Source organism: Nostoc sp. 'Peltigera membranacea cyanobiont' 210A, assembly GCF_002246015.1.
In the GTDB taxonomy this organism is placed as follows: Bacteria; Cyanobacteriota; Cyanobacteriia; order Cyanobacteriales; family Nostocaceae; genus Nostoc.
Genome location: NZ_NOLJ01000003.1, coordinates 156,297 through 213,967 on the forward strand (window position 1 = coordinate 156,297; position 57,671 = coordinate 213,967).

Annotated in this window: 48 protein-coding genes and 1 pseudogene (1 of these 49 only partly in view); 26 read left to right on the plus strand and 23 right to left on the minus strand. The window is 43.0% G+C overall.

What is annotated here, in order from left to right:
• A partial coding sequence (locus CDG76_RS09845; protein ID WP_442946371.1) for a WD40 repeat domain-containing protein occupies positions 1–393 on the plus strand: 393 nt, incomplete at its 5' end.
• A gap of 21 nt (positions 394–414) precedes the next feature.
• On the opposite strand, the gene CDG76_RS09850 is transcribed toward CDG76_RS09845, so the two are convergent.
• Entirely contained in the window at positions 415–714 is a 300-nt protein-coding gene (locus tag CDG76_RS09850) for a 30S ribosomal protein PSRP-3 (RefSeq protein ID WP_094333099.1), read from the minus strand.
• Between the two features lie 136 nt (positions 715–850).
• On the opposite strand from CDG76_RS09850, the gene CDG76_RS09855 reads away from it, so the two are divergent.
• From CDG76_RS09855 to CDG76_RS09875, 5 genes are all read left to right on the plus strand, one after another.
• Positions 851–1,315, plus strand: coding sequence for a DUF29 domain-containing protein (locus CDG76_RS09855; RefSeq protein ID WP_094348866.1), 465 nt, complete (start codon positions 851–853; stop codon positions 1,313–1,315).
• A 61-nt stretch (positions 1,316–1,376) separates the two neighbouring features.
• The gene (locus tag CDG76_RS09860) at positions 1,377–1,847 is read left to right on the plus strand and encodes a DUF29 domain-containing protein (RefSeq protein ID WP_094348867.1); all 471 of its coding nucleotides are present in this window, start codon (positions 1,377–1,379) and stop codon (positions 1,845–1,847) included.
• 44 nt (positions 1,848–1,891) lie between these two features.
• Complete coding sequence (locus CDG76_RS09865; RefSeq protein WP_094348868.1) at positions 1,892–2,707, plus strand: TIGR01548 family HAD-type hydrolase; 816 nt, start codon at positions 1,892–1,894, stop codon at positions 2,705–2,707.
• Between the two features lie 74 nt (positions 2,708–2,781).
• The gene (locus CDG76_RS09870; RefSeq protein ID WP_094348869.1) at positions 2,782–4,170 is read left to right on the plus strand and encodes a cytochrome P450; all 1,389 of its coding nucleotides are present in this window, start codon (positions 2,782–2,784) and stop codon (positions 4,168–4,170) included.
• Positions 4,163–4,981, plus strand: a complete 819-nt coding sequence (locus CDG76_RS09875; protein ID WP_223265195.1) for a phytanoyl-CoA dioxygenase family protein — start codon at positions 4,163–4,165, stop codon at positions 4,979–4,981. The genes CDG76_RS09870 and CDG76_RS09875 overlap by 8 nt, the downstream gene beginning before the upstream one ends.
• Positions 4,982–5,027: 46 nt before the next feature.
• Here CDG76_RS09875 and CDG76_RS09880 read toward each other — a convergent pair whose 3' ends face one another.
• From CDG76_RS09880 to ruvB, 3 genes are all read right to left on the minus strand, one after another.
• Positions 5,028–6,299 (minus strand): glycosyltransferase, encoded by a 1,272-nt coding sequence (locus CDG76_RS09880; RefSeq protein ID WP_094348871.1) that lies wholly within the window; start codon positions 6,297–6,299, stop codon positions 5,028–5,030.
• 92 nt (positions 6,300–6,391) lie between these two features.
• Positions 6,392–7,195, minus strand: a complete 804-nt coding sequence (locus tag CDG76_RS09885) for a tetratricopeptide repeat protein (RefSeq protein ID WP_094348872.1) — start codon at positions 7,193–7,195, stop codon at positions 6,392–6,394.
• 124 nt (positions 7,196–7,319) lie between these two features.
• Positions 7,320–8,420, minus strand: a complete 1,101-nt coding sequence (gene ruvB / locus CDG76_RS09890) for a Holliday junction branch migration DNA helicase RuvB (RefSeq protein WP_094348873.1) — start codon at positions 8,418–8,420, stop codon at positions 7,320–7,322.
• Between the two features lie 244 nt (positions 8,421–8,664).
• Here ruvB and hisF point away from each other — a divergent pair, with 244 nt between their 5' ends.
• From hisF to CDG76_RS36030, 3 genes and pseudogenes are all read left to right on the plus strand, one after another.
• Positions 8,665–9,438: an imidazole glycerol phosphate synthase subunit HisF gene (gene hisF, locus CDG76_RS09895; protein ID WP_094348874.1), complete on the plus strand. Its 774-nt coding sequence runs from the start codon at positions 8,665–8,667 to the stop codon at positions 9,436–9,438.
• A 99-nt stretch (positions 9,439–9,537) separates the two neighbouring features.
• Entirely contained in the window at positions 9,538–9,729 is a 192-nt protein-coding gene (locus CDG76_RS09900; RefSeq protein WP_094348875.1) for a hypothetical protein, read from the plus strand.
• A gap of 474 nt (positions 9,730–10,203) precedes the next feature.
• A pseudogene (locus CDG76_RS36030) lies at positions 10,204–10,311 on the plus strand (IS5/IS1182 family transposase); the annotation flags it as partial.
• A 63-nt stretch (positions 10,312–10,374) separates the two neighbouring features.
• Here CDG76_RS36030 and CDG76_RS09905 read toward each other — a convergent pair.
• On the minus strand, positions 10,375–11,856 hold the full coding sequence (locus CDG76_RS09905; protein WP_094348876.1) for a GTP-binding protein: 1,482 nt from the start codon (positions 11,854–11,856) through the stop codon (positions 10,375–10,377).
• Between the two features lie 185 nt (positions 11,857–12,041).
• Here CDG76_RS09905 and tpiA point away from each other — a divergent pair, with 185 nt between their 5' ends.
• Positions 12,042–12,773 (plus strand): triose-phosphate isomerase, encoded by a 732-nt coding sequence (gene tpiA / locus CDG76_RS09910; RefSeq protein ID WP_094349385.1) that lies wholly within the window; start codon positions 12,042–12,044, stop codon positions 12,771–12,773.
• Positions 12,774–12,825: 52 nt separating this feature from the next.
• Positions 12,826–13,686: a dihydropteroate synthase gene (gene folP / locus CDG76_RS09915; protein ID WP_094348877.1), complete on the plus strand. Its 861-nt coding sequence runs from the start codon at positions 12,826–12,828 to the stop codon at positions 13,684–13,686.
• Between the two features lie 3 nt (positions 13,687–13,689).
• Here folP and CDG76_RS09920 read toward each other — a convergent pair whose 3' ends face one another.
• A complete protein-coding gene (locus tag CDG76_RS09920) occupies positions 13,690–14,526 on the minus strand; it encodes an SPFH domain-containing protein (protein ID WP_094348878.1) in 837 nt (278 codons plus the stop codon).
• 406 nt (positions 14,527–14,932) lie between these two features.
• On the opposite strand from CDG76_RS09920, the gene CDG76_RS09925 reads away from it, so the two are divergent.
• Together CDG76_RS09925 and rpsU are read left to right on the plus strand one after the other, a co-directional pair.
• The gene (locus CDG76_RS09925) at positions 14,933–15,277 is read left to right on the plus strand and encodes a hypothetical protein (protein ID WP_094348879.1); all 345 of its coding nucleotides are present in this window, start codon (positions 14,933–14,935) and stop codon (positions 15,275–15,277) included.
• A gap of 292 nt (positions 15,278–15,569) precedes the next feature.
• Entirely contained in the window at positions 15,570–15,749 is a 180-nt protein-coding gene (rpsU, locus tag CDG76_RS09930) for a 30S ribosomal protein S21 (protein ID WP_094349386.1), read from the plus strand.
• A 291-nt stretch (positions 15,750–16,040) separates the two neighbouring features.
• On the opposite strand, the gene pth is transcribed toward rpsU, so the two are convergent.
• The 3 genes from pth to psbH all read right to left on the minus strand — a co-directional run bounded on the left by pth (position 16,041) and on the right by psbH (position 17,427).
• Positions 16,041–16,682 carry an aminoacyl-tRNA hydrolase gene (gene pth / locus CDG76_RS09935; protein ID WP_094348880.1) on the minus strand — a complete coding sequence of 214 codons (642 nt, stop codon included), beginning with the start codon at positions 16,680–16,682 and terminating at the stop codon, positions 16,041–16,043.
• 127 nt (positions 16,683–16,809) lie between these two features.
• The gene (locus tag CDG76_RS09940) at positions 16,810–17,082 is read right to left on the minus strand and encodes a TatA/E family twin arginine-targeting protein translocase (RefSeq protein ID WP_094348881.1); all 273 of its coding nucleotides are present in this window, start codon (positions 17,080–17,082) and stop codon (positions 16,810–16,812) included.
• Between the two features lie 141 nt (positions 17,083–17,223).
• Positions 17,224–17,427 carry a photosystem II reaction center phosphoprotein PsbH gene (psbH, locus tag CDG76_RS09945; RefSeq protein WP_094348882.1) on the minus strand — a complete coding sequence of 68 codons (204 nt, stop codon included), beginning with the start codon at positions 17,425–17,427 and terminating at the stop codon, positions 17,224–17,226.
• An 85-nt stretch (positions 17,428–17,512) separates the two neighbouring features.
• On the opposite strand from psbH, the gene psbN reads away from it, so the two are divergent.
• Together psbN and CDG76_RS36035 are read left to right on the plus strand one after the other, a co-directional pair.
• Positions 17,513–17,644 (plus strand): photosystem II reaction center protein PsbN, encoded by a 132-nt coding sequence (psbN, locus tag CDG76_RS09950; protein WP_012410654.1) that lies wholly within the window; start codon positions 17,513–17,515, stop codon positions 17,642–17,644.
• Positions 17,645–17,787: 143 nt separating this feature from the next.
• Entirely contained in the window at positions 17,788–18,006 is a 219-nt protein-coding gene (locus CDG76_RS36035) for a hypothetical protein (protein WP_143854065.1), read from the plus strand.
• Between the two features lie 123 nt (positions 18,007–18,129).
• Here CDG76_RS36035 and CDG76_RS09955 read toward each other — a convergent pair whose 3' ends face one another.
• The 4 genes from CDG76_RS09955 to CDG76_RS09970 all read right to left on the minus strand — a co-directional run bounded on the left by CDG76_RS09955 (position 18,130) and on the right by CDG76_RS09970 (position 24,165).
• Positions 18,130–19,134: a transaldolase gene (locus CDG76_RS09955; protein ID WP_094348883.1), complete on the minus strand. Its 1,005-nt coding sequence runs from the start codon at positions 19,132–19,134 to the stop codon at positions 18,130–18,132.
• A gap of 262 nt (positions 19,135–19,396) precedes the next feature.
• Complete coding sequence (pyk, locus tag CDG76_RS09960) at positions 19,397–20,827, minus strand: pyruvate kinase (protein ID WP_094348884.1); 1,431 nt, start codon at positions 20,825–20,827, stop codon at positions 19,397–19,399.
• Positions 20,828–21,083: 256 nt separating this feature from the next.
• Positions 21,084–22,127, minus strand: coding sequence for a type I glyceraldehyde-3-phosphate dehydrogenase (gap, locus tag CDG76_RS09965; RefSeq protein WP_094348885.1), 1,044 nt, complete (start codon positions 22,125–22,127; stop codon positions 21,084–21,086).
• Between the two features lie 199 nt (positions 22,128–22,326).
• Positions 22,327–24,165, minus strand: coding sequence for a vWA domain-containing protein (locus tag CDG76_RS09970; RefSeq protein ID WP_094348886.1), 1,839 nt, complete (start codon positions 24,163–24,165; stop codon positions 22,327–22,329).
• Positions 24,166–24,424: 259 nt separating this feature from the next.
• Between CDG76_RS09970 and CDG76_RS09975 the strand changes: the two genes are divergently transcribed.
• On the plus strand, positions 24,425–24,784 hold the full coding sequence (locus CDG76_RS09975; RefSeq protein WP_094348887.1) for a Rieske (2Fe-2S) protein: 360 nt from the start codon (positions 24,425–24,427) through the stop codon (positions 24,782–24,784).
• A 141-nt stretch (positions 24,785–24,925) separates the two neighbouring features.
• Here CDG76_RS09975 and CDG76_RS09980 read toward each other — a convergent pair whose 3' ends face one another.
• A complete protein-coding gene (locus tag CDG76_RS09980) occupies positions 24,926–25,471 on the minus strand; it encodes an Hsp20/alpha crystallin family protein (protein WP_094348888.1) in 546 nt (181 codons plus the stop codon).
• Positions 25,472–26,456: 985 nt separating this feature from the next.
• Here CDG76_RS09980 and CDG76_RS09990 point away from each other — a divergent pair.
• A complete protein-coding gene (locus tag CDG76_RS09990; RefSeq protein WP_094348890.1) occupies positions 26,457–32,210 on the plus strand; it encodes a PAS domain S-box protein in 5,754 nt (1,917 codons plus the stop codon).
• Positions 32,211–32,346: 136 nt separating this feature from the next.
• On the opposite strand, the gene CDG76_RS09995 is transcribed toward CDG76_RS09990, so the two are convergent.
• Both CDG76_RS09995 and CDG76_RS10005 read right to left on the minus strand, forming a co-directional pair.
• Positions 32,347–33,993 (minus strand): ABC1 kinase family protein, encoded by a 1,647-nt coding sequence (locus tag CDG76_RS09995; RefSeq protein ID WP_094348891.1) that lies wholly within the window; start codon positions 33,991–33,993, stop codon positions 32,347–32,349.
• A 330-nt stretch (positions 33,994–34,323) separates the two neighbouring features.
• The gene (locus tag CDG76_RS10005; protein ID WP_094348892.1) at positions 34,324–35,388 is read right to left on the minus strand and encodes a mannose-1-phosphate guanylyltransferase; all 1,065 of its coding nucleotides are present in this window, start codon (positions 35,386–35,388) and stop codon (positions 34,324–34,326) included.
• Positions 35,389–35,503: 115 nt separating this feature from the next.
• On the opposite strand from CDG76_RS10005, the gene CDG76_RS10010 reads away from it, so the two are divergent.
• The 3 genes from CDG76_RS10010 to CDG76_RS10020 all read left to right on the plus strand — a co-directional run bounded on the left by CDG76_RS10010 (position 35,504) and on the right by CDG76_RS10020 (position 38,612).
• A complete protein-coding gene (locus tag CDG76_RS10010) occupies positions 35,504–37,021 on the plus strand; it encodes an LCP family protein (RefSeq protein WP_094348893.1) in 1,518 nt (505 codons plus the stop codon).
• A gap of 117 nt (positions 37,022–37,138) precedes the next feature.
• A complete protein-coding gene (locus CDG76_RS10015) occupies positions 37,139–37,645 on the plus strand; it encodes a pentapeptide repeat-containing protein (protein ID WP_094348894.1) in 507 nt (168 codons plus the stop codon).
• Between the two features lie 46 nt (positions 37,646–37,691).
• Positions 37,692–38,612, plus strand: coding sequence for a hypothetical protein (locus tag CDG76_RS10020; protein ID WP_094348895.1), 921 nt, complete (start codon positions 37,692–37,694; stop codon positions 38,610–38,612).
• A 216-nt stretch (positions 38,613–38,828) separates the two neighbouring features.
• On the opposite strand, the gene CDG76_RS10025 is transcribed toward CDG76_RS10020, so the two are convergent.
• A complete protein-coding gene (locus CDG76_RS10025) occupies positions 38,829–41,867 on the minus strand; it encodes a GAF domain-containing sensor histidine kinase (RefSeq protein WP_094348896.1) in 3,039 nt (1,012 codons plus the stop codon).
• 761 nt (positions 41,868–42,628) lie between these two features.
• Between CDG76_RS10025 and murJ the strand changes: the two genes are divergently transcribed.
• The 3 genes from murJ to CDG76_RS10040 all read left to right on the plus strand — a co-directional run bounded on the left by murJ (position 42,629) and on the right by CDG76_RS10040 (position 45,917).
• Complete coding sequence (murJ, locus tag CDG76_RS10030) at positions 42,629–44,233, plus strand: murein biosynthesis integral membrane protein MurJ (protein ID WP_094348897.1); 1,605 nt, start codon at positions 42,629–42,631, stop codon at positions 44,231–44,233.
• 673 nt (positions 44,234–44,906) lie between these two features.
• Positions 44,907–45,419: an outer membrane beta-barrel protein gene (locus CDG76_RS10035; protein WP_094348898.1), complete on the plus strand. Its 513-nt coding sequence runs from the start codon at positions 44,907–44,909 to the stop codon at positions 45,417–45,419.
• Between the two features lie 204 nt (positions 45,420–45,623).
• Positions 45,624–45,917, plus strand: coding sequence for a hypothetical protein (locus tag CDG76_RS10040; protein ID WP_094348899.1), 294 nt, complete (start codon positions 45,624–45,626; stop codon positions 45,915–45,917).
• Here CDG76_RS10040 and CDG76_RS10045 read toward each other — a convergent pair.
• The 4 genes from CDG76_RS10045 to CDG76_RS37210 all read right to left on the minus strand — a co-directional run bounded on the left by CDG76_RS10045 (position 45,914) and on the right by CDG76_RS37210 (position 51,012).
• Entirely contained in the window at positions 45,914–48,796 is a 2,883-nt protein-coding gene (locus tag CDG76_RS10045; RefSeq protein WP_094348900.1) for a DUF3769 domain-containing protein, read from the minus strand. The genes CDG76_RS10040 and CDG76_RS10045 overlap by 4 nt on opposite strands.
• A gap of 197 nt (positions 48,797–48,993) precedes the next feature.
• Positions 48,994–49,110: a photosystem II reaction center protein I gene (locus CDG76_RS10050; protein WP_041566417.1), complete on the minus strand. Its 117-nt coding sequence runs from the start codon at positions 49,108–49,110 to the stop codon at positions 48,994–48,996.
• Positions 49,111–49,484: 374 nt separating this feature from the next.
• Entirely contained in the window at positions 49,485–50,186 is a 702-nt protein-coding gene (locus CDG76_RS10055) for an acyltransferase (RefSeq protein ID WP_094348901.1), read from the minus strand.
• A 661-nt stretch (positions 50,187–50,847) separates the two neighbouring features.
• Positions 50,848–51,012 carry a hypothetical protein gene (locus tag CDG76_RS37210; RefSeq protein ID WP_179063512.1) on the minus strand — a complete coding sequence of 55 codons (165 nt, stop codon included), beginning with the start codon at positions 51,010–51,012 and terminating at the stop codon, positions 50,848–50,850.
• Between the two features lie 550 nt (positions 51,013–51,562).
• On the opposite strand from CDG76_RS37210, the gene CDG76_RS10060 reads away from it, so the two are divergent.
• Together CDG76_RS10060 and glgP are read left to right on the plus strand one after the other, a co-directional pair.
• Positions 51,563–51,886, plus strand: a complete 324-nt coding sequence (locus tag CDG76_RS10060) for a hypothetical protein (RefSeq protein ID WP_094348902.1) — start codon at positions 51,563–51,565, stop codon at positions 51,884–51,886.
• 661 nt (positions 51,887–52,547) lie between these two features.
• Entirely contained in the window at positions 52,548–55,112 is a 2,565-nt protein-coding gene (glgP, locus tag CDG76_RS10065; protein WP_094348903.1) for an alpha-glucan family phosphorylase, read from the plus strand.
• Between the two features lie 69 nt (positions 55,113–55,181).
• Here glgP and CDG76_RS10070 read toward each other — a convergent pair whose 3' ends face one another.
• Together CDG76_RS10070 and CDG76_RS10075 are read right to left on the minus strand one after the other, a co-directional pair.
• Entirely contained in the window at positions 55,182–55,649 is a 468-nt protein-coding gene (locus CDG76_RS10070) for a DUF29 domain-containing protein (RefSeq protein ID WP_094348904.1), read from the minus strand.
• A gap of 37 nt (positions 55,650–55,686) precedes the next feature.
• Positions 55,687–56,418 (minus strand): DUF429 domain-containing protein, encoded by a 732-nt coding sequence (locus tag CDG76_RS10075; protein ID WP_094349387.1) that lies wholly within the window; start codon positions 56,416–56,418, stop codon positions 55,687–55,689.
• A 151-nt stretch (positions 56,419–56,569) separates the two neighbouring features.
• Between CDG76_RS10075 and CDG76_RS10080 the strand changes: the two genes are divergently transcribed.
• Positions 56,570–57,671, plus strand: partial view of a glycosyltransferase family 4 protein gene (locus CDG76_RS10080; protein WP_094348905.1) — the 5' portion only. Its footprint extends 158 nt past the window's final position; the window shows 1,102 of its 1,260 coding nt (coding positions 1–1,102); the start codon lies at positions 56,570–56,572; its stop codon lies beyond the right edge, outside the window.

A 57,671-nucleotide genomic window follows, 5' to 3' on the forward strand; every position in this document is an offset into this window, starting at 1 on the left:
AACCGCCCATGCTATAGCTTGTTAAGCACCCTTTCGGGTCATGCATGGGCGGTTCTGACAGTCGCTTTTAGTCCAGATGGTCAAATTTTGGCGACGGGTAGTGATGATAACACGATTAAATTGTGGGAGGTAAACACTGGTCAGCTAATTAGCACACTTGTAGGCCATTCTTGGTCTGTGGTGGCTGTGGCTTTTACTGCCGATGGTGAAACGCTCCTAAGTGCAAGTTGCGACAAAACAGTTAAACTTTGGAGGGTAAGCACAGCAGAAGAGATTGTTACTCTCTCTGGTCATGTAGACACAGTATCTGCTGTTGCTGTGAGCAAAGTTACACAATTAATTGCAAGCGGCAGCCGGGACAAGACTATCAAACTGTGGCAGCTTGTAGAATAGGACAATAGCTAATTTGTAATATCAAGCGCTACCTGTAAAGGCAACTTCAGGAAATTTCAACTGAGCTTCTGCCATTGGACGGTTTCTGCCTTCCTCTTGCCAGTAGTTAATCACTTCTGTTGCTTTGTTAAGCAACTCGACACGATCCAGGTCAGTAATCCAATGTTTGGACTCTAATTCCTTCTTTAACTCTTCCCAGGCATCATTTCTGGGCCAAAAAAAGTACTTAGTCAAGGGACTGGTGCCTTTGCCTACAACTTGATCCACTGCGAGAGCAACGTTCTCGTCTAACCACAGAATTTTCAAAATAAACTTGGTCAATCACACCTCCGGGAATTTCCGGGCATTATTTAACAAGGATAGCGATCGCTTATTTTAACGCAATACCCTATCAAATGACCAAACAGTAATTGGATTGGGCTAGCATAAGGTGTAGTCGGCGCTAAAAGAGATGCTTATGACTGCTCAACTGCCCCAATCTCAAATAACATCTGGTTCAGATTTGTATGAGCAAGACTTTTACTTGTGGATTCAAACCACAGCAGAACTGCTCAAGCAAGGTCGGCTCACAGAACTGGATTTAGAGAATTTGATTGATGAAATTGAAACAATGGGCAGGAGTGAAAAGAAAGCACTAAGAAGCAATTTGGAAGTGGTGCTGATGCATCTATTGAAGTATAAATATCAAGCCGAGAAGCGCTCTGGTAGTTGGCGAGCAACAATTCGGGAGCATCGCAAACGCCTCAGACAAGCTTTAGAAGAAAGTCCTAGCCTCAAACCATATTTTGATGAGGTTTTTGGGCTGTGTTATGACGATGCTAGACTCTTGGCTGCTGATGAAACTGAATTGCATTTGGCTACCTTCCCCGAACAATCTCCCTTCACGCCAGAGCAAGCCCTCGATCCTGATTTTTTACCTTAGCCATAATCACACCTTGATTGAGAAGATTTTGCTGTTAATTTTGAATTCGGAGCGAAGCGACGTGACTGCCCAACTGCCCCAATCTCAAACAACATCTGGTTCAGATTTGTACGAGCAAGACTTTTACCTGTGGATTCAAACCACGGCAGAACTGCTCAAGCAAAAGAATTTCACACAACTGGACTTAGACAACCTGATTGAAGAAATTGAAACGATGGGCAGAAGTGAAAAGCGGGCATTGGAGAGCAATCTGGAAGTCTTGCTGATGCATCTGCTCAAATATCAAATTCAAACTGAAAGGCGCTCAAAAAGTTGGCAGTACACAATTTTGGAACACCGCAGACGAGTCCAAAAAGCACTTCAGGAAAGTCCAAGTTTGAAACCTTACTTTGATCAGGTTTTTGACGAAAGCTATCAAACCGCTAGACGACTGGCTGTAATTGAAACTGGATTAGCGATCGCTATCTTCCCAGAAAAATCTCCCTTCACGCCAGAGCAAGCCCTCGACCCCGATTTTTTACCTGAGTCATGATCTCACGTTTTATGATGATGTAAAACTCTTTTGCTTCCTACCCCATGACTCAACCCACTTCTGTAAAAGCGATCGCTATTTTCGATATTGATGGCGTTGTGCGCGATGTTAGCGGTTCTTATCGCCGGGCGATCGCAGATACCGTAGAATATTTTACTACCCAAGCATATCGTCCAACCCCACTAGATATTGACCAGTTGAAGTCTGAAGGCGTGTGGAATAACGATTGGGAAGCATCGCAGGAATTAATTTTCCGCTACTTTGAAACCCAAGGACAGACGCGCGAACAACTGCAATTAGATTACAGTGCGATCGTTGCTTTTTTTCAATCGCGTTACCGCGGCCCAGACTCAAATAATTTTACTGGGTATATCTGTAATGAACCCTTATTATTACAACCTAGCTATTTAGAACAACTTACCCAAGCCGGCATTGCTTGGGGATTTTTTAGTGGTGCAACTCGTGCTTCCGCTAACTATGTCTTAGAAAAACGCCTGGGCTTGGAATCTCCAGTGTTGATTGCAATGGAAGATGCGCCAGGGAAACCTGACCCTACGGGACTTTTCGCTACAGTTCGTGAGTTAGATAATGGAATTGAGCAAAAATTAGCGATCGTGTATGTGGGAGATACGGTAGCAGATATGTATACCGTCGAGAAAGCGCGGAGTTTAGATTCTGCTCACACTTGGATTGGAGTGGGGGTTTTACCACCCCATGTGCAGGAAACAACAGCGCGTAGTGATGCTTACAGTGAGACACTAATAGCAGCAGGAGCAGCAGTAGTTTTGCGTAATGTGGAAGAATTGACTCCGAGGCAGATTCAAGAATTGGTGAGCTCATCTGCTCAAACTGTGTTCTAAGATTAATCAAGCTGCGGGTGCATGAATGACTGGCTGATAACAATCTTGCTCCAATCATTGGGAAATTAATAAAAATGTCTGCACTTAAACTGCCTAACGGCCCTCAAACTCACCCTTGGGTACAGATGTATCAATGGCTTACTAATCCCTTAGAATACATCGAAGACTGTGCTAAACGTTATGGTGATGTCTTCACCCTTCAGCTAGGAAAAAATGTTGCTCCTCAAGTTTTTATTAGCAATCCCCAGGCGATTGGGCAAATTTTTACTACAGATCCAAAACAGTTAGACTCTGGTGAGTCAGCAGGGATTCAAGCGCCTTTATTAGGACGCCAATCACTACTGGCGCTGGAAGGAAAGCCTCATCAGCGACAACGAAAGCTATTGACACCACCCTTACATGGGGAACGAATGCTAGCTTATGGTGAATTAATCTGCGGTATCACTGAGCAAGTAACTAATCAGTGGCGGGTTGGAGAAAACTTTGCAGTTCTGTCATCAATGCAAGCAATCTCTTTCCAAGTAATTTTGAAGGCTGTATTTGGTCTAGAAGATGGGCCACGTTACGAGAAACTCCATGAATTCCTGATTGCAATCCTGAATCCCAAAATCCCTATATTAAGAACAATTCTGCTTCTTTTCCCAGCAATGCGACAGGATTTAGGCGCGTGGAGCCCTTGGGGGAAATACTTGCGTTTACGGCAGCAAATCGATCAACTTATCTACGCCCAGATTCAAGAACGCAAAGCACAACCCGATCCATCTCGGACTGATATTCTATCTTTGATGATGGCTGCTCGTGATGAAGCCGGAGAGCCAATGACAGACTTGGAATTACGTGATGAACTGATGACTCTATTAGTCGCTGGTCATGAAACTACAGCAACTTCCTTATCATGGGCGCTTTACTGGATTCATCATCAGCCACAGGTGCGGGAAAAACTGCTACAAGAATTAGATAAATTAGGTGAACAACCAGATCCAAACGTTATTTTCCGATTGCCTTATTTGAATGCTGTCTGTTCTGAAACCCTACGACTTTACCCAGTAGCGGTATCGGGACTAAATCGATTGGTCAAATCACCGCTACAAATTGGGGAATACAACTTTGAGCCTGGTACTTTGCTGATTCCCTCTATTTATTTGACCCATCATCGAGAAGATTTATATCCACAGTCGAAGCAATTTAAGCCAGAGCGTTTTCTGGAACGGCAATTTTCTCCTTATGAGTATTTACCCTTTGGTGGCGGGAACCGTCGCTGTATTGGAATGGCATTTGCCTTGTTTGAGATGAAACTGGTGTTGGCAACAGTGCTGTCTCACTGGGAGATGGAACTGGCTGATAGCAAACCAGTGCAGCCAGTACGTAAGGGTTTGCTATTTAGCCCAGCAGGAGGTGTGCAAATGGTGGTGAAGGGGAGACACCAGCAAAATCAGGTAGTTCGAGAGACTAGTTTTGTTTAGAAAGTTTGAGAATGCGATCGCCAGGGAGGCATTTACCATGAAAGATGTTGCAAGTCTAGTAGATGAAATTATTACAGGAAAAGGTTATGTCCTGATTCCTGAAGTGTTAAATCCAACACAGGCACAAGAAGCGCGATCGCTTGTTTTACAACTAGCCGAAAAGGAGAAACTGCAAGGAAAAGTTTTGCTTGACGACCAAAGAGAACGAGTCTATGGCTTAGTCTACAAAGGGGAAATCTTCGAGTTGATGGTGCAGCATCCAATAGTGATCGCAGTCATTGAAGCCATTTTGGGTAGTGATGTGACTCTCGGTGGTTTCTCGGCTCATATCCTCAACTCTGGTGCAACAAATATGGGAGTACACGTAGACTATCCTTATTGGACTATGAAGCCGCCATTTCCAGCTTATCCTGTGATGGAGATTCAAGTAATTTGGATGGTTGAAGATTTCACGCAGGAGAATGGTGCCCCTGTTTTCGCTCCAGATAGTCAGAAGCTTTGCAGCCCACCTGACTTAGTGCAATTTTCAAAAACGGGTGAAAAAGTAACTGGCAAGGCTGGTTCTGTGGTGATTTCCCACGGTCTTTGTTGGCATGATACCTCTGTTAATTCTACTGACCAACCAAGAGTGTCAATCCTTGGTAACTATGCTCCTAAGTATGTTCGTCCCCTTGAAAACCCATTGCATGATATGCAGCAGGAAGTTTTAGATCGTGCCAGTCCAAAGCTTAAACAGCTACTTGGGTACGAATTTAAGTCAGCCCTTTATAAGGATGTCAAAAGAATCCGTGCCGGAAATTGGAACGACTAGTCAAAAAAAATGCTGAAAATATCTTAAAAGTTGTTTTAGACATTTCCTAAGAAACAACAGGCTTTCCTGTAGATACGGCCTGTTCCACAATATCAATGGCTCGACTCACGCCACCGGTTCGCTGAATCGCCTCTTGTAACCTAACTGCATTTTTTTTATAAGAATCTTCCGTCAACACCTTTTGTACAGCATTTCGCAATCTGGGAACAGTCAAGCGAGCCAGCGGCACCAATTCACCAGCACCAGCCCAAACTATACGTGCTGCTACTCCTGGCTGGTCATTAGCAATTGGTATTGCTACCATTGGTACCCCATTGTTTAGGGACTCTAAAGTAGTATTCATACCTGCGTGAGTAATGGTGAGAGACGCTTTTTTAAGCAATTCCAATTGGGGTGCATAACCAACAACCAGAGGATTTCCCGGCAAACTTCCCAGAGACTCTGGAGTTGCAGAACCACCTAACGAAATCACTAGTTGGGCATCCAAATCATTACAAGCTTCGGCAATAGATTTAAAAATTCCCAATAGGCGATTTTGTAAAGTCCCCATTGAGGCGTAAATAAATGGTTGTCCGGTCAATTTTTCATCAGGAAAATCAGGAAGCTCCCGACCAGTTGGACTATGATAAGGGCCTGTAAAATGGAAGCACTGAGGTAAATTTTCCCTTGGGAATTCCAATTGGGACGGCTGTTGACTAATCTGAGCTAGTTGGGAATAGCGATCGTTAGAGCTAAACTGTGGGGGCAATTTCCACTCTTGGCGATACTGATTGATCACCTCTGTAATGGGTTTTACGGTGCGAATCAGCAATGTATAGCCGGCTCGGTTACGTAATCGCGCCCACCAAGCTGGATTGTAGCCCCAGGTTTTAAAATAAGGTGGGACGCTCGGTTCTCGATTCAGTACCACAGCACTACAAACTGTAATAAAAGGAATGCCCAGAAATTCTGCAACAGAACCTCCCTCTGGTGAAACTTGATCTACTAAAAGTGCTTCCACACCTGCTTTTTTCACTGCTGTTGGTGCATCTCTGAGCATAACAGCCGCCTGATCTTTGAGGAAGTTGACGGTATATTGCAGTGCGGCGAGTCCACTCAGTTTACCTAACTGAGTTATCGATTCAGCGATCGCTCCATTCGGAAATTCAGACTCACCAACGCCCCGAAATTCTAAATCTGCCGCTAGTGTCTTGGATTTAGCATCAAGTATACCGAATAAGGTGACGCGATGACCCCGCTTTTGGAGTTCTTTACCCAAGGGAATCATAGTGTTGAGATGACCAGTTGTTGCTGGACAGATCAGCCCAAAATGAGTCATAAATGCTGTTTCTGTATATTTACAATGATGTATACCAGAAAACAGGTAGATAGGCAAAGAAAAGGAATTTTTGTTGAGTTAGAAAGAAGTACCTACTGGATTTTCAAGAACTTATCTAAAGCTGTAACTAGGCTGGGAGGCCAACGGCGGATATTTTTTACCCAGTCAATATCCTTATAGCGGCTATCAAGTCCATAAGCTGCTACCCAGTTGCTTTCGGCTTCACCTTGTTCTCCATTCACCCAATATGCAGCTGTGAGGGCGGCACGCACATCAGCAAATTTGGAGTATTTACGGGCAATATTTCGCATCTCACGGATTGCTTGCTCTTTTTGACCTGTTTCATAAAGAGCGAGAGCGTAGTTAGCACGGGCGAAGGCAAAATTTGGGGCTATCTCATTAGATTTTTTGTAGTCTGCGATCGCATCTGACCATTTTCCCAAACCTGCTGTGGCATTGCCGCGATTGTTATATGCCATCGCATCTTTAGGATCGAGTTCTAGAACACGATTATAATCTGCGATCGCATCGTCCCATTTTCCCATCCCTTCCAACGCCGCGCCCCGATTCAAATATGGATCGGTGACATTTGGCGCTAGTTCTATGGCTTTGTTATAATCTGCGATCGCCTCTTGTAACTTATTCTGGCTCACCCGCGAATTTCCCCGGTTACTCCACGCCCCGGCATTCGTGGGAAATTGCTCAATAATCTTTGTCCAGTAAGTTTCAGCCGTCGCAAAATCACCTTGATTCGTCGCTATAAACGCTTGATTTGCCCACTCATCACCTTGTTTTAACTGTTCTTGAGTAATGGGCGGCTGAGATTGTGCCATCACTGGTGTGCCCCAGCCAAACACAACTAACAGACTGAGAAAAATACCAATCAACTTAATCATCTAAGTTTACCTAATTTGTTCTATTGTCATTTGTCATTTGTCATTGAGTATGGGGCAGAGGAATGGAGTTCAAAGGCTCATTTACGAGTATCAATGCCCAATGCCCAATGCCTAATGCCCATAATTACAATAATGACAACTGTTCATTAGGCGGTGTGAATCCCAAATGCTTATATGCAGCCTTTGTCGCCATCCTCCCACGATGAGTTCTAGTTAAATACCCAATCTGCATGAGGTAAGGTTCGTATACCTCTTCAATTGTTTGGGTATCTTCACCCGTTGCTGCTGCCATTGTTTCTAACCCCACTGGCCCGCCGTTAAATTGTTCAATTATCACACTCAGCATCTGGCGGTCTGTCCAATCTAAACCGCAAGGATCTACTTGGAATAGTTGCAATGCCTCAGATGCAATGTTTTCATTAATCTCCCCAGATATTTTTACTTCCGCATAATCACGTACCCGCTTCAGTAGCCTATTAGCAATACGTGGTGTTCCGCGTGAACGACGGGCAATTTCTGTGGCACCATCTTCGGTAACGGGGGTTTTGAGTAATTGAGCGGTTCGCAGTACAATTTGAGTCAGTTCGTCAACTTCGTAAAATCGGAGTTTTTGAATTAAACCAAAGCGATCGCGCAGTGGCGAAGTTAAAGCACCCACACGAGTTGTAGCCCCTACTAGAGTAAACTTTGACAGTGGCAAACTTCTGATCCGAGCGCTGGAACCCTTACCAATTGTAATATCTAAGCGATAATCTTCCATTGCTGGATAGAGAATTTCCTCCGTCATCCGCGAGAGGCGATGAATTTCATCCACAAATAAGATATCCCCTGGCTTGAGGTTCACTAGTAGCCCAACAATATCTCGTGGACGTTCTAAGGCTGGCGCACTGGTAATTTTGTAATTTACCCCCATTTCCGATGCTAAAATCATTGCCATTGTGGTTTTGCCCAATCCCGGCGGCCCATACAGCAGCAAGTGATCCAGTACCTCACCACGAGACTTAGCTGCTTTAATGGCAATATCTAGCACATCCTTTAAATCTTTTTGCCCAATGTAATCAGCAAATCGGTGTGGTCGAATACCTTCTTCTTGCTGTTCTTGCTCATCAATAGCAGCTTCAGGCTTCAAAATATTTTCTGTGGATGGTGCTTTCGCCGACTCTCGACGCTGCTTTGGTTCTCCGTTGGGTTCTGGAGGCTGTTTTTTCGAGGAGATTATCGCCATAATTCAGCTATCTACTTTTAAGGGACAAGGGAGTGGGGGAGTAGGGGAGGCAGGGGAGGCAGGGGAGGCAGGGGAGGCAGGGGAGGCAGGGTGACAAATTAGACCCTTGTCCCCAATTCTCCTTGTCCCCTTGTCCTCTTCTCCATGCCCCATACTCAATACCCATGAAAATTTTCGGTTGAGAATACCCGCGCCAATTTAAAATTTAAATTCCGGTCAATTACCCAGAAATACAAAAGTTATTATGTTATCTAAAAGAATCTTACCGTGCTTAGATGTGAAGGCGGGACGAGTTGTAAAAGGAGTTAACTTTGTTAATCTCCAAGATGCAGGCGATCCGGTAGAGCTGGCAAAGGTTTACAACGAAGCCGGTGCTGATGAGTTAGTATTTCTGGATATTACAGCTACTCATGAAGACCGAGCTACAATTTTAGATGTGGTCTACCGCACTGCCGAACAGGTCTTTATTCCATTGACTGTGGGTGGTGGCATTCAATCCTTAGAAAATGTTAAAGCTTTGTTACGAGCCGGCGCAGATAAGGTTAGTATTAATTCTGCGGCGGTGCGCGATCCAGACTTGATTAATCGGGCCAGCGATCGCTTTGGTAATCAGTGCATAGTTGTTGCTATTGATGCCAGACGCAGAAATAACCCGGAAAATCCAGGTTGGGATGTGTATGTGCGGGGTGGCAGGGAAAACACAGGCTTAGATGCTCTACTTTGGGCACAAGAAGTTGAAAAACGGGGGGCCGGAGAACTGCTAGTTACAAGTATGGATGCTGATGGAACCCAAGCTGGATATGACATCGAGATTACACGGGCAATTGCCGATGCTGTAGAAATTCCAGTTATTGCTTCTGGTGGTGCAGGTAATTGTGAACATATCTACACTGCCTTAACTGAAGGCAAAGCTGAAGCCGCATTACTCGCATCACTGTTACATTACGGACAGTTAAGCGTAGCAGAAATTAAAAGTTACTTGCGCGATCGCAACGTGCCAGTCAGAACATTATCTTGATCCACCATTTACCATTTAATGACATCCATCTAAGGTTAGACACACTTCCTGAAAAGGGTGTTAATATTATTTTACAAGTATTAACAAATATTAAGAAATATGTTGCTTCCTATTTTACTTTTTGATGTAGCCTTGGTAGCGTGGTCGCTGCACTTAATGGAAAAAGCCTACGAGAGTAAAGAATTTTCTCTAATGTTGGCTGGTACATTGGTTGCTCTGGCTGCTGCTGCAATGTTAGTAGTTTACTTTTTGATGGGGCATTGTATGACCTATTTGTTGCAAGTATCCTAGAGAGTCCTGAGTGCAAGAGGAGATATTTAAAATTTAGTTTCCAGAAAGCTTGACAAAGTTAATAATAACTAAGTAATTATATATAGCTGATTTTAAGAAGATGTTTTAAAAGTACCAGAAAGTATCATTTTTGCCTTCTGGACTACGGTAAGTACAACGAAAAACTAGGGTTTTCGCCATATACTTAAATGCTTGGCTGTGCTAATCATGAGAGCAAAAAACCCTTTTAAAACATCCTCTAAGCTCGACATTATCCATTTTTAAGCAACGTCCAAGCTAGCGCTGAAAGCTTTGTGTGACAGTAGTTTTACTTTTTCGATTTCACCGAGAATTAGTGGTATTGAAAAAGTTTTTGCCAAAAAGCTAGGGTTTTGCCATGTCAAGAGAAGCAAGTTCTTAGTTTTGGATAAAGTCGAGATCAGCGGTCATAGCGCAGTTGGTAGCGCACCTGTACATTCACAAATTAGATGTCGCAATCGATTTCGGCGTTTGAGTAAGGATTATGAGTTGTACACAAAGCTAAGTGAAGCAATGATTTATGGCTCATTGATTCGTCTGATGGTAAAGCGAATGGCACCTTAAGCTTTTCTTGACGAATCAGCTAGCTCTAAGCATAAATATGGCTAACCAAAGCTTATTGATGCATCACTTTTTGAGTTTTACTTTGTGGAGTAATTCATCTTTAATCCGGTTAAGAATTGAACTCTCATCCAAGTTTGCCAAAATCCGATTAATTACTGCTTTCGGACCATCGGGCCCCCAAGTTGCACCATTGGCTAAATAAACTTTGGTAACTTGTCCAATACCATAAGAAGAAACACCAGCTACTCCTCCTTGGGTAATTGCTACCGATATATAAGGGCCTAGCGCAATGCCACCCGTAGCTGTTGCAGAGATCCCAAGTAAAGTTTTTAATCCACTCAAGCCTAAATTTGCTAACAATTCACTAGCACCGATACCGCCCATACTCAAGGCGATTTTTTGTAGCAGTTGTACAGCCCCAGCTTCGGTCATGGAGAAGCCATAGAGTTTAGATAAACCCAAAATCAGAGCAATATCAATTACTACACTACTCAGAATATCTACCACAGTTACAGGATTGAGTGCGATCGCTAATGCTTTAGTCATCACAGCTTTCCAAATCAACTGATTGGCATTCTGTTCCCGAATCATCAGTTTTCGTTCTATCAACTGCTCATTTACGATATCGGCATAAAGCATGGTATTGAGGGCAACCAAGGCTTTACCCTCACGATGCAAAATTTCCAATATTTTCAACTTCAGTTCCTCGACTTGGGCATTCCCTGTACGTAACTGTATGCCCCTCGTACCATCAGGGCGACGAATCGCTGTCTTCACCAATGGCGATGCCGCAGCCATGACAATTTCTAGAGGTGTGAGTAATTCCCGTACCCTTTCATCCCGGATTTTGTGATAAATTGCCATCCGGTCTGCTTCGGGATACTGATCTACTTTGTTAAACACCAGAATGATCGGTTTACCTGCTTCCCGCAACTGAGAAAGGGCAGCGTATTCTAGCTTTGTCATATCGCCAGATATCACAAATAGAATCAAATCTGCAAGTTTTGCAATCTGTTCAGCTAAGGCGGCGCGGGTTGCACCATCTACTTCATCTAACCCAGGAGTATCAATTAATTCCACCTGCGATTGACCTACACCAGGGAGAGTGACACGCAAAGCCCGTTCAGTTTCCCCAATCATCTCCTCGCTAATACTCCAATTAACTGTTTGGGCAGTACGGGTGACACCGTGTAGCGGCCCAGTTTCAAATACCGTTTGCCCAACCAAAGAATTGAGTAGAGAAGACTTACCACGTCCCACCATGCCAAAAGTCGCAATTTGCACTACCATGCGGTCTAATTTTCCCAGCATGGTTTCCAACTCAGCAATTTCCGTCTCTAACCCGGTTTTTTCCTGGGGAGTAAGGTCGAGATTGGCTACCAAGTTTCGCAACGCTGTTTGTGCTTGTTTATAGTTCAGTTCCGTCTGAATGTCTTCAAAACTGAAAATAGCACTATCCAGTTCTTCCTCCCAGCTGAGAGAATTTGCGTCAGTGTTCGCGGAATCGCTTTGATGAGGTTCAGGCACGGGCAATGTCGAAGTCATATCAATTTGAGATTTGAAATTTGGGATTTTTAAATTAGCCCTGTCTCTTATCCTAGTTATTTTTGAGAGGGGAGTGGGGAATAAGGAATGCCCAATGCCCAACTCGTAGACTAATGGCTAACAAAAAGTCATAAACTGAAAAATGCATCTAAATATAACGCGTTAGGATCTTGACTAAATTACCTGTGCGGAAAATCGTTATTGCCGGCAACTGGAAAATGTTCAAAACCCAGGCAGAAACCCAGGAGTTTTTACAAGGATTTCTGCCCCACTTAGAGGAAACCCCCGAAGGGCGAGAAGTGATATTGTGTCCTCCTTTCACTGATTTAAGTGTTTTGTCCAAGACCTTGCACGGTAGCCTCATCCAACTGGGGGCACAAAATATCCATTGGGAAGAATATGGAGCCTATACGGGTGAGATTTCTGGCCCGATGCTGACGGAAAGCGGTGTGCGCTTTGTGATTGTCGGTCATAGCGAACGACGGCAATACTTTGGGGAAACGGACGCCACCGTTAATCTGCGCCTCCGAACTGCTCAAAGGTTTGGTTTGACTCCAATTCTTTGTGTTGGCGAAAGTAAACAACAACGAGATGCGGGAGAAACTGAATCTCTGATTGCTCTGCAAATCGACAAAGGCTTGGTAGATATCAATCAGGATAATTTGGTGATTGCCTATGAACCGATTTGGGCCATTGGCACTGGTGACACTTGTGAAGTAGAGGAAGCTAATCGAATAATTGGCTTAATTCGTAGCAAGTTGACTAATCCAAATGTATCAATTCAATACGGCGGTTCAGTGAAGCCAAATAATATTGATGAGATCATGGCTCAACCAGAAATTGATGGTGTCCTCGTAGGAGGTGCAAGTCTGGAACCTGAGAGTTTCGCTCGGATTGTGAATTTTAAGTCAGTGTGATGTGCTTTTTTCTCGTTCCCATGCAGAGCATGGGAATGCCTAATGTAGATTTATGCCAAGGAACTTGATAATTCGAGGACGCTGTTTCGATTGGGGACAGCGGACTTATTTGATGGGCATTTTAAATGTAACGCCCGATAGCTTTAGTGATGGGGGTGAGTTTAACACTTCCTCTGCCGCTTTAGTACAGGCGCAAGCACTGGTGGCTGCTGGTGCTGACATAATTGATGTGGGCGGTCAATCAACTCGACCAGGGGCAAAGCAAATAACTCTGGTGGAGGAACTTGACCGGGTACTATCGGTATTACAGGTGCTAAGACCAGAGATTTCAGTCCCGATTTCTGTAGATACAACCCGTGCTGCTGTCGCCAAGGCATCTGTAGAAGCTGGAGCCGATATTATTAATGATATTTCTGGCGGCACTTTTGACTCAGAAATGTTGGCAACAGTGGCAGAGTTAGGTGTGCCGATGATTTTAATGCACATCCGAGGAACACCACAAACAATGCTACAACAGACTGATTATCAAGATTTGCTCGGTGAGATTTATAGTTTTTTGGCTCGGCAAATTGAGGCAGCAACTGCTGCGGGCATTGACTTGGATAAAATTATTATCGATCCTGGTATTGGTTTTGCTAAAAACTATGAGCAAAATTTAGAAATTTTTCGCGGTTTGCGATCGCTAACAACACTCAACTGCCCTATCTTGGTAGGAGCATCTCGTAAAAGTTTCATTGGTCGGATTTTAAATCAACCAGATCCCAAAGCACGAGTTTGGGGAACGGCAGCAGCTTGTTGTGCTGCTATTTTTAATGGCGCTGATATCCTCCGAGTTCACGATGTTGAAGAAATGCGCGATGTTTCATTAGTAGCTGATGCCCTACTGAGACAAGCCGCACAGCCTAAATCTTAAGTATTACCGTTCTTCGGTTTTTTTGCCGTTACCTTCTGTAACTATCGACTCGGCTATCAACTCCTGAAACATTTCACTTGAGTTGGCTGGGTCTACAAAGACAATTTTGGCATTATTGCTCTCACCAAGTTTTTGGCTAGCATCTACGTAATCTTGAGCCACAAGATACCGCAAAATATCCCTACTGTCGGGATTGGAACGTAGAGCTTGAGAAATGATTTGCACTGAAGCCATAGTTCCTTCTGCTTTCTTAATCGCAGCTTCTTTTTCCCCTTCTGCTTCGGTAATCAGTGCCCGTTTTTTGATGACGGCGGCTTGTTCTTCTTCCCTAGACTTTCGGACACTCTCAGGTAGAGTAATTCTCTGAATATCTAATCGGAGAATCTCAACTCCCCAATCTGCCGTTACATGATTCAACTGATCTAAGATAGCTGAGTCCATCTCTGCTCTAGAGACATTGGTCTGCTCTAGGGTATTTTGGGCAATGATTTCTCGGAGCGTAGTTGTGGTTATCTGTGTTAATGCCCCTTGCAGATCCTCAATCGCGTAAAAGCTTCTCTCGATATCTCGAATCCGCCAGTATACAATAGCATCCACTTCTACGTAAATATTATCTTGGGTGATTACATTCTGAGGTTTGATGTCTGTAAACTGCTCTCGTGTAGTATCTTCCATGACAATCTGATCTACCAAAGGAACAATAAAGTTCAGCCCCGGCTTAAGTTTCCGATGATACCGCCCTAAGCGTTCGACTAAGGCTTCATTTCCTTGATTAATCAGTTTTGCAGAACCTAATGCATAACCTATAAGGGCTAAAACTATAGCAATAATTGGCTCCATGTATGCTCCTATTCAGCTTTGGGGAGAATTTAGTGTCAAAGATATGGTACTAGCTTGTCATATCTTTGAGTTTAATGTTTTAAGTCTGTAATTTTATCAACACCAGTAGCGATGTCGAGTCGCTACAAGTTTTGTACATATTCTCTAAGTAAGACTGTTTTGCAGAATGCGTAGAAGCTCTGCTTCTTGTCGTCAGACATCGCTATTAAAGCACCTTGATAAAAGGCTGGCAAGGACTACTTGATGTAATCAACATTACTCGTACTGGCATTTTCAGACAGCCTAGACTTGCTTTAAGTATATTTACGTAAATTAAGTGGAATTAAGGTAAAATTTGGCAAGATTTTAAAAACCCCACTATAATCGGATAAAAATTGGCTTGGGCCATTAAAAATATCAGAATATTATGGGCAGGTTGTTAATCAAACTTATAGGTCTAATTCTACTTTTCACCGGATTATACTTTTTTGGTCAAAACATCATATTTGTTAGCGGTTACTATTCATATTTTTATCGGAGCTTACCTGCTACAGCTTCAGTTTTAGCAACGATGACAGGTATATTTGCATTAGTATTTTTTCAGAGAGAAACTGGTAACTTGGGATGGATTTTTCTAGGCATTGGCATAGTACTAGTTTTCTTAAGCGGTGGAGTTATTTTAAAGCCTACTAGCTTATGGAATTTCATAATTGCTTTTACAGCATTAGCAACTGGATATAAATTACTAAATGAGGGCAGAATCAACTTTTAAAATCTGTTTTCATCATATATCTTAGTAACTAAGATTACATTATTACCCTATTCAGAGTATAGTCAGAAAAATTTAACATTATAATTTGCCTATCTTCTTTATTGGTTATGAGAGTGCATTTGCGCACTTAGATTAACTTTTGGTTAAGTACTGATTTCAAGAGGCAGAAGCACACATAACCCGCCTCAACCGGACGAATAGCCTCTTAATCATGACTTTAGCTCAGAGGGGTTTTACTAAGGTTGAGGGTAATATTAGAATGGAAACTATTGATGATGAGGTAAAGGGAAGAATGACCCAGGTGGCTCTAGGAGAGAACGAAGGAATAGACTCAGCTTTGCGTCGGTTTAAACGTCAGGTTTCCAAAGCTGGGATATTAGCTGATGTGAAATATCATCGGCACTTTGAAACACCAATAGAAAAACGCAAACGTAAGGCAGTAGCAGCTAGACGCACAAGACGTTTTAAATAAACCAATTTGGTGTGATACCGGCGTTGCTTGAGGTTATGACCTAAAACAGGCAATAGCGCGTAGGCGTAGCCCGTCGTAGACATCGCCATTATTCATAGAAACATTAAGCAAAGTCTGCCGCACTGCTAATTAGGGTGTAAATGAGTTACTTTTCCTATACTTAGAGCGCGTTAGAGGCTTTATCTTGGTTAGATGGAGCAAGTTAAAATCGCTGCCCATCAACCAAAATAAGCGCCTTTAAACATCGGTTAGCTTTCTTTAATCAGCTGATAAGATACTATTCATCTAGCCCTAAGACTCAGAATTATTAATAGTGCGGCTATTACAAACATTCATTGCCTTTTCTACTCCCTGCTTGAGACTTAGTTCAATACACTCAACTACGAACTGAAGTACAAGAGACATCTGCTTATTTTCGGCAGCGGAAAATCGCCCCAGCACATGAGAGATAGCACCGGAATCATCGTTATTAGCTGCATCTTTGGGTTTACCAATACCGATTCGCAAACGGGGAAAGTTTTGGGTACTAAGATGTGCGATCGCACTTTTCATACCGTTATGTCCCCCAGCCGAACCAGATAAACGCAAACGAGTTTTTCCCAAGGGCAAATCCATATCGTCATAAATTACCAACACTGACTCAGGCGGCAATTTATACCAACTTGTCACCGCTTGTATTGCTTGTCCTGAGCGATTCATATAAGTTAACGGCTTTAGCAAGCGAATCTTATCTCCACCAGGGGCCATACCCTCGCCATACTCACCCTGAAACTTTCGGTTTTCTGTTAAGGAAATGCGCCAAGAACGGGAGAGAGCTTCTAAAGCCGCAAAGCCGATATTATGGCGTGTTTGGTCGTACTTAGCTTCTGGATTCCCTAATCCGACGATTAGTTGGGGAATTACCAAAGCTGGTTGCGTAACAGCTTCTGTCATTTTGCCTACAGTCAATTGATATGCAGCACTCTTCTGTATAGTCTGTCTGATTAATTTTGATAAGTTCGTAGTAAGCACTTCAGTGCTTAAAATCCAGGACTAAAGTCCTTACTACGAACTTGACAGGCTAGCTAGGTTGGGAAGAACTAGCGGTATCCTGCTCAGATTTCGCTGGGTGGATTTGCTTAGGTTCCAATTCAGCAGTAGTCTGTACAACTTCTTCTAGCTGTTCTGCTTCTTTTTGAAACTCGTTTTGAAACTCCTTGGAAGCTTCTTGGAAACTACGAATTGTTTTGCCCACACTCCGACCGATTTCTGGTAGCTTCTTTGGGCCAAAGATTAACAGCGCTACTACCATAATTACAGCCATTTCCGGCAGACCGATACCAAATATATTCATTTTTTGTCTCCTGTAAACTATAGAACCACTACAGAAACTCACATATATAGTTAGTCTAGTAGGAAATCGCAACTCACAAAAAAACCCGGAAGAACCGGGTATAACTTAACTTGTTATCCAAACTCGCTTGTTGTGTATGCGTTAGCGTCCTAAACTGCGCCAATCGACAAATACATCCTGAACCAACAGTGATTTATTGTAAAGTTGCAGAATAATCAGCAGAAACACGAAAAATAGCGCCATAAAAACAGCCATCACAGGGGTAGTACCCCAACCTGGAGCCACTTTCCCATATTCAGAGTTAAGTGGTTTCAGGATATCTCCCAACCTAGTCCTTTGTGCCATAGTTCACCTAAGATTACTTGCCAAAGCTTTTTTTAATCTTCTGTAATATTCTATAAGAATAGCACTCATCATCTATCTCTCAATTATGGAACCCGCAATAGTTCTTAGCATTTCTATGGCTGCCGTGGTGGTTGCCATCACTGGAATTTCGATTTATACCTCCTTTGGCCCTCCTAGCAAGGAATTGAACGATCCGTTTGATGACCACGAAGATTAAAAGAGCTATATCATGTCCGCATAAATTGTTAGTGCGATGTCTACGATGGTCACTGAGCGTAGTCGTTCGCGCAGCGTCTCGTAGAGAAGTGCGGGCTACGCCTACGCAGACAAGCATTGCTGTTGCTCGTCGGGGTTTCCTCTATGAGTGACTGGTTTGTGGGGTGCATTGGTGTCAACTTAAGCCGAAAAGCCGAAAACTATATCGGACAGGCGTTTTGCAAATCCCTCACGCCCTCATCCCCTAACCCCTTCTCCCAAGGGGGAAGGGGAATTGAATGTCTAGCTCCCCTCTCACGGATGGGAGAGGGCTGGGGGGTGAGGGCAAAACGTTATCACCAAGAGGGTTTCACGTTAAATTAACACCTATGTATGGGGTGAAATGACTATGGCAATCATAATTAATTACCCAGACATGATATTTGAAGTGCGTTACGGCTCAAGCCGTAACGCACACTACTTTGGATGTTTTTTAATTGGAAGTCTCTAATGGGTTGCCACTACCTCTCCTTCCAGGCGAACGAGTCGGTCTGCCAAAAGTTTCTCAAGGTCTTCTAGTGCCTTGGTGAAACCTTTAATACCTTCGTCTAGTTTGTCAGTTGCCATACGGTCAGCGGCGTGCATCTTGTCATAACTAGCTTTATCAATGGATATCTTTTCGATTTCCAAGTTTGCTACCTTCGCAGGGTCAAGTTTGCGTGGTAGTTCGCCAACGGTTGCTTGCAATTCAGCCAAAAGTGATGGCGAAATAGTCAGCAAGTCACTACCTGCAAGTTCAGTAATTTCACCAAGGTTACGGAAACTAGCTCCCATAACTTCGGTTTTGTAGCCAAATTTCTTGTAATAGTTGTAGATTTGGGTGACAGACAAAACACCTGGATCTTCCGGTGCTGGGTAGCTATCGCGTCCGGTATCTTTTTTGTACCAGTCAAGAATCCGGCCAACGAAGGGAGAAATTAGGGTAACGCCAGCTTCTGCACAGGCGATCGCTTGGTGAAGACCAAATAACAAGGTCAGGTTACAGTGAATACCTTCTTTTTCAAGAATTTCCGCAGCGCGAATACCTTCCCAGGTGCTGGCAATTTTAATTAAAACGCGATCGCGGCCAACTCCAGCAGCTTTATACTGAGCAATTAATTCCCGTGCCTTAGTCAGAGTAGCTTCGGTATCATAGGACAAGCGAGCATCCACTTCTGTAGACACGCGACCGGGAATGATTTGCAAAATCTTTAATCCAAAGGCAACTGCCAAACGGTCAAAAGCTAGAGAAACTATCTGTGCTTGGTTGGCTCCGGCTCCGGCATCTTTTTTTGCCTGGAGTAAAGTATGATCAACAATTCCCTGATATCCTGACATTTGCGCCGCAGCAGTAATCAGAGAAGGATTGGTGGTGGCATCTTGGGGTTTGAACTTTTCAATTGCCTGGATATCCCCCGTATCCGCGACCACAACAGTCATTTTCCGCAATTGTTCTAGTAAATTCTTAGACATAAAATACTCCGTGATGTTTGTTTAGGATTTACTTATTCCCCACCAAATTAGTTCTGAGTGCTGAGTGCTGTTAGCGGATAGCTAAGGTTTAGCCCGTGCTGAGTGAGAAGTTAAGAGTTATTTATTTCCTTGTCTCCCCAATCACCAGTCCCCAATCACCAGTCCCCAGTCTCCAGTTCCTTCAATTCTGATTCTGGCAATTTTTCTTAATGATTGCCCAATTTTGCTTACTATCTTGAGCCACAGCCTTATTCTAAGTGGCTTATGCCGAAATTGGCTGTCCAATGGAATGCACTTTGATTAAGCTAGTTGTGCCTGATTTACCAATTGGAACTCCAGAGGTAATAACTACTTTATCGCCCTTGTTTGCTAGACCCATGTCTACAACTGTGTTCACTACATTGGTAAACATCTCTTCGGCATTGTGGACTGGTGGAATCAGCAAAGCTTCCACACCCCAAGAAAGTGCTAGCTGGCGATAAGCGGTGATGTCGGAGGTGAGGGCAATAATGGGAGAAGTCGGCCGATATTTAGACACCATCCTCGCCGTACTTCCTGATGAAGTGTTACAAAGAATTGCCCGTGAGCCAGTTTCATAAGCGATGCGACAGACGGATTCTGCCACAGATTCGGTAACGCTGAGACTGCCTGCTTCATGACACCAAGCGTGTTTGCTACCCTCATCTAAAGCTTGTTCTGTCCGCACGGCGATGTTGTGCATCATCTGGACGGCGGCGACGGGATATTGTCCGACAGCTGTTTCACCAGAAAGCATTACCGCGTCTGTTCCATCCAAGATAGAGTTAGCAACATCGGTTGCTTCGGCGCGGGTGGGATCGGGGGCGCTAATCATCGACTCTAGCATTTGGGTGGCTGTAATCACCGGCTTGCCAGCACGATTGCAACGGCGAATAATATCTTTTTGAATTAGGGGTACTTCATGAATTGGCACTTCCACCCCTAAATCGCCACGGGCAATCATAATCGCGTCGGCAACGTTCAGAATGGAGTCAAAGTTTTCTACTGCCTCCGATCTTTCGATTTTGGCAATTAAGCGGATCGAAGCACCAGCTGCTTCAATCATCCGTCTGGCGGGTTCTAAGTCTTGTGGCGATCGCACGAAGGATGCCGCTACCCAGTCTACACCCAACTGAATCCCAAAACGCAGATCCAACAAGTCTTTTTCGGTGATCGAACTTACAGGTAAAGGCGTTTGGGGCAGGTTTACTCCCTTGTGCGTAGAAATTAACCCGCCATTTTTCACTTGGGCCCGAATGCGATCGGCATCGCGATCGGTAACTATCAATTTGACGCGACCATCATTAATTAAAATCGGTTCGCCAGGTCGCACCATTGCAAATAAAGTCGGCAATGGTAGGGGTAGTTCGTCAATACTCTCACCCTTTTCTTGCAAAACAAAAGTAACTTCAGTACCAGCTTCTAAATTTAAACCTTCCGGTGGTAAAGTTCCCAAACGAATTTTGGGACCACACAGGTCTTGCATAATGGCGATCGGCTTTTGCAACTCAGTACTAATCTGCCTGAGATAGTGAGCCGTTTGGGCGTGGAATTCATAAGCTCCGTGGGAAAAATTCAGCCGTGCCACGTTCATTCCAGCTTTTACCAAGGCTTGCAGCTTTTCAGGTGCAGATGTAGCCGGGCCAACAGTACAAATGATTTTGGTTCGACGCATAGGGATTGGGGGTTGAGGAGTAACTTGCAAATTTGGATGCTTTGAGCGTAGGCGTAGCCCGTCGTAGACATCGCACAAAACATCCAAATTCACACGTGCTTCATATCACTGGTTTGCTAAATAAAAATACTAGATTCCGTTTTATTTTCGGAGTATTTACCATTTGACCCAAATCCCAAAAGTTCCTAGTCAAGAGTCAGCAGTCAAAAGCTAATGGCTAATGGCTAATGACTAATGACTAATGACTAATGACTAATCAAACCACAGCCGCTGTCGGGGCGAGTTTTTCCTTCTGTGACATAGACAACATCAGGTCAATGACGCGATTTGAGTAGCCCCACTCGTTGTCATACCAGGCTATTACCTTGAAGAAGTTGGAATTCAACTCAATCCCAGCACCTGCGTCGAAGATGCTGGAATGAGTATCGCCTTGAAAATCTGTGGAAACTACTTCTTCATCTGTATAGCCCAAGATACCCTTTAGTGAACCTGCGGCAGCCTCTTTCATGGCAGCACAGATTTCCTTATAACTGGTAGCTTTGGCTGTTTTGAAAGTTAAATCAACTACAGAGACATCGGGAGTTGGAACTCGTAATGCCATCCCAGTTAACCTGCCCTTCAATTCTGGTAAAACCAATGCTACGGCTTTAGCTGCGCCTGTGGAGGAGGGAATAATATTTTGGGATGCACCTCGACCACCCCGCCAGTCTTTTTTGCTGGGGCCGTCTACAGTTGGCTGAGTCGCAGTCATGGCATGGACTGTGGTCATTAAGCCTTCAGTCAACCCGAAATTATCATTAATGACCTTAGCTATGGGAGCTAGACAGTTTGTAGTGCAGCTAGCATTGGAAACAATGATATCCTTGGCGGGATCAAATAGGTGATGATTGACACCCATTAACAGGGTAGTAACTCTATCTGGATCTTTGGTGGGAGCGGAAATTACCACTCGCTTTGCACCTGCCTTCAGGTGGTTTGCAGCTCCTTCATAGTCAGTGAAGAGTCCAGTCGCTTCCACGACATAATCTGCACCTAATTTTCCCCAAGGTAACTCTGCTGGATTCCTCACCGACACACAAGGAATGAAATGTCCGTCAATGAGAATACCGTCTTCCTTGGCTTCAACCTTCTGTTTTAATTTACCGTGGGTTGAGTCGTACTTTAATAGGTAAGCGAGGTTATCTGGTGGTACTAGGTCGTTAATGCCCACAAACTCAATGTTGGGGTTATCGATGCCAGCACGAAGCACAAGTCGCCCGATTCGGCCGAAGCCATTGATACCAACTTTCAATTTAGTCAAGATTAAAGCTCCCGTTGTGGAAGTTGAACAAAAGGAGAAAGTTAAAAGTCAAAATAGATTGCCTTTTACTCTTTACTCTTTGATCCTGACAGTCTCAGTCGGCTAAGGCATATTTACTTGGCATATTTTAAGGATTGGGGCATGGGGCATTAATTATTCTCCTCTGCTCCTCTGCTCCCCTGCTCCCCCACTCCCCAATTCAAGTGGTTTGGACAAATCGCTTAATTTCACCACAGGCAATATAAGACTTGCCATCTGGTGCTGTTTTGACTTCATCAACGACGTAAAGCATTCCTTCTTCGCGAACCGATCGCGGAAAACGCATGTTCCAATCTGGTTCATATCCGTCGGAAACCACCCTAGCACGTAGTTTACTGCCATCTTTGACACACTGAACTAAAATGCTGTCTCCTACACTGTCAGTTGTAGGAAGATCGGCAGCACTGGCAGGGCCTTTGGAAGCTTTACCTGTGTTAGTTGGATACGCTTGTCTAGGAGCGACAAAGATATCTGTTTCACCGGGTTGAGCAAAACGGGTAATCTTACCACCTACCCGATAGAAAGTGCGTTCGCTTGAGAGTTCCAACCTTTCAACGACATAGCGTGCCCCCTCGGCACGAATGGCGCGGGGAAACTGGATGTTCTTGGTTGAATCGTAGCCTTCGGACATGACCTTGACCCGCAGTTTACCCCCTTCACGAACACAGTGCAATTCAACGCCTGAACCGACTTCATTCACAATGGGCATGGCGTACACTTCATCGCCAGCAGTGACACCACGACCCACCAAATCGCTGCGATTGCGCGTCATCGTCTGGTAAGTCTGATCCCGCATCTCTTTCCGTCCAGCATTACCTAGAGCTTTTTGAGCGATCCGACTGGCGAAATATTCAAGCTGATCGATTTCTTCAGCAATTTCAAAATTCTCGTTCAAGCCTTTATCCCGCAAATCTTTCACAAGCGATCGCAGGATTTGTTCAGCTTCCTGATGCTTGCCATGTTCAGCGAGATTAAGCCCAGTCTCTTTGGCCTTAGCGATCGTCAGGCGACTCAGTTCCAGAATGATATGGCTTGTAGCAGCAAAAGCTGCTTCCTCAACAGTGCCAACTTTGGCGACGACATCAACTGTACCTGACACGCTTTGAATGCGGTCATCTTGCACAACATCGGCGCTGTAATGCAGCTTCATCACAGGTAACTCACCAACTTGAGCGCTTAATATCCCCAGACTCAAACCGAGAAGTTTGTCCTCACCCTCATAAAGCTCTCCCAAGGTGATGACAGCTTGACCAGCGTTATTTTGGGTAACTTTAGCCAGACTTAAGGTATCAACTAGGCTGACACCATCAGCCAATTCAAGTGTCACCTTCAGGTTCTGTCCTACTACTGCTCTCAGACTGTCTAGCTCAATACTAAACACTTCAGTTGCTTCGTCGATGCTTTGAATGAAGTAGAAGTTGCCCGTAGCTGCCCTTGCCATCCCAATCAGCAGGTCTTCATTGAAACCCTGAGCAAAGCCTAACGTAGTTGTGATAATGCCTTCCTCAGCTTTTTGCCCTGCTGTCGCCGTCAGTATTTTGGGGTCTTGAATGCCCATATTGGCATGACCATCGGTAAGCAGGAGAACACGGTTTATTTTTTGCGGGTCGAGTCGCGTTTTCACGTGTTCGCATCCTTTGAGCCATCCCCCCGATAAGTTGGTAATACCGCCGGCTCTCACCTTGCGGATGGAATTTTTCAGTGTAGATTTGTTAGTCACAGCTTGGGGTGGCACAACACTATCCACTTCATCGTCGTAAACAACTACTGAGAGAATGTCATTTGGCTCAAGTCGATCTACCACAGACTCAGCCGCTTTGAGCGCGTGATGCAAGGGAGCGCCTGCCATAGAGCCGGAACGGTCAATTACAAGCGAAAGGTTAAGGTTACGTCGAGGAGATTTAGCTATGTCAGGACGAAAACGTAGCAGAATATTAGTCTTTAATGAAGATCCTGCGGCGAGAATAGACTGGTCAAATTCGTAACTTGTCTTAATCATTTTTTATATCCCTTAGAATTGTCTGTTATCAGCTACAAGCCTTGTGAAGCATAGACAGTAAGTGCTTTATTTAGTGTACCCAGAAATAAGTTTATTCAGTATATAAATGCTGTTTAATGTAAAATTTTATAGTTTTATTATCTTGCCAGCGTAGACAAAGCCCGTCGTAGACATTCTCGACTCTCCGGTACTCAAAGGCGATCGCACTGGTCACAATTGCGGGAAACTGAAAGCAGATATATAAGGAGAGGAGAACCTAATGAGTTGGACTAAAGTTCTTGGAGTCGATGCACTTTCCCCAGGTGCGCGAGAAGTGGTGAAAGTTGGCAACCGGAAAATTCTGCTTTTGAATCACGAAAATCAGCTTTATGCTGTAGATAACAACTGTCCCCACTTAAAATTACCGTTGAAAAGTGGGAAAATTACTGAAAGTGGGGCAATAGTTTGTACCTTCCATCGCAGTGCTTTTGACCTGCGGACTGGTGAGGTACAAGGATGGTGTGCGTGGCCACCTGGTGTAGGTAAGGTACTCTCGTTGGTTTCACAACCAAAAACACTGCCAGTGTTTCCGATTCGTGTGGAAGAAGGCAATATCTGGGTTGATGTACAAGAGGAATAAACTCTCACCCTAAATTTACTGAAATAGGGTTGAGAAAAAAAGCAATAAAAACCCCAGCCAATGAGTTTAGCTGGGGTTTCTATTAAAATTTACCTATTTCAAAGATATAGGAATCATGGAATGAGAAAATACAACATCTTCTCAAGCAGTTTCAACACTTTGCTGTGATGTAATGTTGGATTGTGTGTTACTACCATTGCCAGCTTCTATAGAAGCTGTAGCATTTTGAGATTGGCCTAAATTGACTTTGAATACCTTACTTTGCTCTTGCTCCAGTTTGGGTAAAGTCAAAATTAAAATCCCATCTTTCAGGTCTGCCTTAACTTGTTGATTCTGAACTTTGGTTGGCAGAGGAATTACTCTAGCGAACTTGCCATACCGGAATTCCGAATGCACTTTATCCTTAGATTGGGAATGTTTTTCGTAACGATGCTCACCAGCAATCGAAACTGCATCTTGAGTAACTTGAACATCCAAGTCTTTACCTTCCACGCCTGGAATCTCAACTCTTAATAGCAACTCTGAACCATTATCATGTAATTCAACCGCAGGTACCCACGCTGTTCTCGGTGATGCAGAAATATCTGAGTTACCACGCTCGGCTACTGTCAGATCAGAGAATAGTTGATCCATTTGACGACGCAGAATCTCCATTTCACGGAATGGTTCCCAACGAATGAGTGCCATATTTCAATCTCTCCTTAACTTTCTAATTCAATTTTGGGTAATCAATCAAAGTTTTAGAGGTATTTTTTAGAGAGGAGCTTTATTTGCTTTGTTTCTTCTCTCTAGTAAGTAATTTAATAAAAGAAGAATCTAAAAACAGTTGGGTAAACCGTACAGACATAGGTTGGATTTACCGTATCAAACAAAACAATCATCAAAAGCTTGAGAATAGTTAATGTCAAAGGAAGTAGGCAATCATAAATTAAACTAGATTATGTAATGTAAATTTAATTAAATTCCCTTATGGTTAGAAGCTCTAGCCCGATGCTAAAGGCTAGAGCCACTGATTCTTCTCTCGACGGAGACGCTGCCTTCAGCCAGACATCAGACCTCTTGCACAAATGCAAAATTTGCCCACCCTGCGGGATCTTGCTACATCCCCCTTCTCCCAATATTGGGCTACGGTGTACACACAAGTCGAAAAAAGCTTGATTTTCCATTGTTTTCTCGTTAATCTCGTTCCCATACTCTGTATGGGAATGCCTGATTTAGGGGCTGTTGCCTCCAGTCAGATATTGAGTCAGAGACTCAATGAATGCATTCCCAGTCCGAGACTGGGAACGAGGAAAGTCAAGGTTTTTAGGACTTGTGTGTACACCGTAGAGATTTAGGGTGAGGACTTTTGATTCATGCAATAGGTCTATTGAGTCTCTCACTCAATGAATGTATTCCCCGGCGACAGCCCAGGAAAGAGTCAAGCCTCATCAATTTAGGTTTTTAAGGCTTGTGTGTACACCATAGCTTTGGCTATTTGGGGTTCTTCGAGTTTAATTAAGTAATAGTTCTCCTGGCTCATCTGTAACTTTTCCATACACCCTGTGCTGAAGTATGGTGGTAAGCGACGATGATTTTATTTACAATCTGGTGATAGAGTTTTGCTTTCTGATTTCATGTTCAGTTTTATTCAAAAAATTATTCCTGATTGAAAATTAACTTAGTAACTGATATGGATGCTCAAAAAATAAAAATTTTATTAGTTGATGACAACTTAGAGAATTTACATTTTTTATCAGACATCCTTCAACACCAAGGTTATCAGGTACAAAGTGTCATTTCTGGACAATTGGCAATCAAGACGGCACTTGCTTCTCCTCCAGATTTGCTTTTATTAAATGTTCTTATTATAGAGAGGGATGGTTATGAAGTATGTCAATCTTTGAAAGCTAACGATCAAACTCAAGAAATCCCGATAATTCTTTTCGGAATTTGCGATGATTTTTTTGAAAAAATAAACGTCTTAAACTTAGGTGATATTGACTATATTACTCAACCATTCAAAACTGAAGAAGTTTTATTACGCATCCACAATCAACTCACTCTCCAAAGACTGAAAAAACAGTTAAAAGAAAAAAATGACCAACTGCAACAGGAAATTCAAGAGCGTCAATGGATTACAGTTGAGTTAAATATTCGCAACCGACAAATAGAAGATATTTTTAAAGAAATTCCCGTTAGCATTAGCAAAGCCTTTTGTAGAGAAGTTTATCAAAGCGAACGCCTTGTAGTCGAAGCCGCCCTCAAGAAGAGTGAAAGTCAGTATCGCCTCCTAGTGGAGACATCCCAGGACATGATTTGGTCGGTGGACATTGATGGATTAATTACCTTTGTCAATCCAGCAGTCAAGCAGATTTATGGCTACGAACCGCAAGAAATGATCGGGCGTGCCTTAATTGATTTCATCTCATCTACACAAGTTGCTCAAGATAAAGTAGCCTTTGAGCGTGTTCTTCAGGGAAAGTCTATCTTCCAGCATGAAACTACCTGTGTGGCTAAAGATGGTACCTTACTTTATCTAATGTTGAATGCGATCGCCTTACGCAACGAAGAGGGTCAGGTTATAGGCATGACAGGCACTGGTAGTAATATTACGCAGCGCCGAGGCGTAGAAAAATTACTCCAAGAAAGCGCGATTAAGCTCCGCAATCATAATCTAGTGCTAACACAATTGGCACAAAATCAGACGCTTTATCAGGGTGATTTGAAAGCAGCCTTGAGTAAAATCACAGAAACAGCTGTCAAAAATATTGGGGTGGAGCGAGCTAGTGTCTGGCTGTATGACGAAACAGGCATGAAAATCCAGTGTTTTGATCTATTTGAAGGCAGTAGCAATCAACATAGTGAAGGACTTTTCTTGTCAGCGGTAAACTATCCAATTTATTTTGCAGCTTTGCAGCAAGAACAACCAATCGCCGCAGATGATGCTCAGACCGATCCCAGAACTAAAGAATTTTCTGCCTCTTACTCAAGATTAAACATCACCTCTATACTCGATACACCCGTTAGGCTGGAGGGAAAGACCGTAGGAGTTTTATGCCTGGAGGCGGTGGGAGTTACGCATCATTGGACGCTAGAAGACCAAAATTTCGCTCGCTCTCTGGGCAATTTAGTATCTTTGGTATTGGAGGCAAAAGAACGCCAACGCGCAGAAGCAGCGCGACGGGCTTCTGAAGAAAAGTTAGCGTCAGCTTTCCGGTCATCTCCCGATCCAATTGCCTTAATTACTGTTGCCAACAAACGCTACATCGAAGTAAACGACAGCTTTTGTCGGTTTTTTGGTTATTCTCGTTCTCAGGTAATCGATCGCACCGATGAAGAATTGCATATTTGGGTGAATCCAGAAGAATATAATTTTCTCATCAACATCCTGCAACAAGCAAAAGCCATCCGCAACTATGAGATTGATGTCTGCACAGCAACAGGAGAAATCAGGACAACACTGTTGAGTGCAGAAATGATCGAGATTGATGGGCAATGGTACGTACTGGGAACTGCCAAAGATATTACTGAACGCAAGCAGGCAGAAAATGAAAGCCGTTTGTTACTGTTAACAACCCAAGCTATCACTCGCGCCAGTGATGTCAACAGCGCCTTAGCAGTGGTCTTGCGCTTAATTTGTCACACCATTGGCTGGGATTTTGGTGAAGCCTGGATACCTAATGAAGATGGGACTGTTTTAGAACACAGTCTGGGCTGGTACGGGGAAGAAAGCAGTTTAGAAGAATTCTGCCAGCAAAGCCAAACGGTGAAATTTGCTCTGGGAGCGGGATTACCAGGAAGAGTTTGGCAGAACCAAGAACCAGAATGGATAGAAGATGTTTCTAAAGTTACAAAAACAGTTTTCTTGCGTAGGCGTAGCCCGCCGCAGGCATGGCCACAAGCCGCAAAGGTAGGATTCAAAGCTGGTTTTGGTGTTCCCATACTGGCTGGGAACCAAGTATTAGCTGTTTTAGTATTTTTTAAACGTAGCTCAGTATTGGTAGATCGGCGTCTGCTTTTGCTAGTCAGTGCTGTTGCGGCTCAATTGGGTGGCTTGATTGAGCGCAAAACCTTAGAACAAGAACTAGCACTCAGAGAAGCTCGTCTCAATGCCTTTTTTAGCAGTGCCCCCGTCGGCATGAATATTGTAGATAACCAGCTGCGGTTTGTGCAAATCAACCAACTGCTAGCGGAGATTAATGGACTACCCCAGCAAGATCATATTGGCAAGACCATCTATGAAGTCTTACCCGACATCGCCCCTTTAGTAGAACCAATTTATCAACAGGTTCTGGTAACTGGTCAACCCATTCTCAATCAAGAATTAAGTAGCACATCAATCAAACACCCAGATATTATCCGCCACTTCTTAGCTTCTTATTTTCCGATTGTTGGTGAAGGCGATCGCCCCTCTGGTGTTGGCACAGTTTTAGTAGAAATTAGCGAACTACATGCAGCGCTACGCGAACGCAAACACGTCGAACAAGAACTGCGTTTAGCCAACGAACGCCTACAATATCTGCTCACATCTAGCCCTGTAGTCATTTATAGCAGCAAAACATCAGAGGATTTTAGCATTACTTTTATCAGTGAAAACGTTAAAGAAATGGTGGGCTACGAAGCGCGGGAATTTATCGATAACTCCAGTTTTTGGCTTTATCGCGTCCATCCACAAGATATTGAACTGATCTCGGAAAAATTTTCTCACCTTATTAAGCAGGAGTACATTTCTTACGAATACCGTTGGTTGCACGCTGACGGAACTTATCACTGGTTCTACGAAGAGATGAGGTTAATTCGTGACGAAGCAAATTCCCCGATCGAATGGGTTGGTTATTGGGCAGACATTAACGATCGCAAATTGGCAGAACTAGCTTTGCAGTCAGGACAGCAACGATATCAACTTCTCGCAGAAGCCTCACCAGCTTGTATATTTCATACTGATGTGGATGGCAATGTTTTATATTTTAATCAACGCTGGAGTGAAATTACTGGATGTAGTTTAGAAAATTCTCTGGGAATAGGTTGGGCAAATGCTATACATCCAGACGACCGCGAGCAGCTATTGTTGGCATGGAATCAAGCAACAGTTGCGAAGTCAACCTATAAGTACGAACATCGTTTCTTGCATGATGATAATACAGTTGTCTGGGCAATTTGTCATGCTTTGCCAGAATTTAGAGATGATGGAGAAATTAAAGGCTACATAGGTACAATTACAGATATTACCGAGAGAAAATTGGCAGAAGAAGCCTTGCGTGAGAGTGCAGAGCGAGAAAGAGCGATCGCGCAAGTGATTCAAAGAATGCGCCAAACACTGGATTTAGAGACGATATTTGCGGCTACAACCGAAGAATTACGCCAAGTACTCAACTGCGATCGGGTTGTTGTCTATCGTTTCAATCCCGACTGGAATGGGGAATTTGTTTCTGAATCAGTGGGTAACGATTGGATTTCTCTCATAGAAGAACACAACAACGATCCTCATCTCACAGAAGGTGTTTTACAAGATGGGCGTTGTCTAGCGAAAATTTTGGATAGCGCAGATAACCAGGTGGAATATCCCGATCTGCAAGTAACCCCAGGTGCAAGTTTCCTCTGTGTCCCAGACATTTACAACGCTGAGTTTCATCCTGCTTATATCAATCTCTTAGAGCGCTTTCAGGCCAAAGCCTACATTATTGTTCCGATTTTACATGGTAGTCAGCTTTGGGGATTGCTGGCGAGTTATCAAAATTCCGATCCCCGCCAATGGAAATCGGGAGAAATCAACATCGTAGTTCAAATTGGCAATCAGTTGGGTGTTGCTTTACAGCAGGCACAATTGCTAGCGCAAACTCAAAGGCAGTCACAAGCATTGCAAGAAGCTGTGATCGTTGCTGATGCTGCTAACCGTGCCAAAAGCGAATTCCTCGCTAACATGAGTCACGAACTGCGTACCCCACTCAATGCCATCCTTGGTTTTACCCAAGTCATGAGCCACGATCGTGATTTATCAACTGAACATCAGCAAAATCTAGCAATTATCAATCGTGCTGGCGAACATCTCCTGAATTTAATCAACGATATTTTGGAAATGTCTAAAATCGAAGCTGGCAGAATAACCTTAAATCTCAATAGTTTTGACTTAATTCGCCTCTTGGAAAACCTCGAAGAGATGTTGCGCTTCCGCGCCACCTCCAAAGGATTGGAATTGGTCTTTGAATATACATCTCACCTTCCCCAATACATCCAAGTTGACGAAAGTAAACTGCGTCAAGTCTTGCTTAACCTCCTGGGAAATGCCATCAAATTTACCGATACTGGCAGGGTGACGCTGCGAGTGGGGATGGGGAGTGGGGATTTGGAAGCAGGGGAGCAGGGGGAGCAGGGGGAGCAGGGGGAGCAGAGGAGAATAATTAATCCCCTATACCCATACCCAATGCCCAATACCCAATCCCCAATCCCCAATTCCCAATTCCTAACCTTTGAGGTACAAGATACTGGCCGCGGTATTGCTTCACAAGAAATTGACTTGCTATTTGAAGCTTTTGGGCAAACTGAAACCGGAAGAAAATCGCAGCAGGGAACAGGACTAGGTTTAGCAATTAGCCGCAAATATGTGCAACTAATGGGAGGAGATATTAGCGTCACCAGTACTATTGGCGAGGGAAGTAAATTTATTTTTGATATTCAAATTGGTCTAGCCACAGTCAGCGAAATCCAGATCCAACAAATTAGACCCCAAGTTATTAGTTTAGCGCCTGCTCAAAGTGAATACCGTATTTTAGTGGTTGATGATTCCACAGACAGCCGCTTAGTGTTAAAGAAAATTCTTACATCTATCGGTTTTGTAGTCCAGGAAGCAATAAATGGCATTGAAGCGATCGCACTTTGGCAAACATGGCAACCACATCTGATCTTAATGGATATGCGGATGCCAATTATGGACGGCTACGAAGCCACAAAAGTTATTAAAACTAGAGAAGAAACCTCAATCCAAAATACCGAATCCCAAATCTCCAATTGGAAGACCATTATTATTGCCTTAACTGCTAATGCTTTTGAGGAACAACGAGAGGCAATAATCAAAGCGGGTTGCGATGATTATATTAACAAGCCTTTCCGCGAGGAGGAATTACTAGAAAAGTTGAGCGAATATTTAGGAGTTCAATATATTTATCAAGAAAAAACCTATCAGTTAACAAACCTAAAGCAACAAAGACCAAAATCAATGTTGACACTCACAGATTTAGTAACTCTATTATCTGAAATGTCGCCTGAATGGGTGAAACAGGTGTATACTGCCGCAGCTCAATGTAGTGATGACCTGATTTTAGAATTGATTGAGCAAATCCCTTCAGAAAATGCTGTACTGCAAAATTTTATCAAGAATTTAGCTCATGATTTTCAGTTTGAGAAAATCATGGAATTGACGAGTATTGCAGGAGTCTTATCCAGTTAATCAAAATTGATGGTTAAGCAAGTTCGTAGTAAGGACTTTAGTCCTTAATTTTCTCAGCACTAAAGTTCTTACTACAAACTTCCATTTTAAATTTTAGATTTTTCTTTCAATTCAAAGTCCAAAATTCAAAATGATTTTACCGTAAACGTCCCGATCGCAATGTACTGATAATTAACCACAAACCCAATAAACTAGCGACTGCAAAGAGGGTGGTGCTTAAAAAAGATAGCTGAGTTGTCTGCGCTCTGGTGGAAATAATTGCCGCACCCATAATCAGCGAACCCACTAATATACTAAAAGATAGTCGGTTAGCGGCATCATCCATAGTGCGCCGCACACCATCTAACCCCCGCAGCGATAAATTCCACTGTAAGGTTTCTGAGGTAACTCGGTCTAATAATAGTTCAATTTGGCGAGGAGATTGGAGAGACAGACTTTTAATATCTAAGGCTGTCCGTAATAGCGATCGCACTGGATTATCACCCAGTAATTGCCGACGAAATAAGTCTGTAATTAATGGTTTGACTTCATCAAAAAAATTAAGCTCTGGGTTGAATGTCCGCGCTACACCTTCTAAATTCGCTAGGGTTTTAGCATACAAACCCATATTACTAGGCAACCTAATTTTATTGTTGCGGGCAACTTGTAAAACTTCATAAATTATCTGACTGAAGTTTATTTGTGTGAGGCTGACATTGTGATACTTTCGCAACATGCGATCGTAATCATTTTCTAACCGTGATAAAATAACTGGTTGAGCAGAATCTGATAGCTGCAAAGTTAACTGAGCGCACCTTTGAGCATCTAAATCAACGATCGCTAACAACATCTCTGTTAATATCTGCTGTGTCCGGGGATCGAGTCTTCCCACCATGCCACAATCTAAGAGAGCCACACGCCCATCTTTGAGATAAAACAAGTTTCCTGGATGGGGATCGGCGTGAAAAAAGCCATCAATATATAGTTGCTGGAAAAATACCCGAAACAACAAAGTAGTTATTTCTTTACGCTTTTCGGCAGGGTCTTTAATGTTAGGGTCATTATCCAAATCTGCCGCCAGGAACGGCACTCCATCCAGCCATTCCATTACCAGTAATTTCTCTGTGGTCAACTCCCAGTTAATTTCCGCCACCACTATTTGTGTGGGATCGTACCAGCGACTCTTGGATAAGTTGCGCCGCAGCTGATCTGTAAAACCCGCTTCCCGTGTAAAATCTAACTCGGCTTCTAAGGCTTTAGTAAATTCTTCGGCGGTAGATTTGATTTCGTAGGTTTGACCAAACTCAGTCCGCGCCACTAAATCGGCAATACCTTGAATTAAAGCAATATCTTGGGCAATAGTAATATCAATTCCCGGACGTTGCACTTTTAAAGCGACTTCTCGACCGTCTGCTAGTGTAGCCCGATGTGTCTGAGCAATTGATCCGGCTGCTACCGGGATCGGGTTAACTGTGCTGAAGGTTTCTGCTAATGGACGTTTTAATTCTTTGCGAAGAATTATTTCTATCTCTGACCAAGGAACTGGCGGTACTTCATCTTGTAGAGTTGACAATTCCTCAATATAGGAGGCGCTCAGTAAGTCGGGGCGGGTAGAGAGTAGCTGGCCAAGTTTGACGTAAACTGGCCCCAAGTCTACCAGAATATTTTTTAAAACCGCAGGTGTTGGCAGCTGGGGTTCATCAGCTTTGCCACCAGTAAGCAACCTTCGCATATAGTCCCAGCCATTGCGAAGGAAGACTTCCAGGATTTCTCGTTGACGGGGAACAGTTTGGGTGAGGAACATTTTTGTAAAAAACTGCAAAGAGGCAGAGGAGTTAAAGAGGTAGGCAGCAGGGGATGACAATACAAGGGAAATCGGCTCTAGTTTTGATGCTGGTTAAAGTTTTGCTAGCTCGTCACTAGAACAGGAATCCCCACCGTGTAATAAGCGATGGGAACAAGAAAATCCTTTGGACGGAGAAATATATTTTGGATAGGCAGTAATAGAGTCGATTGCCATTGTCTTGGCCAGAGGCTCAAAGCTAATAATGTCCATAACTGTCAGATAAAATAACAGACAGTCAAGTTATAATGGGAAAATAGACTTTTTCGCCTCTGCCAAGGGTTCTAACTTTTATAGCAGGTCAGTAAATCGGGAATCACTTTGGAGAATTTTAAGGATCTGCTTGATTTCCTGGGTACGTTCTTTTTTGACAACGAGGGTGACATTGCGATCGCGCACAATCACCACATCCTCTAAACCAATAGTAACAACTACATCTTCTGGATTTGAGGCGTAAATAATCGCCCCTTGCGTATCTAAACCTACGTGAGTAGCGAGTTCCACGTTTGGAGTATCTTCCGTTTTCAGTAAACGTTCGATCGCATTCCAATCTCCTAAATCATCCCAACCAAAATCAACTGGCAAAACGTATGCTAGAGTTGTCTTTTCCATTAACGCATAGTCTATACTCTTCTTAGGCAACTGGGGATAGATATCAGGGCCATGTTGTTCTAAAGGTTCGATAATTTCTGGAGCATGGGTATGTAGTTCCTTGAGAACAACCCCTGCCCGAAAAACGAACATTCCACTATTCCAGCTAAAACGTCCCGTAGATAAAAAAGTCTCTGCCGTTTCTCGGTCGGGCTTTTCAGTAAAGCGGTTCACGTGATAAGCTGGCAACTCATTAAAGCTACCTATTTTTTCACCTTGTTCAATGTAGCCGTAACCGGTTGATGGAAAAGTAGGCTTGATCCCCAGTGTAACGATCGCTGCTGTGCTTGTTGCCAGTTGCGTAGCTGCATTTAATGTGTGTGCAAACGCCTCTTGGTTAGCAATCCAGTGGTCAGCAGGGAAAAAGCCAATCACAGCGTCTTCACCATAGCGCTGTTTGATTTCTAAACTTGTCCAAGCAACGGCTGCGGCAGTGTCTCTGCCTTCCGACTCAATCAGCAAGTTTTCAACTGGTAGATCGGGTAGTTGTTGTCTTACGCCTTCAGCTATCTGACTAGAAGTGATAACCCACAAGGAATCCCACCCGCCACCGAGTTCAATCAATCGATCGGCGGTTGCTTGTAATAAACTTCTAGAGCTACCATCAAGACTTAAAAATTGCTTGGGTCGGTCTTTGCGGCTTAGGGGCCAAAAACGTTCACCTTTACCACCAGCTAGGATTACGGGGAACAATAAAGTATTCATGTTGTCATACACGCCTACCGAAGAACATTACAAGTTTACAGTGAGCTTTTCCACTGGCAATATTTGTAGCTTGGATTAACATACTTTTAGGGAGTGGTTGAGTGGGGAGATAATTGTGATAAAACAAGTCGAATGGTCGGAAAATCCGGTTACGTCTCAGCAAGTAGTAGAGTTTGAAAGTGACGTGCGATCGTCGCAACTTCAACGGACAGAAAATCAAGTAATACCAGCACCAGTAGCCGACTCAGAGGAGGAGGTCGAACTAAACCAGCCAGCGAATCCGAACCGTAGCGTCGTCGAATCTGTGGGCGCGTTTCCCAATCAGCTTTCTGAGAGACTGGGTTTAACCATGCCTCGATGGCTGTTATGGTTTATGACGGTTGTCATTGGCATCATCTTATCTGGGCTGCTGGTGTCAACGTTAGCGCTGTGGACTCCTTTATGGAGCAATCTAGATCGAACAGATGAAGATTTAGGAACTACTGCTAAAGATGAAGTAAAAATCCCATTACCAGGGGAGTTATGGAGCAAACTCTCCCAGTACAAGCTTTCACGTCCGATGAATATTTTAATCATGGGGATTGAACCAGTCAGCGGTACCGTTGATGGCTCACCTGAAAGCTTTGCAGGGAAAAGCGACTCTATGCTACTGGTACGACTGAACCCTAGTGAAAAATCTGTAAGGGTGCTTTCCATTCCCAGAGATACAATGATCGCCATCCCCGAAAAGGGAGAAAAGGGATTAACTAAGGTATCTGATGCCAATGCCAAAGGCGGCCCAGTCTTGGCTGCACGGGTAGTTAGCCGTACCTTAAACAACGCCCCAATCGATCGCTACATTCGTATTTCTACCAGCGGCTTACGGCAGTTAGTCGATCAGTTAGGCGGTGTAGAAGTCTTTGTTCCCCAATCAATGGAATATAAAGACTCTAGCAGTCGGCTGTCGATTAATTTAGTCAGTGGCTGGCAAACCCTGAATGGCGAACAAGCAGAACAGTTTGCCCGATTCCGCGAACCAGGTTTGGGAGATTTGCCGAGAGTGCAGCGTCAGCAAGCACTAACAGCAGCCCTGCTGCAACGCTTAAATAGTCCTACCGTCTTACCCAGGTTGCCTCAATTAACTCGCCTAATGCGAAAATATTTTGATACCAACCTGAAGATGGAAGAAATGATGGCGTTGGTCAATTTCGGACTCAACCTAGATCGGGATAATTTCCAAATGACTGTGTTGCCTGGTACCTTTAGCCGCTTTAGCAAAGACCCTGATAGCTATTGGCTAAATATGACTGGACAACAGAGCCTGTTGAATGATTATGTTGGGGTAAATGTACCTGGTCTAAAACCAGATATGCGTCAGGTTCCTAACCTCAAAATTGCTATTCAAAATGCTTCAAATCAACCTCAGCTAACTGAAAAAGTTATTGCTTATCTCAAACAGAAAGGCTTTAATAATATTTACAAAGTGCCTGATTGGCCAGATACCCAACGTCAAACTCAGATTATTGTCCAAAAAGGCAACCGACGAGTTGGGGTTGATTTGCAAAAAGTCTTAGGCTTGGGTCAAATCGAGGTATCTGCCATTGGTGATTTAGAATCCGATCTGACAATCCGCATTGGGAAAGATTGGAAATAGCTAAGAGTCATTAGTCATTAGTCATTGGTTAAATGACAAAGCGCAAAGTCTGAGCGGAGGTTTCCTCTGCTCAGAACTTTGTAAGATAGGACTAATGACAAATCAAATAATAAAGTTATGAAAAAGATTTTACTGCGCTTTTTGGGTTTGATTGTAATTTTACTACTAGCCTTTGGGTGGATAATACTTAATCCTAAGCCGGCTTTTGCTCAGATAAACACAATCAATTACAACAATATAAATCTAGAAAATCGTGACTTTTCTCATGCTGATTTGGCAGGTGTAACTTTTGTAGCAGCAGAAATGCGGGGGACAAATTTTCAAGGAGCGAATTTAACCAACGCAATTCTGACTAAAGGAGTTTTATTAAAGGCAAATTTGGAAGATGCAAACTTGAGCGGTGCTTTAGTCGATCGCGCCACTATGGATGGTGCTAACCTGAAAAATGCCATCTTTACGGAAGCAACTTTGACCCGCAGCCGCTTTTATGATGCTGATGTCACTGGTGCTGATTTTACCGATGCTTTAATTGACCGCTATCAAGTGTCGCTGCTGTGTGAAAGAGCCGACGGCGTAAATCCAGTTACGGGCGTGTCAACGCGAGATAGTTTGGGTTGTAAGTAAAAAATCTCCACGTTGAGCATAGAAACAAAGACATTTTTGCGAAAAAATGGGAAATAAAGCTGCTTTATTAGACTATACATTATTAATTACAAATTTGATTTTATTTTGGTATTTGCTCAAAGGTAAAAATCTAAGAATTCATGAACAAACGCAAAATAAACTTAACTTTACTATTCAACCGAAGTTACTTCGATTTATTGGGTTATTTATTGGACAAGCAGGAATAATTTACTTATATGCTACTTTCGTTATTATAACTGTCACACAACTTAATTGCGATCGTGTTAGCCAAAATATACAAGCTTCAAGTGTCAATAAAACATCAACAATTATATGTCAACTGAGAGAATTTGATTTTTTTCGTCAGCAAAAAAGCCAAAAACAAATTACTGGATTAATTGGAACTCGTTTAGAAAAACAAACTAAAACCGATAAAGAGGGAAAAATTATATATGAATATCAAGTTCAGTTATTAACTAATACAGAGAGTATTCCATTTAGACGAGCTGCTTACACCGATTATTCTTCCGAAGAAGCAGAGTTTATAATATTAAAGATTAAGAATTTTTTGGCGCAGCCTTTAGAAAAAAGTTTAGTAGTTAAGCAAGATGATAGGTTTTATGGTTATGTTGTAATTGCTATAACCCTATTTTGGTTTTTATTAGGCTTACTCCTAATAGCGCTAGGTTCATTCATAAACTGTAATTTTGATAAACAATCAAGTAGTTTAACTCTTAGCCGCTATAGAGGGTTTGGGAAATTTGGAAAAGCAGTTTTTTTGTACTCGCTAAATGAAATTGTTGATATTAAAGTTGAAAGTTCTAATAGTGAAGATGGTTTTGTTTATCGAGTTACCTTAACGTTAGCATCTGGTGAAACCGTACCTTTGAGTGGTTGCTATAGTTCTGGGTTTGAAGAGAAACAAGAAATAGTTAAAATAATCAAAAATTTCCTCGCTTCAAATTAGTAGCTGTTTATACTAATTCTGCGGCTTTCTCAAGATCAACTCTGCGATCGCATCCCAAAAAACGTCCTAAACTATAAATAAATTATATTGATTCAGGCATTGGTGCATTAGCCTAATGGCATAAAGCTATGGCAGTTATGATGCCTTTGGGGAACGGAGGAAACCCTGGCTCCCCTATTTAAGATTGGACTGAAAATTGTCAAAAATTAATCGCCTTTAATTACCGCAGGGAATTTCAATTAAAAACTCTGTTCCTTCTCCTGGTTTAGAGGAACATTTCATCTGACCATGATGTTTTTCAACTACTATTTGATGGCTAATAGACAATCCTAAACCCGTACCTTTACCTGGTGCTTTGGTAGTGAAGAAGGGATCAAATATATGCGATCGCACTTCTTCTGGAATCCCAAGACCATTATCAGCTATTCTTATTACAATCTGGTTATTAATCGCTTGCGTATTAATCCAGATAGTCAAAGGTATTCTCGGACACGTTTGTAATAATTTCAAATACCTTTGCTGTATAGTGTTAAACTTTTCCTCTAATGCATCAATACTGTTACTCACAAGATTCATAAACACTTGGTTTAATTGCGCGGGATAGCATTCGAGCAAAGGTAAATTATCATATTGTTTAATAATCTCAATAGCTGGGCGTTCATTATTATTTTTGAGGCGATGCCCTAAAATTAGCAAAGTACTATCCAACCCTTCATGAATATCTACTGGCTTCAATTCAGCCTCATCTGTACGAGAGAAGTTTCGTAGTGATAGCACAATATCACAAATCCGCTCTGTTCCCACTTTCATAGACTCAAGGGTTTTGGGTAAATCTTCGATAAGAAAGTCCAAATCACTCTTGTCGATTTGCTCTTGGACAGTTGGCAATATTGAGGAGCTTTGACGGTAAAGTTTCACTACCTTTAGCAGTTCTTGAGTATATTCATTTAAATGGATAAGATTGCCAAAAATAAAACTGATGGGATTATTGATTTCATGGGCAACTCCAGCAAGTAGTTGTCCTAATCCCGCCATTTTTTCACCCTGAATTAACCTGGTCTGAGTTTGTTTTAATTCTTGCAGAGTCTGAGTAAGTTCTAAGGTTTGACGTTTAGTTTGCTCGAGTAATTCTGCTTGCTGAATCGCAATTCCTAATTGCACCCCAACTTGAGCCAGTAAATTAATTTCCTCTTCTTTCCAATAACGCGGTTGCGAATTTTGATAAGCAACTAATAATCCCCATAATTTTTCACCTTCCCGAATCGGCACAAAGGTTTCGTTACGCGGAAGTTCGTTATCGTCGTCTGTATCCTCAAAAGTTTCTATAATCATTGGTTGGGTTTGTGCAACTGCTTTCCAACCATCTTTAAATGAATCTGCTACAAATTTACCACTCCAATCCGGGTTGAAACGGTAAATTGCAATTCGCTCGACTTCGAGTAACTCTCGCACAGCTTGAGTAGTGGTTCTAAAAATAGTTTTAATATCAAGTGACTGGCGAATTTTATCAATGGTTGCAGCCAGCAATTCTTGCCGTTCCATTGCTTTCTCGCGTTCAGTAGCTTCTGCTAACTGGACAACCTGCATTTGAACTTGCTTTAAATAAGAATCCTGTTTTAATGCGACTCCTAATTGCTCGGCTATTTGACTGGCAAATTCAATTTCAGAGCTTTGCCAGTGACGAGGAGCGGTGCATTGGTGAATACATAGCAATCCCCAAAGTTCACCTTTTTTCAATAGAGGTGCAACCATATTTGCCCGCACTTGAAATTTTTCTAGGATTTGGACGTAGCAACCGGGGAACTTTCCTTGATAAATGTCAGCGATCGCATTTACTCGACCTTGTGCGTAAAGGTGTGCAAAGTTTTCCCCAAAGCAATAGTCATAAACTTTTTCTGCCATTACCGAGTTACACTCAGGTACAAAATCCTCAGAAATAAATTCTCCTTCCCAATTTTTTTGCGGATCAAAACGAAAGACTGCCACTCGATCTGCTTGCAGCATTTGTCGGGCCTCGGTGACAGTAGTCTGGAAGATTGTATCTAAATCTAGAGACTCGCGAATTCGAGTAATCACACTAGTTAATGTCTTTTGTTGCTCTGCTTGGTACTGAGCGTATGCCAGCAACTTATGGTGTCGAACTGCCACACCAATTTGTGTACCGATTTTGATCAGTGATTCGACTTCATAAGATTGCCACTCTCTGGGTGAGGCATTTTGGTAGGCAGCAATGATTCCCCAAAGTTGATCTCCTTGGAGAATAGGGGCAGTTGCAAAGGCTTTTGCCTGGAATTGCTCCAACAGAGTTACATGGCAGTTTGCTAATCCGGCTTGATAAATGTCATTGACTGTAAATGTCTGGTTGTTAACATAACGCCCACCTTGCGTCTGTTGTAAATAAGTATCAGCGTAGGCGTAGCCCGTCGTAGACATCGCAGGCTCAACTCCAACTAAGGGAGTCCAGCCTTCCGTAAATGATTCCGCAACAAAGTTACCACTCCAATCGGAATTGAAGCTAAAGATGGCAACTCGGTCAGCTTGCAACAGCTTACGTATTTCTTGAGTTGTGGTTTTAAAGATAGTTTCAATATCAAGGGGCGAGCGAATTTCATCAACAATTTTAGCTATTACTTGGTCGCGCTGAACTGCTTGAGCCAATTTTGCAGCTTGCAATTTGACTTCATGAAGATGCTTTGCTTGTTGAATCGCAACAACAAGATGGTCAGCAATTTGACGAATAAACTCAATTTCCGATTCTTTCCATTCACGAGTCTCACTGCACTGATGAATGCAAAGCAATCCCCACAGTTCTTCCTTCCGCGATAGAGGGACAACGAGGTTGGCCTTTACCTGAAATTTACTCAAAATTGCCATCTGGCAATCACTCAGTCCCGCCTTGTAAATATCCGCTACTGCTTGCACTCGAGCTTGTTGATAACTGGCAGCAAATTGTTCTCCAAAGCAGTGGTCGTAAACTTTTACAGCCATTGCTGAGTCCCAGCCAATTGCAACATCTTCAGAAACAAATTTTCCCTCCCAGTTTTGTTCGCGGTCGAACTGGAAGACTGCTACTCGGTCAGCATTAAGCAACTGACGCACTTGTGTAACAGTCGTTTGAAAAATTTTTTCTAAGTCAAGAGATTCCCGAATTCGGACAATTACACTCGCCAGAGCTTTTTGTTGCTCTAGTTGCTCTTGAAGTTGAGCGCTTGACAAAAGAAGTTGATTTTCTGTGAAATTTGAATTGGGTTCCATTGCTCTGGATTATCTCGTTTTTATACAAGGGTTCCTCACGCCAAAGTTCATGGGGTTAAGAAGTGTCACAAATATGACAAACTGCAAAGTTTTACAGTCTTCAACTGGCCGCGTCCAGGATTCACCAATTTCAGATGGATAGCAACTTGTTGAGGTGGGGACGAATGGGCGCTTTGGGACTGAGTACTGGGTACTAGGGAATAAAATATGAGTAAAATTTGTTTGGGATTCAAATCTCGCCCGATACCCAATCCCTAATCCCCAATCCCCAATCCCTAGTTCAACTATTTCCCAGAAGATGGTTATTGTTATAGTTCCCCTTTCTCGATCTATCCTTGTAATGGATTAAAAAATAATTTTGGCTTATACACAACAGAGGAGATAACTAAGTACGCAATTGTGTAAATTCATCGCCAATTGAGGGTTTAATTTGAAACACAGAGGAGCGCAAAGTTTATTTGAGTATATTCACTACAAACTCAGGCAAGGCTGTCACTAAGTTAGTAGTGTCGGCGCAAATCAGAAAAGCGGCCCGATGCCTTTGAAATCCCGATCTAACTAACTTGTAATTCGCTGTATTATCGCAATCTTAGAAATTTAATTTTGAGCGTAGGCGTAGCCTGCCGTAGGCATCGATCCGCCTTTGCCCTGAGCGTAGGCATTTAAAATTACTAATTTGTCAAAATTTACCTGACAGACTGCGGAATTTCAGGTTAAATGTTTTAAAGTATGCACTCTGCAAGAGTTGTCGGGTATTATTCGTGACACAACAAGATCAAAAACCCTCTCGTTCTTTCGCTGGAATTGCTGGCATTGTTGCCGCAGCCACATTAATTAGTAAAGTCTTCGGTTTGGTGCGGCAGCAAGCGATCGCTGCCGCATTTGGTGTTGGTGCTGCTGCCACCGCCTATAGTTATGCCTATATTATCCCTGGCTTTTTATTGATCTTACTCGGTGGTGTAAATGGGCCATTACACAGTGCGATCGTCAGCGTTTTAGCCAAGCGGCGGCGAGAAGAAGCGGCTCCTTTAGTGGAAACGGTGACAACGCTGGTAGCTGGAGTGCTGTTGCTGGTGACAGTGGCTCAAGTTCTATTTGCGGATACGATCGTTGATTTAGTCGGTCATGGTTTGGAAGAAACAACCAGAGCGATCGCCATTCAACAACTCCGCATTATGGCACCAATGGCTTTATTTGCCGGTTTAATTGGCATTGGCTTTGGTACTCTCAATACAGCCAATCAATATTGGTTACTCTCCATTAGCCCTTTATTATCTAGTATTACCGTTGTTGGCGGTCTTGCTATCTTGGCGATGCAACTGGGCAAGGACATTATTAAGCCGGAGTACGCTTTAATCGGGGGAATGGTGTTAGCTTGGGGAACCTTGGCAGGAGCGATTCTCCAGTGGGTAGTGCAGCTAATTGTTCAATGGCGGTTAGGATTGGGCACATTACGCCTGCGGTTTGATTTTAAATCCCCAGGCGTTCAAGAAGTAATTAAAATCATGACTCCGGCAACAATTTCCTCTGGAATGATGCCAATTAATGTTGCCACCGATCTTTATTTTGCTAGTCCTATCCCTGGTGCGGCGGCAGGATTTAACTATGCCAATCTATTAGTCCAAACTCCCTTGGGGATTATTTCTAATATTATTTTGCTGCCCCTATTACCGATATTTGCCAAACTTGCTGGCCCCGAAAATTGGCAGGACTTAAAATTACGGATTCGCCAAGGACTGCTACTCACTGCTTTTACCATGTTACCGCTAGGGGCACTGATGGTGTCGCTATCAGTACCCATTGTGCAGGTGGTATATGAGCGTGGGGCATTCAAACCAGAAGCCACACAGCTAGTTTCATCTTTGCTAGTGGCTTATGGAATTGGGATGTTTGTCTATTTAGGGCGTGATGTTTTGGTGCGGGTATTCTATGCTTTAGGCGATGGACAGACACCTTTTCGCATCAGTATTTTTAACATCTTGCTCAACATCTTATTAGATTGGTTTTTCGTTAAACCTTTTGGCGCTCCCGGTTTGGTATTAGCAACGGTGGGTGTAAATTGTAGCTCAATGTTAATGCTGTTATGGTTGCTCGATCGCAAACTCAATGGTTTACCTTGGCGTGAGTGGAGTTTGCCAATTCTGGGTTTGGCTGCTGGTAGCGTAGTTGCTGGGGTAGCAAGCTATGGGGCATTGATTGGTTCTCAGCACTTGCTAGGTAAAACGGGTTTACTGATTCTGGTGTTGCAGTTATGTATATCTGGCTTCGTAGGGATTGTAGTGTTTGCTGCGATCGCTTCATGGCTGAAAATACCAGAGGTGAATATTTTTATATCTCGTCTACGTCAACGCTTTTTGAAGAAATAACTGTTATTTAAATAGAATTCAGGAGTCAGGAGTCAGAATTCAGCATGAATTGGAGTCCGAAAAAGCGGATAGCACAGTGTCAAGACAAGACAGTGGAAAGTCTTAATCTTCCACTTTCTTGTTCTGACTCCTGAATTCTGAATTCTTCAATTAAATATTTCATATCATGTCCGCTTGATTACTTATTAAACCCGAAGAACCCCACCCCGCCAAAGCTACGCTTTCTCTCCCCTCCCCGCAAGCGGCTATCCATTACCCGCATCTTTCTCAACAAAAATACAACTTACTTAAAATATGCCAAAAGCATTGATAGGTATAGTTTTTGAGAGAAGAGAATATTTGAGGGTAATGGTGCATCATGGAAAAATNCCTCCTTTTGTCAACTATCTACATGTTGCATTGTTCCATAATCCTTTTCCTGACTTACTTACAGCAATGTTAAGAAACATGTGACTAATGCATAGCCGCAAGCGGGGAGGGGTTGGGGGTGGGGTGCAATGACTGTGGGAATCATAACTATTTATTCGGACATGATATCAGTTGTTACACCCAGGTGGGTGAGAAATAATTCAGCCACTTGGGTGAACCAGATGCGTGAGGTTACATTTTGTAAAAAAAGAGATTCTAGTACTAGAGAAGATTGATTTTACCTAACTCTAGTGAGAATAATTCTATGAAATTTACCAAATTAGCTGCCTCTGCACTTGCTGTTGCTTCCATTGTCCTCTCAGCCGGTATTGCATCTGCTCAAACAGCAGGTACTAACGGTAACTACATTGGTGCTGGTGTTGCTGTTGGTGCAACCAGTGGCGGACAAGGAAACGATGAAGCACAAATTGGTGGTAATATTCAAGGACGATACGCCGTACCCAATGCTCCAGTTTCACTGCGGGGTTCTGTGTTGTATGGTGGCGATGCTGCTGCAATTATGCCCATAGTGACTTATGATGCACCCATCGCCAAAAATACTAACGTTTACTTCGGTGGTGGTTATTCCTTTGTAACTGACGAAGGTCAAAAAACTCCATTGGGCAATCGGAATTCACCTGTTGTCACCCTTGGGATTGAATCAGAAGTTAGCAAAAATGTCATTGCCTACGGCGATACTAAATGGGGTATTGACGCCTACAAAAATAGTGATGCTGATGCAGTCAGCTTCCAAGCTGGATTAGGCTATCGTTTCTAGTGATTACCAGCTAGAAAACGGCTTATTCGGAAGCTAAAGCAATGATCTTTTCCAGCCGTAATAGTAATTCGTTCTTTGATGCCCAAGTATTAATACTTGGGCATCAATCATTTTTAGTAATGATTTTGATAAAAAATGATATTGGCTAGTATTGATACTTTATCTTAAAGTGAAGTCAATACATATACGTATAAGATATTACTCATGAAAAAGATTAATCCCATTCCAGAAATAGTTGGTGAAACAACTGACGTAGAATCCTGGCTGATGCGAGCAGGGCTAAGATTTTCAGACTTAGGTGACGATGCTGTAAGTATTGCAATCCGTAGGCAATGGCGAGAGTATCAAGCCGCAGTTCATAGATGCTGTGTAACCCTACACCAACCACCATCAGACGTTCAACTAAGCGGCGACTATGCCAACTTGAGAATACCTGGCGCGGCATTTACGAATTGTGCGATCGATCGCCTGTCGAGTCGTCCCCAGTCCTTAGACTAATTATCCTGTTGCACGCCGTTCACTACTGGCTTAATTTCCGAAAATGGATCGGTGCCGCCACCCCAGTTAAAATCACTAATTCGGATGCTGAAACCGCCTAACTCCAGCACCGGATTGTAACGTAAGGTAATGCCATAGGTGCGACGGCTATATTCCAAAATGTAGTCGGTACTAGTTTCTTTACCAGTATCCAAGTTAACAGATGTTTGAAAGCCTAAGCGAAAAGGGCCGTAGATTTGCTGTGATATTCCAGCGGTCAAAACTGTGTTATCAACGGAGCGGTCAAACAAAAAGGGTGATAATCCGTTATTAAAGCCTTGAGAGTAACTGACATTAAAGGCGGTATAGTCGAAAAAAGGTCGGGAAAAATGACCAATTTGCCCTTGTAAGCCAATTGTACCAATTAGGGTGCTTTGGTTATCACCATTGCTGTAATAACTGGTAGTGCCTGTAAGGCTAGCGATCGCTAGCAAGTAAGGAACTACAGGGGTAGCCGTGTATCGCAATCCCTCAGTGGCAGTGGGTGGTAATGGTTTTCCCTGCCACAGCAACAGCCCTCTACTGAGGGTAGCACTGCCTTGTAAACGACCAAGTGAAATGCGATTGTTTTCCCGCACTGGTTCTAGCAAGTCTAGGCGATCGGTGTTGGCATCAATATACTGGGCACTTGCCTGGTAGTTAAGGTTGATGCCACTTTTCCCTAAAGGAATCACAGGAGAGGTAATAATGCCGCCAAAACTGCTCTGGACAGTTTGAAAACCCAGAGTACCGTTGTAGAGACGATTGCGGTAGTTATATTGCACATTCAATGTGTGGGGAAGAGAAGTGCCTAATGTCTGGCGCAATCCTAAATTCACTCGCAAATTTTCTTCCACGTCATTCAAGTTAAAACTAGTTAACTCCGCAGTTCCCTGAATTATCCTCCGTGGATTCAAAACAGAATTTATCTTGGTCTTCACACCAAACAGTGCGCCTAAGTCACCCGTGCCTTCTTGCACACCTCTCTGTAATAATAACTGGGGCGTGATTGTCCAGCGTGTTTGCTCTGTATCGATTACTGGAAATCCACGCTCAATATACAAACCTCCCCGATCTTCTCCATCGTAGCCTGGGGAGACTATTGCAGGTGTAACGTCCCGCTCTCGGCGGTCAATAGTACGCTCATTCAGCGGAATTGGTAAGGAGACTGTTTGATCCAATACCAAACGCTGCCCTTGTGTCCTGATGCGGTCTACCAAGGGTGATTCTCGCGTCAAAGTTACTGTATTTGCACGTAATTCCAATTCAGGCGGGGAAAAAGGATCGTTGGTGATGCGGACATTGTTTGCCTGCCAGCCTTGCGGATAAAAGTCAATTTGTTCAGCTTCAAACCTGAGCCGATTGACTGCACCCCCGGTTTTCGGTGGCGGGATGTTGCTGGCATCTGCCTGACCACCAATTGTCACATCAATTCCTCCAGGGCTACTCACACCGGAAACGGGTTGATTGGCTCTAATGCGATCGCTGGGTGGACGTTTTGAAACTCCACCAGTACTTACAGCCGTGGGTGAAAAAGCAAAATCTGTTTGTGCTGAAGGTACGTAAATTTCTCCTCTACCATTTTCCAGTTCCCCACGATCTTGAACGAAGTTATAGGTAAAGCGTTGTCCACGCAGTATCTGATCGCCCCGTGTTAAGGTGACGTTGCCTTCTCCCGCAGCGATCATGTTGTCCAAATTGACTTGTAAGCGATCGGCATCCACCACTGCCCCATCAAATCGCACAATTACATTACCTACAGCTGTAATAATTCGCTGTTTCTCGTCATACTCTTGCCGATCTGAAGTGACTTCTACAGTTCTTGGCCCGGCTGGCGGTGGGGTAGCTGGCGCAGTTGTAACAGATGGTTGAGCTTGTGGCTGAGTGGTATTGATCTGTGGTGTAGGCGTTGGTACTTGGCTTTGTTGCTGGACTTGGGACTGAAATTCTACAGTGATCGGTACTGAGAGTTGGTTTTTGGGCTTACGAGACTTGAATGTTATAAAATTTTGTACTGATTGAGAACTCGGTGCTAGATCGGCAGCAGATACAGAGATATTGTCTTTTTTTAGAGACTGTTGTGCAGTAATATCGCGTTGCTGTTTTTGTTGAGTTAACTTCTCAGCTAAAATTTCTGCTTTGGATTTGCCTAACTTCTTGCTGTTTGTGACAGTTGGGGCAATTTGAAGAGGGTGTTGAGATTGGGCGACAAGGGGACTTGGAGAAACTCTATAGGTAAAGCTAGAAGAGTCCAAAAAGGTTGGTTTTGCTCCACCATTAGAGTTTGGATTTAGCGATCGCTGACTGAGTTTTTGAGCAGGCTTATCTTTTGCGTCTTGGTCTAAAGTCTCTGCTCCAACTTTTTTTTGCAAGGCAGCGGCTTCTCTTTGCATCTCCCGTTTACGCAGTGCCGACATCAGAAGAAGTTCCGAGTGGCGGGGTTCGACGCTCGGACTTGTCTTTGTGTATTCTTTAACTTGGCCATTAGAGGTTGTAACCTCCTGCGTGGGATAACCAACAACCAGCGGCTGTCCCAAAAGCCCAGCAGTTGCAGAACCGGGGAGTGGGGAACTTTCTGGTGGAAAGGTTTCTGGTGAATGAGGTACAGAAGAAGTTTTAGCAACTACCAAGTCATCTTGAGTTGAGTCGATCGGAGTTGACAATAAAGGATCGCTTTTAGTGTTACCCGAAATTGCCAACTGAGCCAAATTCTTGGGCTGCTTGGATTTGTCTGTCTTTTCGTGTATTCCAGTATCTACACCTGAAAGAAACTTTGTATGACTAGCAGATGAGGCGGGATTTACAGGTTGTAAAGATTCAACGATAAGAGGCGGATTCGGTGGCAGAACTGGATGAAGCATAAGTGAGCAAAATCGGGCTAACAAACAGCCAAATGACAAAGGGAAGGATTAAACATACATTTTGCCTTCCGACTGTCGCCTTCTGCTACCTACAGCAAGCTACTTGGAGGAAGAAACTTACTAAATTTTCGCTTAGTAAGTTTCCGTGGCGTTTAGTATTTTCCGCCTTCCAAAGTCGCGGATGATTTATCGCCCTCTTACTCTAAGTCCCGACGGCCGGGGTTACGAGCTGGATCGTTCGACAAAAATCCGAAGATGAAGATAGTTACGAAGAAGGCAACAACAATATAAACAGCGATTTTTAAAGTCAGCATAGAAATATCTCCAACGGGTAAAACAAAGAAAGCTTTTCTTTCAGTATCTGCAATGCAGAAAAGATAGCTACTTTATATTACCCAAATCTCGTCCCTTTTTTAGAGGACTCTGGGGACTGGGGACTGGGAACTGGGGACTAGGGACTAGGGATTGGGTACTAGCAGTGTCTATCCTATCCTACGCTTATTGAGAATAGTGCAAGATATCAGTTGTCTGACTTTTAGATGACCCTAAGAAATAACTCAGAGGGCTATTGGCTCTTCTGACGTTGACTGATGGCAAAGGTTTCCCAAAAAAAGGGTAGAGGTTGCAGGTTACAGGTTACAGGAAATAATCCCTAATCCCCAGTCACCAATCCCCAATCCCCTATCCCCTATTTCTCAACTTGAAGCTTTGCTATATCTTTGCCAATTCGGTTTTTGATTATTCGTGCAGGTATGCCGACAGCAACGGAAAAAGGAGGAATATCTCGATTAACAACTGCTCCCGCCCCAATAACACTGCCTTTGCCGATAGTAACGCCATCTAATACTGTTACTCCATGTCCTAGCCAACAATCATCTTCAATCACAATTCCCTTGCGAGTAACACCTTGGTATTTAATCAGCTCCATCGGATCGGCAAAATTATGATTATTGGCATATATCCCTGAATGAGCAGCAATCATGCAGTGTTTACCAATTTTAATGTCTCCTGGCCCCTCAATACACACGTTGGGAGCAATGAAGGTGTCTTCATCAATATGTATATACGTATCTTTCAAAGACCCTATATCAACGTTACGCTCAATCGCAACTCTATCTCCTAGATGGATTCTATTATTTTTATGTCCTCTCGCATCCATCCGCACACCCTTGAAAATATAGACTCCTGCGCCGATCTCAATACAAGAAGTACCGTTAAATTCAACACCATTTTGAATATACACTGGGCTGCCTATCTGGCCAAAAATACTACGGTATCCTAAATTACGCAATTTTGGGCCGAGGAGAAGTGTCGGAATATCTCCTAACACTGTAGTTACTAAAAGTTCTTGCACGCGCTGCAATTTGGAAAAATATTGCTCGTTCTGCATGGCTACATATCTCTTTAATCAATTGTTGTTGACAGTGTTTAAAGTTGTTTTGGCTGTATCCTAATCTTCTGCCAATACCAATAGGCTCTGTGTATATTAATACATGAGCTAAGGTAGCAGTATCACCAAAATTTTCCAACATTTTTAGATGGTTTTTCAAATGTTGAAAAACCATAGTCTGGCTTTGACTATGCGAGCAATTCTTGAGATTAGGTGTGTAGAATTACTCAAGTAATATGCACAATTACGTTAAGTCGCTAGCAGATTTTGTGCTATATGCACCTAAAACTTTGGCTTATTTTTTACAAAATCAATTAACAAAACAACTTCAGTGCATTGCCGGGTCAAAACTCAGACTTTTAAATTGTCTGATGGAAAATTTTCTGGTTTAGATAGACTACTGTTTTGGTTCTCTGGTAAATTTGAAAAGCTTGCTACCGCTAACAGCACTCCTAAAGTAACTAGGATAGTGTTGTTTGTCTTGAGGCTATTTCCTCTCAAGCGGTTTTAGTCTTTTGAAACAATTTAGTTTCAAAAGCTATTTTGCAACAAAAAATACATTTAACTAGACTATATTCAAAGTTTAGATAAAATTTTTGCCTAGCATAACAATGTAATTATTGTTGGATTTTTATGGGTATTTTTGCCCAAAAAAATCCAATTAGGGTGGATTATCTCCCACATCAGCCATCACATTGAAGTTAACCATCGGTGCAAACAAGTAAGCGCTTCCCCGACTGCTATGACGGCTTTCTTGCAACGAATTTCTAGAGTATGCTGCTCCAATCATGTTGCACACGGATGATTTACAGACTAGCCAATTCACGTTTGTAATGACATGAATGGTTTTTAATAACAATTGTTTTTAACGATAACACATTTTATTTTTAATGGAACACTCTTATGAAATAAGTTGATTTCCAGATTTATTGTTGATGATAATGCTGGAAAGAAGTTAACTTTTTTACTAGAGCGAGTGCTACTCGGAAATATTTTTATACACTTAGACAGCATCCATTGAGGAGGGAGATTTAAAAATGCTGTAAGTGGTTATTGGCATTTTGGTCTATATTTCTATCGTTACTATTTTATAATTGGGCGTTAAACTCAGAATAATATCTACTATACTTGTGACACCCTATTCCTTAAAAAGCCAAAGTAGCTGAAAATTTTTCTCTTCCCTATTACTTATATCTAAAAATTTATAAATCACCCATTCGGGTGAACCAAGCGGGTGATGCGTGCTTGGTAGTATTCATTATAAATTTTATTAAAAGAAAGCTAAAAGTAGCTTAGTTTCGAGGATAAATCTACAAAAAAACATCTAATTTCCCAAATTGAGGTATCGGTTTTAACTCACACACTTGGTTCAAATTATGGCTTTAATTAAAGAAATTGTACAAGAAGCTCTAACTATCGGCTATCTAAGTGTTGTAGCCGAACATCAACTGCGATCGCAGCTTCAAAGTAATTATGACTCAGAAGACCTAGATGCCTGGATCATTTTACAGCGAGCTATTGCAGCAGGTGATGTCAAACAAGAGTCGCGCCGAAAAAAAGCTTCTGCATCTCCTAAAGCCAAGGACACTTCATCAAGTATCAAACTTGCTTATCAAATGGCAGCGGAACTCGCTTATGCAGCAGCTGTAGCTCTGACAATGACAAAAAGTACTAAAGATCAGCCTTCACTAGGTGCATAAAATAACACCTTTATAAGTTATTTTCCTGGTTTAGTGCAAATATTTCATACCAAGTAGTTAGCGTAGGCGTAGCCCGCCACAGGCATCGTTTTTGTTGATTAACTGCTTGGTAAGGCTTTCATCCGATTATTTATGGGGTTGTGCTTCTGCCTCCTGACTTGAAAGTGCTGAGTGCTGTTAGCGGATAGCTAGGGTTTAGCCCGTGCTGAGTAAAAATCCCAGTCTTTAGAAGATTTTCATGCAAGGCTTTTGAAACTCGTTTTATCTGGACTGCCTTCTTTGACAGCGCAGTTTTATTAAAAAATAATTAAAAATTTTAACTTTACTGAACCCAGGTATGGGGAATTTTCACCCTCAGTCAAGAATCTCGAATTGATCCCCGGAAGGAATACTAAAATAAATATAAATTATTTATTCAAAACTAAATTTTTTTAAGTGATACATACCAGTCAATGATTAAATTTTAATATACCAAGTACATGGCTCAGAGTCAGGCATAGAATTAGAAACACCTTGGTGTAAACTTTAGCAACGAGGTTAAAAATAATTCTCAATGCTTAACAAAGTCATCGCTTTTTCACAAACTACTGTATAAAGAATTGGCAACATTGGTAAAGAGAGTAAACAATAACCATAGCTAAACTTGGAGTTTTGCCAACTTATGCAGCCAATTCGTACATTTAACGTATCCCCTTCACTACCGCCGCGACTCGAACCACTACGGCGGCTGGCATATAACTTGCACTGGGATTGGAACGTTGATACTAAAGACTTATTTCGTCGCTTAGACTCTGACCTCTGGGAGTCTAGCCATCATAACCCAGTGTTAATGTTAGGTACTATCTCTCAATCGCGGCTTCTGGAAGTTGTCGAAGATGAAGGCTTTCTAGCGCAAATGGATCGAGCTGACCGTCAGTTAGACGATTATTTGCAAGAGCGCACCTGGTATCAGAAACAACGGGAGCAGAAACCAAAAGAATGCTACGCCTATTTTTCGGCGGAATTTGGACTTGTAGATTGTTTGCCCGTCTATTCTGGAGGCTTGGGTGTTCTGGCGGGGGATCACCTCAAATCTGCCAGTGACTTGGGGCTACCGCTTGTCGGTGTAGGTTTGCTATATCAGCAAGGCTACTTTGCCCAGTATCTGAATGCTGATGGCTGGCAGCAAGAACGCTACTTGCTCAATGATTTTTATAATATGCCCTTGCATCTAGAGCGCAATGCCGATGGTTCAGAGCTACGGATTGCGGTAGATTATCCAGGACGCAAGGTATATGCCAGAGTTTGGCGCGTACAGGTAGGAACGGTTCCTTTGTATCTGTTGGACACTAACATTGAACCGAACAATACTTACGACCACGACATCACAGATCAGCTATACGGTGGCGACATCGATATGCGTATCCATCAGGAAATCATGCTGGGTATCGGTGGTGTACAAATGCTCAAAGCTTTGGGGCTGAAAGTTACCGCTTACCACATGAATGAAGGACACGCCGCCTTCTCTGCCCTAGAACGCATCCGCTTGCTGATTCAGGAAGAGGGACTGAATTATCCCCAAGCTAAACAGGTGGTGGCTTCTAGTAATATCTTTACTACCCACACGCCAGTACCAGCAGGGATTGACTTGTTCGCTCCCGACAAAATGCTGCACTACCTGGGGTACTATGCAGAGATATTTGGGTTGCCCAAAGAGCAATTTTTAGGACTGGGGCGCGAGAATACAGGCGATTTATCTGGGCCTTTCAGTATGGCGGTGCTGGCGCTGAAGATGGCAACATTTTCCAACGGTGTCGCCCAACTACATGGTGTGGTGTCGCGGCAAATGTTCCAGGGTTTATGGCAAAATGTGCCAGTGGAGGAAGTGCCGATCGCCGCAATTACTAATGGTGTCCATGCTCGCAGTTGTGTTGCCAAATCGACTCAAGAATTGTACGATCGCTACCTCGGCCCAAATTGGTCATCAGCACCACCAGATAGCCAATTGTGGGATCGGATGGATGCCATTCCTGATGAGGAGTTGTGGCGCAATCACGAACGCTGCCGCTTAGATATGGTTTTGTATGTGCGAGAGCATTTGGTCAAGCATTTGACCGATCGCGGCGCTTCCGCCTCCGAAATTAGCCAGGCCCAAGAAGTTTTAGATCCTTACGCTTTCACCATTGGCTTTGCTCGTCGGTTTGCCACCTACAAACGCGCTACCCTCTGGATGCGCGATTTGGATCGCATTAAGCGGCTTCTGCTGGCTAACAAAGACCGGAAAGTGCAATTTGTGATTGCTGGTAAGGCGCATCCCAAGGATATTCCCGGTAAAGAACTGATCCGCGAGATTAACCACTTTATCCGCGAACAGCATTTAGAAAAGCAGGTCGTTTTTGTCCCCAATTACGACATTCACATCTCCCGGTTGATGGTTGCGGGTTGCGATATCTGGTTAAATACACCGCGTCGTCCACGGGAAGCCTCTGGTACTAGTGGCATGAAAGCCGCAATGAATGGCTTGCCAAATTTAAGTGTGCTAGATGGCTGGTGGGATGAAGCTGATTACGTCCGTACAGGCTGGGCAATTGGACATGGAGAGAATTACGACGATCCTAACTACCAAGATGAAGTAGAAGCAAATGCTCTCTACGAATTGTTAGAGAAGGAAGTTGTACCGCTATTTTATGAGCATCGGGATAGTGATGGTTTACCCCGTCCGTGGGTTGCCAAAATGAAGGATGCAATTCGGTTGAATTGTCCCTTCTTTAATACAGCGCGGATGGTAGGAGAATATGCTGGGAGAGCTTATTTCCCGGCTAGCGATCGCTATCATACCCTGACTGTTGATAACTATGCTCCAGCTAAAGAACTAGCCGCTTGGAAAGAAAAACTGAGCGAACAATGGTTCAACATCAAAATCAAAGATGTTGACGTATCGGCAGCTTCAGACATTGAGGTTAACCAAACCGTTGCTGTCAAAGCCAAGGTTAACTTGGCGACTTTGACAAATGATGATGTGCAGGTGGAGTTATATCAAGGTGCGATCAATGCCAATGGTGATATTGTCAACGCTGTGCCAGTAGTGATGGATTACCAAGGCGAAGATGGACAGCAATTGAGTATTTACACTGGTAATATCATCTATACCGCTTCTGGTTTACAAGGCTTGTCTTTGCGTGTATTGCCGAAAAATCCACACCTGGCTAATGCTTATGAACCAAGGTTGATTGCTTGGGCAGAATAAGAGTGCTGATTAATTTTTGAATAATCAAGATTAAGCGTTGCTGACTTAAGTTTAGCAACGCCTTTTGTTTTACACGTTTTCAGGTAAATAATTAATATCTAATAGCTGTTCTAAGGTATAAATACAATATTGAGGTAAGTTATTTAGTTTACCCTCAGTTTTCTCAATTACATACCCTAAAGCATCATCATAAATTGATGCTAATTCATTGTCTAAGTATTGATATAAATTAGTTGTCAAGTTACGTTTTAATTGATTCCTAAAGCTTCTAATTTTTGCTTTCCAATGTCCCGAATTATATTGAGCTTCTAGTGTCCAGTATTGCAGCAGCAAAAAATGTATAATAATTTGTTCTAATAAATTAGCAACCTTAGCTTTGTCTCTACGACCTAAATTTTCTAGCTCCTCAATTAAATTTTCTAAATCTAATTCTTCTAAATGGTTAGCTTTCAAGAGTTTGATTGTTTCCTCTAACCAGAGATGATCATCAATTTCATAAAGTTGTTTTAAACTCAAGTTAGAACTAACTCCTTGCATAAAACCTCTTTGAGTTAAATCTTACGATATTACAATTTTAGGATAATATTCTCTGAGGGATGACAATGTAGCCAGTGGTGTGATCGCCTAATACTAAGTTACGTTGTTCTCCCCAATACCACCAGTATGCAGCAACGTAAGCGCAAATTAAGCTATCTAGTTTATCTTCGGTTGCTTTGAGGGTTGCGCCTGTGGTGGGTATTTCTGAAGGAAACGAACCGCAGAGGCGCAGAGGTGGAGAGAAGGAGGGGAGGATATCGAGAAGATAATTTTGGAGTTTGATTAGTTCTAGGCGGCGCTGACTGAGTGTTCCTTTTTTGTATTTGAGGATGCGTTCTAAGTTGAATAGGTTAACGATTGCTGGGTGGGGGAAGACTTCTATTTGATATCTGCTGAGTTTTTGCGGTTCTATGGTGGGGGCGTGTGCAAAACCGCGTGATTCTAATTCTAAGCCAAAGTTGATGGTGCGTTCTGCGAAGGGTAGGTTTTGATTCGCTGGGTAGCATCCTGCATGATATTTACCAAAGTACTTGTGGCTGAGTTTGTCGGCGAGGCGGCTTCCGGTGGCGTTGGGTATGAGGGTAGGCGCATCTACGGCGATCATGGCTGGTTCATCTGGTTGGACGCTTTGATCGATCCAGGTGAGGATATCTGCAATGGCATCTTTGCGATTTAGATCGAGTAATTGTAGTTGTCCATCTATCCATTCTAAACAGCATAATCCACTGGGTTGCGATCGCCAGCCTAAATCAATGCCAATAAATTTCATGGTCATAACACGAATTTGCGATTATTTTCGCATTTTCGGGCAACCATTTACCTAAATTTACTTGCTAAAAGTTGTGATAAATAATCTTATAATCTTAAGCAGTTTCTCTTAATTTATTTTATCTGGCAATAATTTAATCAAGATTATTCCAATGAAAGTTTTATTTTTACATCCCAATTTCCCCTCACAATTTCGCAACCTAGCAACAGTTTTAGGTAAAGATCCTAATTGCCAAGTCGTCTTTGGGACAAATCGTCGGGAAGGGGAAATACCTGGCGTTTTTAAAGCTATTTATACCCCTTCTCGTGAAGCGGCTCCCCAAACCCATCACTACGTTCGTAATCTGGAAAATGCTGTTCTCACCGCTCAGGCTGTCTATCGCGTGGCAGAAAAATTAAAATCCGAGGGTTTCTTTCCAGATATAGTTTATGGTCATTCTGGTTGGGGGCCGACTTTATTTATGAAAGATGTTTTCCCCAAAGCAGAATTATTGTGTTATTTTGAGTGGTTTTATCACGCTCACGGTTCAGATGCAGATTTCGATCCCAACGATCCGTTGAATGCTGATGATGAATGCCGCATCCGCGTGAAAAATGCACCGATTTTAACTGATTTATATAGCTGCGATCGCGGTCTTTCTCCAACTAATTGGCAGCGTCAGCAGTTTCCCAAAGAATATCATAGCAAACTCACTGTCATTCATGATGGTGTTGATACCAATTATTTTGTTCCCAAACCAGGCGCAAAGTTAGTTTTACCAAGAATAAATCTGGATCTTTCTCATGTGGAAGAGTTGGTAACTTATGTAGGACGAGGAATGGAACCTTATAGAGGTTTTCCGCAGTTTATGGAAACGGTAGCGCTACTTCAGCAGCGACGACCTAAATGCCACGTGGTAGTTGTCGGAGAAGACCGGGTTGCTTATGGGAAGAATCTACCCGATGGTAAAACTTACAAACAATTAATGCTAGAAAAATTATCTTTGGATTTATCAAGGCTGCACTTTACAGGTAGGCTTCCTTACAATGAGTACCTTCAGGTTTTGCAAGCTTCTTCTGCTCATGTTTATTTAACCCGTCCTTTTGTATTATCTTGGTCAATGTTAGAAGTAATGGCAGCAGGATGTTTACTAATAGCTTCTAAGACTTCCCCAGTCTTGGAGGTTGTACAGGATGGGGTGAATGGACTGCTGGTAGATTTCTTTTCTCCCCAGAATATTGCTAATCGGGTTGAAGAGGCGCTGAATAATCCTC

What these genes read in the sequence shown, in the direction of transcription:
- CDG76_RS09855 (WP_094348866.1), top strand. Translation starts at nt 851, where the DNA reads ATGACTGCTCAACTGCCCCAATCTCAAATAACATCTGGTTCAGATTTG.
- CDG76_RS09865 (WP_094348868.1), top strand. Translation starts at nt 1,892, where the DNA reads ATGACTCAACCCACTTCTGTAAAAGCGATCGCTATTTTCGATATTGAT.
- CDG76_RS09870 (WP_094348869.1), top strand. Translation starts at nt 2,782, where the DNA reads ATGTCTGCACTTAAACTGCCTAACGGCCCTCAAACTCACCCTTGGGTA.
- CDG76_RS09880 (WP_094348871.1), bottom strand. Translation starts at nt 6,299, where the DNA reads ATGACTCATTTTGGGCTGATCTGTCCAGCAACAACTGGTCATCTCAAC.
- CDG76_RS09885 (WP_094348872.1), bottom strand. Translation starts at nt 7,195, where the DNA reads ATGATTAAGTTGATTGGTATTTTTCTCAGTCTGTTAGTTGTGTTTGGC.
- ruvB (WP_094348873.1), bottom strand. Translation starts at nt 8,420, where the DNA reads ATGGCGATAATCTCCTCGAAAAAACAGCCTCCAGAACCCAACGGAGAA.
- hisF (WP_094348874.1), top strand. Translation starts at nt 8,665, where the DNA reads ATGTTATCTAAAAGAATCTTACCGTGCTTAGATGTGAAGGCGGGACGA.
- CDG76_RS09900 (WP_094348875.1), top strand. Translation starts at nt 9,538, where the DNA reads ATGTTGCTTCCTATTTTACTTTTTGATGTAGCCTTGGTAGCGTGGTCG.
- CDG76_RS09905 (WP_094348876.1), bottom strand. Translation starts at nt 11,856, where the DNA reads ATGACTTCGACATTGCCCGTGCCTGAACCTCATCAAAGCGATTCCGCG.
- folP (WP_094348877.1), top strand. Translation starts at nt 12,826, where the DNA reads ATGCCAAGGAACTTGATAATTCGAGGACGCTGTTTCGATTGGGGACAG.
- CDG76_RS09920 (WP_094348878.1), bottom strand. Translation starts at nt 14,526, where the DNA reads ATGGAGCCAATTATTGCTATAGTTTTAGCCCTTATAGGTTATGCATTA.
- CDG76_RS09925 (WP_094348879.1), top strand. Translation starts at nt 14,933, where the DNA reads ATGGGCAGGTTGTTAATCAAACTTATAGGTCTAATTCTACTTTTCACC.
- rpsU (WP_094349386.1), top strand. Translation starts at nt 15,570, where the DNA reads ATGACCCAGGTGGCTCTAGGAGAGAACGAAGGAATAGACTCAGCTTTG.
- pth (WP_094348880.1), bottom strand. Translation starts at nt 16,682, where the DNA reads ATGACAGAAGCTGTTACGCAACCAGCTTTGGTAATTCCCCAACTAATC.
- CDG76_RS09940 (WP_094348881.1), bottom strand. Translation starts at nt 17,082, where the DNA reads ATGAATATATTTGGTATCGGTCTGCCGGAAATGGCTGTAATTATGGTA.
- psbH (WP_094348882.1), bottom strand. Translation starts at nt 17,427, where the DNA reads ATGGCACAAAGGACTAGGTTGGGAGATATCCTGAAACCACTTAACTCT.
- psbN (WP_012410654.1), top strand. Translation starts at nt 17,513, where the DNA reads ATGGAACCCGCAATAGTTCTTAGCATTTCTATGGCTGCCGTGGTGGTT.
- CDG76_RS36035 (WP_143854065.1), top strand. Translation starts at nt 17,788, where the DNA reads ATGAGTGACTGGTTTGTGGGGTGCATTGGTGTCAACTTAAGCCGAAAA.
- CDG76_RS09955 (WP_094348883.1), bottom strand. Translation starts at nt 19,134, where the DNA reads ATGTCTAAGAATTTACTAGAACAATTGCGGAAAATGACTGTTGTGGTC.
- pyk (WP_094348884.1), bottom strand. Translation starts at nt 20,827, where the DNA reads ATGCGTCGAACCAAAATCATTTGTACTGTTGGCCCGGCTACATCTGCA.
- CDG76_RS09970 (WP_094348886.1), bottom strand. Translation starts at nt 24,165, where the DNA reads ATGATTAAGACAAGTTACGAATTTGACCAGTCTATTCTCGCCGCAGGA.
- CDG76_RS09975 (WP_094348887.1), top strand. Translation starts at nt 24,425, where the DNA reads ATGAGTTGGACTAAAGTTCTTGGAGTCGATGCACTTTCCCCAGGTGCG.
- CDG76_RS09980 (WP_094348888.1), bottom strand. Translation starts at nt 25,471, where the DNA reads ATGGCACTCATTCGTTGGGAACCATTCCGTGAAATGGAGATTCTGCGT.
- CDG76_RS09990 (WP_094348890.1), top strand. Translation starts at nt 26,457, where the DNA reads ATGGATGCTCAAAAAATAAAAATTTTATTAGTTGATGACAACTTAGAG.
- CDG76_RS09995 (WP_094348891.1), bottom strand. Translation starts at nt 33,993, where the DNA reads ATGTTCCTCACCCAAACTGTTCCCCGTCAACGAGAAATCCTGGAAGTC.
- CDG76_RS10005 (WP_094348892.1), bottom strand. Translation starts at nt 35,388, where the DNA reads ATGAATACTTTATTGTTCCCCGTAATCCTAGCTGGTGGTAAAGGTGAA.
- CDG76_RS10015 (WP_094348894.1), top strand. Translation starts at nt 37,139, where the DNA reads ATGAAAAAGATTTTACTGCGCTTTTTGGGTTTGATTGTAATTTTACTA.
- CDG76_RS10020 (WP_094348895.1), top strand. Translation starts at nt 37,692, where the DNA reads ATGGGAAATAAAGCTGCTTTATTAGACTATACATTATTAATTACAAAT.
- CDG76_RS10025 (WP_094348896.1), bottom strand. Translation starts at nt 41,867, where the DNA reads ATGGAACCCAATTCAAATTTCACAGAAAATCAACTTCTTTTGTCAAGC.
- CDG76_RS10035 (WP_094348898.1), top strand. Translation starts at nt 44,907, where the DNA reads ATGAAATTTACCAAATTAGCTGCCTCTGCACTTGCTGTTGCTTCCATT.
- CDG76_RS10040 (WP_094348899.1), top strand. Translation starts at nt 45,624, where the DNA reads ATGAAAAAGATTAATCCCATTCCAGAAATAGTTGGTGAAACAACTGAC.
- CDG76_RS10045 (WP_094348900.1), bottom strand. Translation starts at nt 48,796, where the DNA reads ATGCTTCATCCAGTTCTGCCACCGAATCCGCCTCTTATCGTTGAATCT.
- CDG76_RS10050 (WP_041566417.1), bottom strand. Translation starts at nt 49,110, where the DNA reads ATGCTGACTTTAAAAATCGCTGTTTATATTGTTGTTGCCTTCTTCGTA.
- CDG76_RS10055 (WP_094348901.1), bottom strand. Translation starts at nt 50,186, where the DNA reads ATGCAGAACGAGCAATATTTTTCCAAATTGCAGCGCGTGCAAGAACTT.
- CDG76_RS10060 (WP_094348902.1), top strand. Translation starts at nt 51,563, where the DNA reads ATGGCTTTAATTAAAGAAATTGTACAAGAAGCTCTAACTATCGGCTAT.
- glgP (WP_094348903.1), top strand. Translation starts at nt 52,548, where the DNA reads ATGCAGCCAATTCGTACATTTAACGTATCCCCTTCACTACCGCCGCGA.
- CDG76_RS10070 (WP_094348904.1), bottom strand. Translation starts at nt 55,649, where the DNA reads ATGCAAGGAGTTAGTTCTAACTTGAGTTTAAAACAACTTTATGAAATT.
- CDG76_RS10075 (WP_094349387.1), bottom strand. Translation starts at nt 56,418, where the DNA reads ATGAAATTTATTGGCATTGATTTAGGCTGGCGATCGCAACCCAGTGGA.